General features: G+C 68.2%; 54 protein-coding genes and 1 tRNA gene (2 of these 55 running past the window's edge). 26 read left to right on the forward strand and 29 right to left on the reverse strand.

The features are described 5' to 3' along the window. The 8 genes in view from ACE3T8_RS05840 to ccoN are tightly spaced (at most 12 nt apart) and all read right to left on the reverse strand, a layout consistent with a single transcriptional unit that may run on beyond the window. Nucleotides 1–360: the 5' end (the start) of a heavy metal translocating P-type ATPase gene (locus ACE3T8_RS05840; protein WP_374607580.1), read on the reverse strand. 2,058 nt of this gene lie to the left of the window's left edge; only the first 360 of its 2,418 coding nucleotides appear in the window; its start codon is at nt 358–360; its stop codon lies beyond the left edge, outside the window. After that, nucleotides 357–860 (reverse strand): FixH family protein, encoded by a 504-nt coding sequence (locus ACE3T8_RS05845; RefSeq protein ID WP_374607582.1) that lies wholly within the window; start codon nt 858–860, stop codon nt 357–359. Before ACE3T8_RS05845 ends, ACE3T8_RS05840 begins: the two co-directional genes overlap by 4 nt. Then, on the reverse strand, nt 860–2,404 hold the full coding sequence (locus tag ACE3T8_RS05850; protein ID WP_374607584.1) for a 4Fe-4S dicluster domain-containing protein: 1,545 nt from the start codon (nt 2,402–2,404) through the stop codon (nt 860–862). The genes ACE3T8_RS05845 and ACE3T8_RS05850 overlap by 1 nt, the downstream gene beginning before the upstream one ends. 4 nt (nt 2,405–2,408) lie before the next feature. Beyond that, nucleotides 2,409–2,705 (reverse strand): hypothetical protein, encoded by a 297-nt coding sequence (locus ACE3T8_RS05855; RefSeq protein ID WP_374607585.1) that lies wholly within the window; start codon nt 2,703–2,705, stop codon nt 2,409–2,411. Between the two features lie 12 nt (nt 2,706–2,717). Then, nucleotides 2,718–3,653 carry a cytochrome-c oxidase, cbb3-type subunit III gene (ccoP, locus tag ACE3T8_RS05860; RefSeq protein WP_374607586.1) on the reverse strand — a complete coding sequence of 312 codons (936 nt, stop codon included), beginning with the start codon at nt 3,651–3,653 and terminating at the stop codon, nt 2,718–2,720. Next, nucleotides 3,650–3,796, reverse strand: a complete 147-nt coding sequence (locus ACE3T8_RS05865) for a cbb3-type cytochrome oxidase subunit 3 (RefSeq protein WP_374607588.1) — start codon at nt 3,794–3,796, stop codon at nt 3,650–3,652. Before ACE3T8_RS05865 ends, ccoP begins: the two co-directional genes overlap by 4 nt. 2 nt (nt 3,797–3,798) lie before the next feature. After that, nucleotides 3,799–4,431 carry a cytochrome-c oxidase, cbb3-type subunit II gene (gene ccoO, locus ACE3T8_RS05870; RefSeq protein ID WP_374607590.1) on the reverse strand — a complete coding sequence of 211 codons (633 nt, stop codon included), beginning with the start codon at nt 4,429–4,431 and terminating at the stop codon, nt 3,799–3,801. Nucleotides 4,432–4,440: 9 nt separating this feature from the next. Then, nucleotides 4,441–5,880, reverse strand: a complete 1,440-nt coding sequence (gene ccoN, locus ACE3T8_RS05875; RefSeq protein WP_374607591.1) for a cytochrome-c oxidase, cbb3-type subunit I — start codon at nt 5,878–5,880, stop codon at nt 4,441–4,443. 259 nt (nt 5,881–6,139) lie between these two features. Between ccoN and ACE3T8_RS05880 the strand changes: the two genes are divergently transcribed. Next, the gene (locus ACE3T8_RS05880) at nt 6,140–6,808 is read left to right on the forward strand and encodes a helix-turn-helix domain-containing protein (RefSeq protein ID WP_374607593.1); all 669 of its coding nucleotides are present in this window, start codon (nt 6,140–6,142) and stop codon (nt 6,806–6,808) included. 7 nt (nt 6,809–6,815) lie between these two features. Here ACE3T8_RS05880 and ACE3T8_RS05885 read toward each other — a convergent pair whose 3' ends face one another. Genes ACE3T8_RS05885 through nirK form a run of 3 tightly spaced genes read right to left on the reverse strand, consistent with a single transcriptional unit; the run spans nt 6,816 to nt 9,712 of the window. Next, a complete protein-coding gene (locus ACE3T8_RS05885; RefSeq protein ID WP_374607595.1) occupies nt 6,816–7,409 on the reverse strand; it encodes an SCO family protein in 594 nt (197 codons plus the stop codon). Next, complete coding sequence (locus ACE3T8_RS05890; RefSeq protein ID WP_374607596.1) at nt 7,406–8,188, reverse strand: formylglycine-generating enzyme family protein; 783 nt, start codon at nt 8,186–8,188, stop codon at nt 7,406–7,408. The genes ACE3T8_RS05885 and ACE3T8_RS05890 overlap by 4 nt, the downstream gene beginning before the upstream one ends. A gap of 3 nt (nt 8,189–8,191) precedes the next feature. After that, nucleotides 8,192–9,712: a copper-containing nitrite reductase gene (gene nirK / locus ACE3T8_RS05895; protein ID WP_374607597.1), complete on the reverse strand. Its 1,521-nt coding sequence runs from the start codon at nt 9,710–9,712 to the stop codon at nt 8,192–8,194. 192 nt (nt 9,713–9,904) lie between these two features. Here nirK and ACE3T8_RS05900 point away from each other — a divergent pair, with 192 nt between their 5' ends. Next, nucleotides 9,905–11,113 carry an alginate export family protein gene (locus ACE3T8_RS05900; RefSeq protein WP_374607598.1) on the forward strand — a complete coding sequence of 403 codons (1,209 nt, stop codon included), beginning with the start codon at nt 9,905–9,907 and terminating at the stop codon, nt 11,111–11,113. A gap of 13 nt (nt 11,114–11,126) precedes the next feature. On the opposite strand, the gene ACE3T8_RS05905 is transcribed toward ACE3T8_RS05900, so the two are convergent. The 10 genes from ACE3T8_RS05905 to rnk all read right to left on the reverse strand — a co-directional run bounded on the left by ACE3T8_RS05905 (nt 11,127) and on the right by rnk (nt 22,291). Beyond that, complete coding sequence (locus ACE3T8_RS05905; protein WP_374607600.1) at nt 11,127–12,212, reverse strand: PLP-dependent cysteine synthase family protein; 1,086 nt, start codon at nt 12,210–12,212, stop codon at nt 11,127–11,129. Further along, nucleotides 12,209–12,598 carry a SirB2 family protein gene (locus tag ACE3T8_RS05910; protein WP_374607601.1) on the reverse strand — a complete coding sequence of 130 codons (390 nt, stop codon included), beginning with the start codon at nt 12,596–12,598 and terminating at the stop codon, nt 12,209–12,211. The genes ACE3T8_RS05905 and ACE3T8_RS05910 overlap by 4 nt, the downstream gene beginning before the upstream one ends. After that, entirely contained in the window at nt 12,595–13,806 is a 1,212-nt protein-coding gene (locus ACE3T8_RS05915; protein WP_374607602.1) for an NnrS family protein, read from the reverse strand. The genes ACE3T8_RS05910 and ACE3T8_RS05915 overlap by 4 nt, the downstream gene beginning before the upstream one ends. A 4-nt stretch (nt 13,807–13,810) precedes the next feature. Then, entirely contained in the window at nt 13,811–14,047 is a 237-nt protein-coding gene (locus ACE3T8_RS05920; protein WP_374607604.1) for a hypothetical protein, read from the reverse strand. Nucleotides 14,048–14,104: 57 nt separating this feature from the next. After that, the gene (locus ACE3T8_RS05925) at nt 14,105–16,423 is read right to left on the reverse strand and encodes a nitric-oxide reductase large subunit (RefSeq protein ID WP_374607606.1); all 2,319 of its coding nucleotides are present in this window, start codon (nt 16,421–16,423) and stop codon (nt 14,105–14,107) included. Between the two features lie 83 nt (nt 16,424–16,506). Continuing rightward, the gene (locus tag ACE3T8_RS05930) at nt 16,507–17,253 is read right to left on the reverse strand and encodes a helix-turn-helix domain-containing protein (protein WP_374607708.1); all 747 of its coding nucleotides are present in this window, start codon (nt 17,251–17,253) and stop codon (nt 16,507–16,509) included. Nucleotides 17,254–17,278: 25 nt separating this feature from the next. Then, nucleotides 17,279–18,682 (reverse strand): oxygen-independent coproporphyrinogen III oxidase, encoded by a 1,404-nt coding sequence (gene hemN, locus ACE3T8_RS05935; protein ID WP_374607608.1) that lies wholly within the window; start codon nt 18,680–18,682, stop codon nt 17,279–17,281. Nucleotides 18,683–18,746: 64 nt separating this feature from the next. After that, nucleotides 18,747–19,400 carry a thiopurine S-methyltransferase gene (locus tag ACE3T8_RS05940; protein WP_374607609.1) on the reverse strand — a complete coding sequence of 218 codons (654 nt, stop codon included), beginning with the start codon at nt 19,398–19,400 and terminating at the stop codon, nt 18,747–18,749. Between the two features lie 138 nt (nt 19,401–19,538). After that, on the reverse strand, nt 19,539–21,785 hold the full coding sequence (gene parC / locus ACE3T8_RS05945; protein ID WP_374607611.1) for a DNA topoisomerase IV subunit A: 2,247 nt from the start codon (nt 21,783–21,785) through the stop codon (nt 19,539–19,541). 62 nt (nt 21,786–21,847) lie between these two features. Beyond that, the gene (gene rnk / locus ACE3T8_RS05950; RefSeq protein ID WP_374607613.1) at nt 21,848–22,291 is read right to left on the reverse strand and encodes a nucleoside diphosphate kinase regulator; all 444 of its coding nucleotides are present in this window, start codon (nt 22,289–22,291) and stop codon (nt 21,848–21,850) included. Nucleotides 22,292–22,479: 188 nt separating this feature from the next. On the opposite strand from rnk, the gene ACE3T8_RS05955 reads away from it, so the two are divergent. The 14 genes from ACE3T8_RS05955 (at nt 22,480) to ACE3T8_RS06020 (ending at nt 34,709) form a co-directional block, all read left to right on the forward strand. Beyond that, on the forward strand, nt 22,480–22,995 hold the full coding sequence (locus ACE3T8_RS05955) for a DUF1993 domain-containing protein (RefSeq protein WP_374607614.1): 516 nt from the start codon (nt 22,480–22,482) through the stop codon (nt 22,993–22,995). A gap of 130 nt (nt 22,996–23,125) precedes the next feature. Then, the gene (locus ACE3T8_RS05960; RefSeq protein ID WP_374607616.1) at nt 23,126–23,623 is read left to right on the forward strand and encodes a hypothetical protein; all 498 of its coding nucleotides are present in this window, start codon (nt 23,126–23,128) and stop codon (nt 23,621–23,623) included. Between the two features lie 94 nt (nt 23,624–23,717). Next, the gene (locus ACE3T8_RS05965) at nt 23,718–24,515 is read left to right on the forward strand and encodes a hypothetical protein (RefSeq protein ID WP_374607618.1); all 798 of its coding nucleotides are present in this window, start codon (nt 23,718–23,720) and stop codon (nt 24,513–24,515) included. Nucleotides 24,516–24,634: 119 nt separating this feature from the next. Further along, complete coding sequence (locus ACE3T8_RS05970) at nt 24,635–25,213, forward strand: sigma-70 family RNA polymerase sigma factor (protein ID WP_374607620.1); 579 nt, start codon at nt 24,635–24,637, stop codon at nt 25,211–25,213. After that, nucleotides 25,210–25,983 (forward strand): anti-sigma factor domain-containing protein, encoded by a 774-nt coding sequence (locus tag ACE3T8_RS05975; RefSeq protein WP_374607621.1) that lies wholly within the window; start codon nt 25,210–25,212, stop codon nt 25,981–25,983. Before ACE3T8_RS05970 ends, ACE3T8_RS05975 begins: the two co-directional genes overlap by 4 nt. An 80-nt stretch (nt 25,984–26,063) precedes the next feature. Then, nucleotides 26,064–27,023 carry an acyl-CoA desaturase gene (locus ACE3T8_RS05980; protein WP_374607623.1) on the forward strand — a complete coding sequence of 320 codons (960 nt, stop codon included), beginning with the start codon at nt 26,064–26,066 and terminating at the stop codon, nt 27,021–27,023. A gap of 1 nt (nt 27,024) precedes the next feature. Beyond that, a complete protein-coding gene (locus ACE3T8_RS05985; protein WP_374607625.1) occupies nt 27,025–28,323 on the forward strand; it encodes an NAD(P)/FAD-dependent oxidoreductase in 1,299 nt (432 codons plus the stop codon). Continuing rightward, entirely contained in the window at nt 28,320–29,090 is a 771-nt protein-coding gene (locus ACE3T8_RS05990; protein WP_374607627.1) for a DUF1365 domain-containing protein, read from the forward strand. The genes ACE3T8_RS05985 and ACE3T8_RS05990 overlap by 4 nt, the downstream gene beginning before the upstream one ends. After that, entirely contained in the window at nt 29,087–30,355 is a 1,269-nt protein-coding gene (locus tag ACE3T8_RS05995; protein ID WP_374607629.1) for a class I SAM-dependent methyltransferase, read from the forward strand. Before ACE3T8_RS05990 ends, ACE3T8_RS05995 begins: the two co-directional genes overlap by 4 nt. Then, the gene (locus ACE3T8_RS06000) at nt 30,355–30,888 is read left to right on the forward strand and encodes a DUF2878 domain-containing protein (protein ID WP_374607630.1); all 534 of its coding nucleotides are present in this window, start codon (nt 30,355–30,357) and stop codon (nt 30,886–30,888) included. Before ACE3T8_RS05995 ends, ACE3T8_RS06000 begins: the two co-directional genes overlap by 1 nt. Next, nucleotides 30,885–31,667 (forward strand): DUF1295 domain-containing protein, encoded by a 783-nt coding sequence (locus ACE3T8_RS06005; RefSeq protein WP_374607631.1) that lies wholly within the window; start codon nt 30,885–30,887, stop codon nt 31,665–31,667. The genes ACE3T8_RS06000 and ACE3T8_RS06005 overlap by 4 nt, the downstream gene beginning before the upstream one ends. 31 nt (nt 31,668–31,698) lie before the next feature. After that, nucleotides 31,699–32,760 (forward strand): cyclopropane-fatty-acyl-phospholipid synthase family protein, encoded by a 1,062-nt coding sequence (locus ACE3T8_RS06010; RefSeq protein WP_374607710.1) that lies wholly within the window; start codon nt 31,699–31,701, stop codon nt 32,758–32,760. Then, complete coding sequence (locus ACE3T8_RS06015; protein ID WP_374607633.1) at nt 32,757–33,299, forward strand: lipocalin family protein; 543 nt, start codon at nt 32,757–32,759, stop codon at nt 33,297–33,299. Before ACE3T8_RS06010 ends, ACE3T8_RS06015 begins: the two co-directional genes overlap by 4 nt. Before the next feature lie 36 nt (nt 33,300–33,335). Continuing rightward, nucleotides 33,336–34,709: a deoxyribodipyrimidine photo-lyase gene (locus ACE3T8_RS06020; protein WP_374607635.1), complete on the forward strand. Its 1,374-nt coding sequence runs from the start codon at nt 33,336–33,338 to the stop codon at nt 34,707–34,709. Between the two features lie 161 nt (nt 34,710–34,870). On the opposite strand, the gene ACE3T8_RS06025 is transcribed toward ACE3T8_RS06020, so the two are convergent. Both ACE3T8_RS06025 and ACE3T8_RS06030 read right to left on the reverse strand, forming a co-directional pair. After that, entirely contained in the window at nt 34,871–35,704 is an 834-nt protein-coding gene (locus tag ACE3T8_RS06025) for a hypothetical protein (protein ID WP_374607636.1), read from the reverse strand. A 106-nt stretch (nt 35,705–35,810) separates the two neighbouring features. Then, nucleotides 35,811–36,842 (reverse strand): VWA domain-containing protein, encoded by a 1,032-nt coding sequence (locus ACE3T8_RS06030; RefSeq protein ID WP_374607638.1) that lies wholly within the window; start codon nt 36,840–36,842, stop codon nt 35,811–35,813. 172 nt (nt 36,843–37,014) lie between these two features. Between ACE3T8_RS06030 and ACE3T8_RS06035 the strand changes: the two genes are divergently transcribed. Continuing rightward, nucleotides 37,015–37,965, forward strand: coding sequence for a hypothetical protein (locus ACE3T8_RS06035; protein ID WP_374607639.1), 951 nt, complete (start codon nt 37,015–37,017; stop codon nt 37,963–37,965). Nucleotides 37,966–38,014: 49 nt separating this feature from the next. Here the strand turns inward: ACE3T8_RS06035 and ACE3T8_RS06040 are convergent, their stop codons facing one another. Continuing rightward, on the reverse strand, nt 38,015–38,551 hold the full coding sequence (locus ACE3T8_RS06040; protein WP_374607641.1) for a hypothetical protein: 537 nt from the start codon (nt 38,549–38,551) through the stop codon (nt 38,015–38,017). Between the two features lie 112 nt (nt 38,552–38,663). On the opposite strand from ACE3T8_RS06040, the gene ACE3T8_RS06045 reads away from it, so the two are divergent. Beyond that, complete coding sequence (locus tag ACE3T8_RS06045; protein WP_374607643.1) at nt 38,664–39,212, forward strand: ECF-type sigma factor; 549 nt, start codon at nt 38,664–38,666, stop codon at nt 39,210–39,212. Here ACE3T8_RS06045 and ACE3T8_RS06050 read toward each other — a convergent pair. Beyond that, a complete protein-coding gene (locus ACE3T8_RS06050) occupies nt 39,163–41,616 on the reverse strand; it encodes a tetratricopeptide repeat protein (protein ID WP_374607645.1) in 2,454 nt (817 codons plus the stop codon). The genes ACE3T8_RS06045 and ACE3T8_RS06050 overlap by 50 nt on opposite strands. Before the next feature lie 146 nt (nt 41,617–41,762). Then, nucleotides 41,763–41,849, reverse strand: a tRNA-Leu gene (locus ACE3T8_RS06055). A 100-nt stretch (nt 41,850–41,949) separates the two neighbouring features. Here ACE3T8_RS06055 and rnr point away from each other — a divergent pair. The 4 genes from rnr to ACE3T8_RS06075 all read left to right on the forward strand — a co-directional run bounded on the left by rnr (nt 41,950) and on the right by ACE3T8_RS06075 (nt 46,870). After that, a complete protein-coding gene (rnr, locus tag ACE3T8_RS06060; RefSeq protein ID WP_374607647.1) occupies nt 41,950–44,442 on the forward strand; it encodes a ribonuclease R in 2,493 nt (830 codons plus the stop codon). Between the two features lie 140 nt (nt 44,443–44,582). Further along, nucleotides 44,583–45,332, forward strand: coding sequence for a 23S rRNA (guanosine(2251)-2'-O)-methyltransferase RlmB (rlmB, locus tag ACE3T8_RS06065; protein ID WP_374607649.1), 750 nt, complete (start codon nt 44,583–44,585; stop codon nt 45,330–45,332). Further along, nucleotides 45,332–46,555: a P1 family peptidase gene (locus tag ACE3T8_RS06070; protein WP_374607651.1), complete on the forward strand. Its 1,224-nt coding sequence runs from the start codon at nt 45,332–45,334 to the stop codon at nt 46,553–46,555. Before rlmB ends, ACE3T8_RS06070 begins: the two co-directional genes overlap by 1 nt. Nucleotides 46,556–46,600: 45 nt before the next feature. Next, nucleotides 46,601–46,870, forward strand: a complete 270-nt coding sequence (locus ACE3T8_RS06075; RefSeq protein WP_374607653.1) for a hypothetical protein — start codon at nt 46,601–46,603, stop codon at nt 46,868–46,870. A gap of 230 nt (nt 46,871–47,100) precedes the next feature. Here ACE3T8_RS06075 and rnt read toward each other — a convergent pair whose 3' ends face one another. Further along, the gene (gene rnt / locus ACE3T8_RS06080; RefSeq protein WP_374607654.1) at nt 47,101–47,736 is read right to left on the reverse strand and encodes a ribonuclease T; all 636 of its coding nucleotides are present in this window, start codon (nt 47,734–47,736) and stop codon (nt 47,101–47,103) included. Nucleotides 47,737–47,811: 75 nt separating this feature from the next. Between rnt and ACE3T8_RS06085 the strand changes: the two genes are divergently transcribed. The 4 genes from ACE3T8_RS06085 to ACE3T8_RS06100 are packed head-to-tail and all read left to right on the forward strand — an operon-like array spanning nt 47,812 to nt 53,892. Further along, nucleotides 47,812–50,238 carry a GH92 family glycosyl hydrolase gene (locus tag ACE3T8_RS06085; protein ID WP_374607655.1) on the forward strand — a complete coding sequence of 809 codons (2,427 nt, stop codon included), beginning with the start codon at nt 47,812–47,814 and terminating at the stop codon, nt 50,236–50,238. A gap of 15 nt (nt 50,239–50,253) precedes the next feature. Further along, nucleotides 50,254–51,249: a carbohydrate kinase gene (locus ACE3T8_RS06090; RefSeq protein WP_374607657.1), complete on the forward strand. Its 996-nt coding sequence runs from the start codon at nt 50,254–50,256 to the stop codon at nt 51,247–51,249. Then, complete coding sequence (locus ACE3T8_RS06095) at nt 51,236–52,468, forward strand: AGE family epimerase/isomerase (RefSeq protein WP_374607659.1); 1,233 nt, start codon at nt 51,236–51,238, stop codon at nt 52,466–52,468. The genes ACE3T8_RS06090 and ACE3T8_RS06095 overlap by 14 nt, the downstream gene beginning before the upstream one ends. Beyond that, the gene (locus ACE3T8_RS06100) at nt 52,465–53,892 is read left to right on the forward strand and encodes a glycoside hydrolase family 47 protein (protein WP_374607660.1); all 1,428 of its coding nucleotides are present in this window, start codon (nt 52,465–52,467) and stop codon (nt 53,890–53,892) included. The genes ACE3T8_RS06095 and ACE3T8_RS06100 overlap by 4 nt, the downstream gene beginning before the upstream one ends. A gap of 3 nt (nt 53,893–53,895) precedes the next feature. Here the strand turns inward: ACE3T8_RS06100 and ACE3T8_RS06105 are convergent, their stop codons facing one another. Together ACE3T8_RS06105 and ACE3T8_RS06110 are read right to left on the reverse strand one after the other, a co-directional pair. Beyond that, nucleotides 53,896–54,648, reverse strand: a complete 753-nt coding sequence (locus tag ACE3T8_RS06105; RefSeq protein ID WP_374607662.1) for a DUF2063 domain-containing protein — start codon at nt 54,646–54,648, stop codon at nt 53,896–53,898. Next, nucleotides 54,645–54,996 carry the end of a DUF692 domain-containing protein gene (locus ACE3T8_RS06110; RefSeq protein ID WP_374607664.1) on the reverse strand. 473 nt of this gene lie beyond the right edge of the window, so only the last 352 of its 825 coding nucleotides appear in the window; its start codon lies beyond the right edge, outside the window; its stop codon occupies nt 54,645–54,647. Before ACE3T8_RS06110 ends, ACE3T8_RS06105 begins: the two co-directional genes overlap by 4 nt.

Below are 54,996 nucleotides of genomic sequence, written 5' to 3' on the forward strand. Positions count from 1 at the left end.
GATCAACCATGCGCAGGCGGCGCAGCGCATGCCGTCGGTGAGCAGGGTGATCTCGCGGCCGCCGTCGACGTCGCGCGCATGCTCGGCCTGCACTTCCCCGCGGTCCCACAAGGCCAGTGCGCTGTCGTCTTCGTCGATGCGCGCGCCGGGCCGCTCGCGCAGGCGGTAGTACGCATCGAGGTCGGCATCCTCGATCCATTGCGCCGCCGCCGCGCAGCCATCGCAGCAGAACGGCCGCGGGGCGCCTTCCAGGATGCGCATGGCGGGCGATGCGGGAAGCGCTTCGCCGCAGTGGAAGCAGGTGGTGTCGGTGGTGCCCGTGCGTGCGCTACCCGCCATCGCCGCCAACGAGGCATTCATCCCGGGGCGACGGGCTGCAGGCGCGCGCTGAGCTGGCCACGCGGCAGGCGTCCCTGCAAGCGCCATCGACCGTCGGGCGGTGCCAGTTCCAGCTTCCAGTCGTGGGCGACGTCGAGTTCCAGCGGTGCGCGCCAGCCGTTCCCGGCGGGCTGCATCAGCAGGTCATGGTCGAGGTCGGCGCGGGCCGGGTGGCGCAACGCGAGCCTGAGTGGCCTGGCGGTGTCGAAGCCGGAATGCAGCGGCAGCACCTCCAGTTCCTTGCCGTCGACCCGCACCAGTGCGGCCAGGCGCAGGCGCGCCGCGGCCTGGTCCGGGCCCAGGTCGGCGACCTGGATCTGCGCGGTGCGCTTCACCGCGGTGTCCACGCTGTCGGTGCTGCCCGGGCCGGCGGCGATGAACACCATCCACACCAGCGCCACCACCGCGATCGCGGGGATGCCGAACACCAGCCAGACCAGCGGTTCGCGCAATGGCGAGCGTGGGGTATCCCTGGCGTCCATCACATCGGTCCGAAGAAGCTGCTGTCGACGCTGCGGGTGGTGCTGCCGTCCTGCGTGCGCACGCTGATCCTGATGTCGTGCCGGCCGGTGGTGTCTCCCGGCGCGACCAGGGTCAGCGGCAGCGAGGCCACCGCACCGGCGGCGACGTTCACCTCGGCGGGTTCGCGCATGCGCAGGCCCGGCAGGTCGGTCGCCTGGAGTTCGATGCGGTAGCGTTGCGCCACGTCGGTCTTGTTCACCAGCTTGAGGGTATAGCCGTTCTCGATGCCGTCCGCGCCCTCGCGGTACAGCGCATTGCGGTCGCGCAGCACCTCGGCGATCAACGGGCTGCGGTTGGCCACGCCCACGCCCCAGCCGATCAGCAGCGCCAGCAGGATGGTCCCGTAGACCAGGATGCGCGGGCGCAGCACCCGGGTCGGCTTGCCGTCGATCGCGTTCTGCGTCGAGTAGCGGATCAGGCCCTTCGGGTAGCCGACCTTGAGCATCACCTCGTCGCAGGCATCGATGCAGGCGCCGCAGGCGATGCATTCGTACTGCAGGCCGTTGCGGATGTCGATGCCGGTCGGGCAGACCTGGACGCAGAGGGTGCAGTCGATGCAGTCGCCGAGTTCGTCCGCTGCGAACTTCGGAAGCGGCGCGGCCTCGATGCCGCCGTCGAAGGTGATGGTGCCCGCGGCCTGCGCCTGCTGCGCGGCAGCGCTGGGATGGCGGGTGGCGCGGAACACGTAATCGTAGGCGGTCGACACGTCGAGCAGGCCGCGTGCGCGTTCCAGCACGCTGGGCAGGCCGCGCTTGCGCGGGCCACGCGGTTCGCCGCGCATCGGGTCGTAGGCGATGATCAGGGTGTTGCGGTCGAACATGGCGCCCTGGAAGCGCGCGTACGGGCACATGTACTTGCACACCTGCTCGCGCAGGAAGCCGGCATTGCCCCAGGTGGCCAGCGCGTAGAACAGCACCCAGAAGGTTTCCCAGCCGCCCCATGCGAACGGCCACAGGCGCGCCCCCAGGTCGCGGATCGGGGTGAAGAAGCCGACGAAGGTGAAGCCGGTCCACAGCGCGAACACCAGCCACGCCAGGTGCTTGCCGCCCTTGCGCAGCAGCTTGTTGCGGTTCCACGGGCCGGCATCCAGTTTCATCCGCTTGTGGCGGTCGCCCTCGATGGCGCTTTCCATCCACAGGAAGACCTCGGTCCACACCGTCTGCGGGCAGGCGTAGCCGCACCACAGGCGGCCGGCGAGGGCGGTGAAGAAGAACAGCACCAGCGCGGCGATCATCAGCAGGATCGCCAGGAACACGAAATCCTGCGGCCAGAACGTGATGGAAAACACGTGGAACTTGCGCGCCGGCAGGTCGAACAGCACCGCCTGCCGCCCGTCCCAGGACAGCCACGGGAACAGGTAGAACATCCCCAGCAGCCAGGCCACCGCGGCCACGCGCAGGCGGTTCAACGGGCCGGAGACGTCGCGCGGATAGACCTTGCGCTCGCTGACGTAGGCGGAGCCGCCTGCGTCGATCACTTCGAGGGGAATCTGCTTGTTGCCCATGCGTCTACTGCGGCGGCAGCGGCCGGTTGAAGCGGCTGGCCGGGCGCAGCAGGATCCAGGTGAACAGGCTCGACGACGCGGTGGCCAGCCAGAACATGAAGAAGCCGAGCGAATAGCCCAGGCCGCGGCTGATCGCGATGTCCGGGAAGGTCATGTCGCGCAATGCCAGCGGATCGACGAAGGCGAAGAACACCATCGTTGCCACGCCCGCCGCGAAGAAGCTCGGCCAGAGGATGGCACCGACCCGCTGCGCCATCGGGCGCGGCGGGTGGTCGAAGCGTGGCGCGGTGTAGTCAGGCATTGCGGATCCGGGTCATTCGGCCCTGGCGGCCGCGCCGGCATTCCCGTGCGAAAGCGACCAGACATAGGCTGCGGCCAGGCGCGAGCGGGTTTCGCCGAGCAGGGCGCGGTGCGCCGGCATGATGCCATGGTGGCCGTTGGCGATGCCTTCGCGCAGCGCCTCGCGGCTGTCGCCGTACATCCAGTAGTCATCGGTCAGGTCGGGCGCGCCGAGGGCCTGGTTGCCCTTGCCGTCGACGCCGTGGCAGGCCACGCACACGCCGTCGTAGAGGGCCTTGCCGCGCGCCGCCGCGAAGTCGCTGCGCGCCGCGCCGCTGTCGTCGGCGAGTCCACGCACGTGGGCGATCACGTAGTCGGTCGCGTCCGCGCCGCCCATGCCTTCCAGGATCTTGCCCCACGGCGGCATCACGCCCTCGCGCCCGTCCAGCACGCTTTGCAGGACCTGCTCCGGACTGCCGCCCCAGTGCCAGACGTCGTCGGTCAGGTTGGGGTAGCCGATCGCGCCCTTGCCGGCGGATCCGTGGCAGGTCGCGCAGGTGTTGCCGAAGATCGAGCGGCCCAGCTTCACCGCCTGCGGGTCGCGTGCCAGCACGTCGATCGATTGCCCCTTGTAGGGCGCGAAGGTTTCTTCCAGCGTCGCGGTGGCGCGGGCGGCGTCGCGGTCGTGTTCCGCCTGCGAGGTCCACTTGCCGTAGCCCGCGAAGTTGCCGAAGCCCGGATACCACACCAGGTAGCCGATCGCGAACACGATGGTCAGGTAGAACATGTTGATCCACCACCGCGGCAACGGCTTGTTGTACTCGGTTAGGTCGCCGTCCCAGACATGGCTGGTGTCCTCCGGCTTGGGGTCGCCGGGGCGGCGGCGCGCCGTCCACCACAGCAGCCACACGCAGCCGGCGATGTTCAGCACGACCAGCACGATCACGTACCAGGACCAGCCGGCGGTCATCGCGCGTCCTCCCCGGCGGAATCGGCGTCGAGCGGCAGCTGTGCCGCCTCATCGAAGTCGCGCTTGCGGCGTGGACTCCAGGCCCAGGCCCAGCCGGCCAGGAACAGCAACAGCAGGATCGTGGTGATGATGCCGGACAGCATGCTTACTCTCCCCTCGGCGCGTGCCGGCCCAACCCTTGCAGGTAGGCCACCATCGCATCCATTTCGGTCTTGCCTTCGACGGCCGACGGCGCGGCGGCGATCTCGGCATCGGTGTACGGATCGCCCAGCCGCTTGAGCGCGCGCATGTGCGACTGCACGGCATCGCCATCGACCGCGTTCTTCGACAGCCACGGGAAACTGGGCATGTTGGATTCCGGCACCACGTCGCGCGGGTCGTTGAGGTGCACCCGATGCCAGGCATCGGAATAGCGGCCACCGACGCGCGCCAGGTCCGGACCCGTGCGCTTGCTGCCCCACTGGAAGGGGCGGTCGTACACGGATTCGCCGGCCAGCGAGTAGTGGCCGTAGCGCTCGGTCTCGAAGCGCAGGGTGCGCACCATCTGCGAGTGGCAGTTGTAGCAGCCCTCGCGGACATAGACATCGCGGCCGGCCAGTTCCAGCGCCGGATAGGGCTTCACGCCCGGCAACGGCTTGATCGCTTCGGCCTGGTACATCAGCGGGACGATCTCGGCGAGTCCGCCGAAGGACACCGCGACCACGATCAGGATCGCCATCAGCCCGACGTTCTTCTCGATCTTCTCGTGCGCGTTGCTGTTCTTGTTGTCCTGGCTCATGGCGTTTCCTCAGGCACGCGCATCGGCGGCGTCGGGCGGCAGCAGCGGCTGGTCCGCGGGTTCACCGGCGTGGCGGTAGGTCTGGTAGACGTTCCAGGCCATCAGCAGCATCCCGGTCAGCACCAGCAGGCCGCCGAACAGCCGGCCGAGGTAGTAGGGATAGGTGGCGTTGAGCGACTCGACGAAGGTATAGGTCAGGGTCCCGTCGGCATTGGTGGCTCGCCACATCAGGCCCTGCATGATCCCGGCGATCCACATCGCGGCGATGTAGAACACCACGCCCAGGGTGTGCACCCAGAAGTGGGTGTCGATCAGCTTCACCGAATGCATGGTGTCGCGGCCGAGCAGCCTGGGCAGCAGCGCATAGATCGAGCCGATCGAGATCATCGCCACCCAGCCCAGCGCGCCGGCATGCACGTGGCCGACGGTCCAGTCGGTGTAGTGCGACAGCGAGTTGACCGTCTTGATCGACATCATCGGCCCCTCGAAGGTCGCGATCATGTAGAAGCTCAGCGCGACAATCAGGAACTTCAGGATCGGGTCGGTGCGCAGCTTGTGCCACACGCCCGACAGCGTGAGGATGCCGTTGATCGCGCCACCCCAGCTGGGCGCCAGCAGGATCAGCGAGAACACCATGCCCACCGACTGCGCCCAGTCGGGCAGGGCGGTGTACTGCAGGTGGTGCGGCCCGGCCCACATGTAGACCGCGATCAGCGCCCAGAAGTGCACGATCGAGAGGCGATAGGAATAGATCGGGCGCCCGGCCTGCTTGGGCACGTAGTAGTACATCATCCCGAGGAAGCCGGCGGTCAGGAAGAAGCCGACCGCGTTGTGCCCGTACCACCACTGCACCATCGCGTCCACCGCGCCGCTGTAGGCGGAATACGACTTCATGCCGCCGGCCGGCATCGCGATGCTGTTGACGATGTGCAGCAGGGCCACGGCGAGGATGAAGCCGCCGAAGAACCAGTTGGCCACGTAGATGTGCCTGACCTTGCGCCTGGCGATCGTGCCGAAGAACAGCACCGCGTAGGCCACCCACACCACCGCGATCAGGATGTCGATCGGCCATTCCAGTTCGGCGTATTCCTTGCCCTGGGTGAAGCCCAGCGGCAGGCTCACCGCGGCGGCCACGATCACCGCCTGCCAGCCCCAGAACACGAAGGCGGCCAGCCTGTCGGAAAGCACCCGGACGTGGCAGGTGCGCTGGACCACGTGCAGGCTGGTGGCGAACAACGCACAACCGCCGAACGCGAAGATCACCGCGTTGGTATGCAGCGGGCGCAGGCGGCCGTAGCCGAGCCACGGGATGCCCTCGCCCAGGGTGGGCCAGTACAGCTGCGCGGCGATGATCACGCCAACGAGCATGCCCACGATGCCCCACACCACGGTCATCACCGCGAACTGGCGCACTACCTTGTCGTTGTACGTTCCGCTGGTCGCCTGCATGGGGCCTCCGTGACTTGGGCCGCATCGTACGCAACCGCGTGGCGGACCCGATTGATCTCGATCAATTCGAGCGGGATGTGGGTCGGCGGAGACAATCCGCCTCCGCATGGTCGATAATACCCGGCGTTGGCCGCGGAGTCCCGCGGCGTTGCGAGCCATGCGCAGTCCCATCCCCCTCGACTTGGTCCGCCTTCGCCGCAGTTGCGCGGATTGTTCGCTCCGTGACCTGTGCCTGCCCGCGGGCGTGGACCGCGACGACATGGGCCGCCTCGACACCATGGTGCAGCGGCGTCGCTCGCTGGGGCGCGGCGACAGCCTGTTCCGCGCCGGCGACCCGCTGCATGCCCTCTACGTGGCCAGCGCCGGCGCGTTCAAGACGGTGGTGGTGAACGCGTCCGGCGAAGAACACGTGCTGGGCTTCCATCTGCCCGGCGAGTTGTTCGGCCTGGATGCGATCGGCAGTGGCAGCCACCGCTGCGAAGCGATTGCCCTGGGCGAGGCCAAGGTCTGCGAATTGCCGTTCGCCAGCCTGTCCGCGGTCGCGACCGAATTGCCGAGCCTGCAACGCCAGTTGCTGCGGGTGATGGGGCAGAGCTCGGATCGCGACCATGACCACGTCGACGTGCTGTCGCGGCGCCAGGCCAGCGAGCGCATCGCCTTGTTCCTGCACGGCCTGGGCGAGCGCTACCGGCGCATCGACCAGCCCGGCGACGACTTCCAGTTGCCGATGAGCCGCGACGAGATCGCCCGCTACCTGGGCCTTGCGCTGGAGACCGTGAGCCGCGGATTCACCCGCCTGCACGAGGACCGGGTGATCGAGGTGCATGCCCGGCGCATCCGCATCCTCGACCCCGCGGCCTTGCAGGCGGCGGCCAGCGGTTGCGAGCCCGAGGCGCCGCGCGGCGTTTCGCGACGCTCCCGCGCCTGACCCGGCTTCAGCGCGCGGCCGCCTTGCGCACGGCGGCGACGAACTCCGGATCCGGCTTGCTGCCGACCTGTTCGGTGCGGGCCACGATGCGACCCTCGGCATCCAGCAGGACCAGCGCACTGGTGTGGTTGAACTCGCCATCGGCCAGCGGGCGGTAGCGGATCCCCAGCAGCGCGGCCACGCTGCGCACGTCGGCCGGCGGCGGCGACGCCAGCGACCAGCGGCGCGCGTCCAGGCCGCGCTTGTCGAACACCTTGCGCAGGGCCGCCGGCGTGTCGCGCGCCGGATCCATGCTGATCAGCACGATGCCGATGCGCCCCCGTTCGGCCGGCGACAACCGGTGCTCGATCGCCTTGCCCGAGTCCACGATCAGCGGGCAGATGTACTGGCACGAGGTGTAGAACATCGACACCACCCGCGGCTTGCCGCGCAGTCCGCGCCAGTCGGCGGTGCGCCCGGCCTGGTCGGTGAGCGGCAGCGCAAGCTGGTAGACCGAATCCGGCGGCAACGGCTTGCCGGCGGGACCGGCGGCAACGGCCAGCGCCGCGCATGCGGCCAGCGCGATGCCGGCGATCCCGGACAGCCATCCTGTTGTTTTCATCGTGGCGCGCTCCAGGCGCAGCGGAAACCCATGTTGGCGGTGGCGTCGTCGCCGTCCAGCGAGGACAGCATCGCCACCCGCATCATCACCGCGTAGTTCTCGCGGTCGTCCATCGACAGCGCGCCGGCGCCGCAGAACTTCATCTTGTCCGCATCGCCCTGCTTGCGGTTGTCGCTATCGACCAGCAGCGAGGACGCATCGTCGGTCCATTCCCAGACCAGGCCGTGCAGGTCCTGCACGCCCCAGGCATTCGGCGCCTGCAGCCCGACACGCGGCAGCGCGGCGTTCGAAGGCCGCGAATACCAGCCGAGGATCCGCTCGCGCCACGCCGGGTCGTTGCGGGCGTCGCGGCGCGTCTCGTCGGCGGCCGCGGCGAATTCCCATTCGTTCCAGGTCGGCAGCCGCGCGCCCAGTGACTCGCAGTACGCATCGGCGGCGAACCAGCTCACCCAGACGACCGGCCGATCCGGCAAGGCGTTCGCACCCAGCGTGGCCGGCCCCGCCCAGTGCGAGAGATAGCGCGCCTCGGCGAAGACCGGCGCGGTCCTGCCGCGCTGCCATTGCGGGTGCTTGCGCACGAAGGCGAGGAACTCCGCATTGGTGACCGGCCGGCGCATCAGCGCGAACGGCGCGATGCGCACGCCGTCCTTTGCATCCTCGTAGCGCAGCACCGACTTGAACACGCCGCCGGGCAGGCCCGCGTAGCGCGATCCCAGCGCGCCGGCCGCGAGGCCGGCGAGCGGGAGCGCGAGCAATGCGATGGCAAGCCCGCGGCGCATGGCTCAGTGGCCGTCCGAGGCGTTGGCCGGCTTGGCGGCGCGCGCGGCCGCTGCGTCGGCCTTGGTCACCCGGCCACCCGGGTTGCCCCAGCTGTTGAGGACGTAGGTGCTGATGTTCGCCACCTCGTCGTCGGTCAGCTGGCTCATCGGCGGCATGTTGGAGTTGTAGTCCTTGCCGTTGACCTTCACCGGCCCGACCAGGCCGTGCAGGATGACCCGCGGCACCGACTTGGGGTCGGCCTTGATGTAGTCCGACGCGGCCAGCGGCGGGAACACGCCCTCCATGCCCTTGCCGTCGGGCTGGTGGCAGGTCGAGCAGGTGCCGGTGAACAGCGCCTTGCCCGCGGCGATCTGCTCCTCGATGCTGAGCGCGCCGGCCTTGGCGCTGCTGGCGGCGGCGGACACCGCCTGCATGTTCGGCTGCGCGCGGTCGCCGATGTACACGGCGTCGACTTCCTTGCCCGAGTAGATCGCCTTGTTCTCCGCGCCATCGGCCTTGAGGATGCCCAGCGCGCCCTTGTTGAAGGCACGGAACAGGCTGTGGTCGACCAGCACGTAGCTGCCGGGCACTTCCATGTGGAACTCCATCATCGCCGCGCCGCCCGCCGGGATCAGCGTGGTCTGCACGTTCTCCTGGTACTTGGTGCCGCCTTCGTACCAGACCTTGTCGAAGATTTCGCCGATCACGTGGAAGCTGGACACCAGGTTCGGCCCGCCGTTGCCCACGTACAGGCGCACGGTCTCGCCGACGTTGGTCTTCAGCGCCTTGTCGCCGGTCAGCGCGCCTTCCATGCCGTTGAACAGCACGTAGGTCGGGTTCTCGTCGATCGCCTTTTCCATGTTGAAGGGCTGGTGGCCTTTCTCGCGGTACTTGCCGGTGGTGTAGAAATCGCCCTGCATCACGTAGTACTCGCGGTCGACCTTGGGCAATCCCTCCGGCGGCTCGACCAGGATCAGCCCGTACATGCCGTTGGCCACGTGCATGCCGACCGGGGCGGTGGCGCAGTGGTAGACGTACAGGCCGGCGTTGAGCGCCTTGAAGGTGAATCGGCTGACATGGCCGGGCGCGGTGAAGCTTGAGGCCGCACCGCCGCCGGGGCCGGTCACCCCGTGCAGGTCGATGTTGTGGGGCATCTTGCTGTCCGGCATGTTGCGCAGGTGGAACTCGACGGTGTCGCCCTGGCGCACGCGGATGAAGCTGCCGGGCACGGTGCCGCCGAAGGTCCAGAAGGTGTAGGTCACGCCTTCGGAAATTTCCATGTCCTTCTCGACCACGTCCAGCGAGACGATCACCTTGGCCGGCGCGGTACGCCCGGTGGCCGGCGGCACCAGCGGCGGCGAGGTCAGCACGGCCTGGATCGGCGCGCCCTGCGGCGGACCGAAATCGCCCTTGGCCGAGCCGCCGGTGTCGGTGGCGGCCGCGGCGGCCGTGGCATCCGTCGCGGCTTCGTCCTTGCCGCAGGCCGGCAATCCGATGGCGATGGCGATGGCGAGCGTGAGCAACCGGAGCGTGGCGGCTTTCATGGCGATGTCCCCTTGGACGGCGTGCGTGGTGGGTCGATGCCCGCAGCATCCGCCCGCACCTGCAGGGGGCGCTTTGACCTGGATCAAGTCCCGCCATGCCATCCGTCGTGGCGCGCGCCTGCTTGACTTGCGTCAACGCCGGGCGACGCGCGCGGGCCAATGCTCGCGCCAATGCCCACCGGAGCCATCGCCATGTCGCCACGCCATGCCTTGCCGCTGTCGATGCTCGCTTGTTGCTGCGCCGCGCCGTTCGCTGCCATTGCTGCCGACGCGCCCGGCATCGCCGTCGAATGGGATCTGCGCCTGCGCCACGAACAGGTCGATGACGCCGCGTTCGCCACAAGCGCGGATGCCACGACCCTGCGCCTGCGCACCGGCCTGCGGTTCTCCACGGAACGCGGTTGGAACGGCCTGCTGGAAGCGGAAGGAATCGCCGCGTCGGGTGCCTACAACAGCGGTGCCAACGGACGCACGACCCGGCCGCAGGTGATCGACCCGCCCGGCGTCGAACTCAACCAAGCCTGGCTGGGCTGGAAAGGGGCGGGTGGCAACGTCGCGCTGGGGCGGCAGCGCCTGCAATTCGACAACCAGCGCTGGATCGGCAACAGCGGCTGGCGGCAGAACGAGCAGACCTTCGATGCACTGGCCGTGGAATTCGCGCCGCGCAAGGATCTGTCGCTTCGCTATGCATTCCTTGACCGCGTGCATCGGGTCAACGGCGACGAGGCGCGCGACCTGCTGGCGCGCGAACGCGCGCTGTCCACCCACCTGTTCAATACGGCGTGGAAGCGCGGCACGCAGCAACTGGCCGGCTATGTCTACCTGCACCGGGATCGCGATGTCGCGACCGCCTCGACTGCGACCATCGGCGTGCGCTGGAACGGTTCGCGCCTGCTGTCCTCCGGCAACCTGGCGTGGACGCTGGAGGCCGCGCGCCAGCGCGACCACGCGGACAATCCGCTACGGTTCTCGCATGCTTACTGGCTGGTCGAGCCCGCCATCACCTGGCGCGGCATCACCGCACGGGCGGGCTGGGAACACCTGGGCGGCAACGGCGCGCATGCGCTGCAAACGCCACTCGCGACCCTGCATGCCTTCAATGGCTGGGCCGACAAGTTCCTCGTCACGCCGGCATCCGGCCTGGAAGATCGTTATCTCGGCCTGGGCGGCAACGTCGGTCGCGAACGCGCGGGCAGCCGCGCGAACTGGCAACTCGCCTGGCACGACTATTGCGCCGACCGTGGTGGCCTGCGTTACGGAAGCGAATGGAACGCGTCGGTGTCGATGCCGCTGGCGAAGGGTTTCGGTGCGACGATCAAGGTGGCCGACTACCGCGCTGCCGGCTTCGGCCGCGATACCCGAAAGGTCTGGTTGCAACTGGACTACAAGGGCCGCCGCTGAGGCCGGTTCTGCATCAAGCGGTTCGCAGGCGCGAGGCCAGGCGCGCCTGCGCGCGATTCGGGTCGATGCCATGCGCCGCCAGCCAGTCGCGATCGAACAGGGTTTGCGCGTAACGCTCGCCGCGATCGCAGAGCAGGGTGACGATGCTGCCGGTTTCGCCGCGCACCCGCATCTGCGCCGCAAGCTGCAGGCAGGCGACCAGGTTGGTCCCGGAGGAGCCGCCGTAACGCCGGCCGAGCAGGTCCTCAAGCCACCATGCCGCCGCAATGGAATCGGCATCCTCGACCTCGATCACCGTATCCACCACGTCGAACACGAAGCCCGGTTCCACGCCCGGCCTGCCGATGCCTTCGATCAGGGTCGGACGGGTCGCGCGTGCGCGCGGATCGCGGCTGCGCCAGCCCTGCACGAAGCCACTGCCACTGGGTTCCGCCACGCACAGCTGCGACTCCAGCCCGCGATAGCGCAAGTAGCGTCCGATGGTGGCGGAGGTGCCGCCGGTGCCGACGCCGCAGACGATCCACGCGGGCTGCGGATGCGGTTCGCCGGCCATCTGGCCGAGGATGGATTCTGCGATGTTGTTGTTGCCGCGCCAGTCGGTGGCGCGTTCAGCCAGGCCGAACTGGTCGAGGAAGCAGGCGCCGCCGGCCGCAATGTCGCGCGCACGCGCCTGCGTGCATGTGCCGTCCGCCGTGAGTTCGCAGTGGCCGCCGAGTGCGCGCACCGCGTCGATCTTGGCCGGTGCGGTGCAGGCCGGCATCACCGCGATGAAGCGCAGCCCGAGCAGCCGCGCGAACCAGGCTTCGGAGATCGCGGTGCTGCCGGATGACGCATCGACCACAGTCTGCCCTTCGCGCAGCCGGCCATTGCACAGCGCATACAGGAACAGCGAACGCGCCAGCCGGTGCTTGAGGCTGCCAGTGGGATGCGCGGCTTCGTCCTTGAAGTAGAAATCGATGCCGGGAAAGCCGGCGAACTGCATGTGCAAGAGGTGCGTATCGGCGGAACGCGCGGCCTCGCGATGCAGTTGAGCGATCGCGGCGGCGGCCCAGGTGCGGTTGTCGGTGGCCCTGCTCGGCGCTGCAGGCGAGGCGCTCATGCCAGCCAGCCCAACGGATGGTGCGCGCGGGCGATGCCGTAGATCGATGCGAAGACTATCAGCGCTGCCGCGTAATAGCGGGCACGTTCACGCGGGAGGCGGTGCGGCCGCATCGCCATCACGCCCAGCACCACGTAGACGACGATCAGGCACACCTTCGCGAGCAGCCAGCCATTGGCGAACATCGTCCACGGCAGGATGGTCAGCAGCATCATCGCCGCGGTCAGCAGCGCGGTATCGATGGCATAGCTCAGCCACTTCACCGGCAGCGATTGCGGCCAACGCGCGCCGGCCAGCGCGAAGCCGCCGCGCACCGCGAACAAACTGCCGCTGAGCACGGCGATGACGATGTGGATGTGCTTGATCTGCGGATAGAACGCGATCATCCGGGTTTGCCGTCCTTGCGCGGCGAGAGATAGATGCGTCCGATCCGCGCCACCCAGGGCGCGAACGCGAGCAACCAGCCGAGTGCCGCCGCGGCTTGCCAGGCCATGCCGTCCGGAAGGACCTCGGCGAATACGCGCAGGGTGGCGACCAGCTGGATCGCGACGAAGGCAAACCATGCTGCGGCCGGCATCATCAGCGCGCGGCCGGAATGGCCTTGGGTCACACGGGTCACCATCGCCACCAGCACGCTGCCGAAGAAACCGATGAACAGCGCGTGCGCGGGCGCGCGACCGAGCAGGAATTCGCCGGTCAGCGAATACGCCAGGCTCTGGAAGGCGTACAGACCGATCGCCAGCGGCAACCAGGCCAGGCCCAGGAACAGCACCAGCAGCAGTCCCGGTACCTTGCCGCGCGGCCACCACCTCCACAGCGCCAGCGACAACAGCGCGAGCAGCGGCAGGTCGGCCAGCCACAGCCACGTGTAGGCATGCAGCAATTCCAGCGCCAGGTGCGCCACGCACAGCGCCAGCACCGCGCAGAGCAGCCACAACGGTCGCCATGCGACGTAACCGGGCACCACGTTGCCGGCGAAGAACGGGAACATCCGGTGCGCCACGCTGAAGTACACCGGCAACAGCAGGCCGAAGGTGCCCAGCTTGATGCTGGCGAAGGCAAGCCGCGCGTCCGCACCCAGCAGGAAGCCGCCCCAGGCCAGCAGTCCCGCCAGCCCAAGCAGGAGGCCGAGGAAGCACGCACGCGCATGCCAGGTGGTGCCGCGTTCGCGCTTCAGCAGTGGTGCCAGCGTGGCCATGCAGGCCAGCCAGCCGGCCAGCGTCATCCAGTAACCGACGACGATGCCGGGCTCGAAGCCGAACAGGCCGGCGAGCGTGGCCAGTTGCCCGCCGAAGATCCCCAGCCCGACCGGCAGGTAGCGCCAGCGTTCGAGGTCCGGCAGTCCCATCCAGCGCGGGAACACGGTGAGCAGGAAGCCGAAGATGAAGCTGGGCAGCACCTGGTACTGCATCACGAACGCATGCAGCCAGCCGGCGTACGGCACCGGCTGGCGCAGGCCGAACAGCTGCCAGCGCGCATCGGCCAGCCACATCGCCCACCACGCCATCGCCAGCAGCAGGTTGCCGGCGCCGATGAAGAACATCAGTCGATGCGGGGCCTGGGCGAGCAGGCGCGGGGAAGGCGTGCCGGCCATCGTCTCAGCCGCCGCAACCGCCGCAGCATTGCGAGGGAACGCGAACCAGTCGCTCCGCCGCGCCGGCGATGCCTGCCTCGCGCAGGGACGCAAGCAGTTCCGGCTGCGTCGCCACGGTCGAGATGCGGATGCTGCCATCGCTGGCGTCGACATCGATCAGCGCCGAGGGATCGTACATGGCCAGCGCCTGTTCGATCGTCACGAGATCAGGAGCGGTTGCGGTGGGAAGGGTGTATTGCATGGCATTCTCCAGTGGAGGTGGCGACCGGCCCCGCGGAAGTGCGGGGCCGGTACGGAATCACTCGCTCTCGACGGAAGCCATGAATGCCGGATCGTGCTTCGGTGCGATCCACAGCCGCAGCACGAACCAGCACAGCGAGAGCGCGCCGACGCTGAAGATGGTGTCGCCGGGTACGCGCATCCACACGAGCATTTCGACGATGGGCTGCTGCATGAACTCGGCCGAACGTGCGTAGGCGTAGCCGTGCTCGATCGCCGCCAGCAGTTGCATCGTGCCCAGCGGCAGCAGGGTCAGCAGGGCCATCAGCGCCAGGCCGATGTTGAGGCACCAGAACGAGACCTTGAGCGCACGCGCATCCCACGCCATCTGCCCGCGCAGTCCACGCAAGGCGAACAGCAGCAGGGCGATGCCGAGCATGCCGTACACGCCGAACAACGCGGTGTGGCCATGCAGCGGCGTCAGGTTGAGGCCCTGCATGAAGTACAGCGACAGCGGCGGGTTGATCAGGAAGCCGAACAGGCCGGCGCCCACCAGGTTCCAGAAGCTGACCGCGACGAAGAACATGATCGGCCAGCGATAGCGCGCCATCCACGGCGTCGCCTTGCCGAGCCTGTAGGTGTGGTAGGCCTCGAAGCCGATGTAGGCCAGCGGCACCACTTCCAGCGCGCTGAAGCTCGCACCCAGCGCAACGACGGCGGTCGGCGTACCGACGAAGTAGAGGTGATGCAAGGTGCCCAGCACGCCGCCGCCCATGAACACGATGGTGGCGAACAGCACCGCGACAGAGGCCACCGAGTCCTTGATCAGCCCGAGGCGGGTGAAGATCAGCGCCATCACCGCGGTCGCGAACACTTCGAAGAAGCCCTCGACCCACAGGTGGACCAGCCACCAGCGCCAGTACTCGACTTCGGAAATATGGGTGTGCTCGCCCCACATCAGCGCCGAAGCGAAGAACAGGCCGATGCAGACCGTGGACAGGAACAGCAGGCCGACGATCGAACGCGTGCCGGTCGCGGGACCACGCAGGACCGGCCACAACGCGCGCCCGACCAGGGTCAGCCACAGCAGCAGGCCGACGAACAGGAACCACTGCCAGAAACGGCCCATGTCGGCGTATTCCCAGCCCTGGTGGCCCCACCAGAAGTTGTGCTCCAGGCCCAGCTTCTGCATCACCGCCAGCCACTGACCCGCGAACGAACCGACCACGATCAGCAGCAGGCAGGTGAACAGGAAATTGACGCCGAGGCGCTGGAATCTGGGTTCGTGCCCCGACATCGCCGGGGCGATGTACAGGCCGGTGCCCAGCCAGGCCACCGCGATCCACAGCACTGCCAATTGCGTGTGCCAGGTGCGGGTGATCGAGTAGGGCAGCACCTCGGACAGGGCGTAGCCATAGGCCTGCTGGCCCTCGACCTGGTAATGCGCGGTGGTCGCGCCCAGCAGGATCTGCACCACGAACAGCGCCAGCACCACCCAGAAGTACTTGGCGGTGGCGCGCATCGACGGGGTGATCCGCAGTGCCGCCAAGGGATCGCTGGCCGGCAGCGTCAGCGGTTCGTCGTGCGCCTGGCGCGCATGCCACCAGCCCAGCAGGCCGATGCCGGCGATCAGGAACAGCACGCTGAAGGCCGACCACACCCACATCGACGGCGCCGGCGTGTTGTCGATCAGCGGCTCGCTGGGCCAGTTATTGGTGTATGTGACCTGCTTGTCGACCACGCCCGCCTTCGACGGCACCATCCCATCGCCCGCTTCGCGCGGACGTTCGGTGCCGGCGGCCCATGCCGTCCACCAGAAGAACGCCGTCAGCGCGCGCCGATGCGCGGCATCCGGCACGGTGTCGTTCTTCATCGCATACGCTTCGCGCAGCGTGGCGGTCGCGGGGTCGTTGCCGAACAGGCTCTCGTAGTGCGCGGCCACGTTGGACAGCGCGAGCGCGCGGTCGTCCGGCAGGGTGATCGTGCCGCTGGCGGGGTCGTAGGTATTGGTGCGCATGACCTGTTTCAGGCGACTGCGCAACGCGGCCTGCTGTTCTTCCGGCAGCTGCGCGTAGGTGGCCATGCCGCCATCGGCGCGCGCCCACAGGTCGAGCAGGGACACCGACTCGCGATGCAGCCAGTCCGCGCTCCAGTCGGGCGCGACGTAGCCGCCGTGGCCCCAGATCGAGCCCAGCTGCATGCCGCCGATCGACTGCCAGACCTGGCGGCCTCGTTCGATATCGGCGCGGGTGTAGACCACCTGGCCGCTTTCGCTCAGCACCTTCTCCGGCATCGGCGGCGCGGTGCGGAAGATCTCGGTGCCCGCCCACAACAGCACCCCGAACGACAGGGTCAGCAAGACCGCCAACCCCAACCACAATTTCCTGGTCGCGCTCATCACGGCATCTCCATGGTTTGTGGCCATGGTCGTGTCGCGGGCGATGCCTCGCATTGATGCAGGTCAAGCCCGCGGGGAACGCCTCACTCGCGCAGGATCGGCGCCGACAAGGCCTCGATGCGTTCGCGGTCGAGCAGGCAGACATCGCGGCGTTCGACCGCCAGCAGGCCGTCGTCCTGCATTCGCCGCAATACCCGGCTCACCGTTTCCGGTGCCAGCCGCAGGTAGTTGGCGATGTCGGTGCGGGCCATCGTCAACTGGAAGCGGCTGGCCGAGAACCCGCGGGCCGCAAGCCGGCGCGACATGCCCACCAGGAAGGCAGCGACGCGCTGGTCCGCGGTCCAGTCCCCGGCCAGCAATGCGGCGCGGCCGATGTCGCGGCTGAGCAGGCGGAACAGCTCGCGCTGCAGGCCGGGCACGCGCGCGGCCAGCACCGAGATCTTCGGGAACGAGAACCGGCACAGCATCACCGTGTCCAGGGCGATGGCATCGCATGGATAGCGATGGCCGTCGATCGCATTGAGGCCGATCACCTCGCCGGGGAAGTGGAAACCCAGCACATGCTCGTGGCCGTCGCGGTCGGTGACGCAGGTCTTGACCGTACCCGCGCGGACCGCGGCGATCGCCTCGAAGGGATCACCCTCGCGGAACAGCACATCGCCGGCGTGGTACGGGCCGACATGCTCGACCAGCACATGCAGGTCCATCAGCGCGGCCTTGTCCATCCCCTGCGACAGGCAGGCATGCGAGAACGCGCAGGTCGTGCAGAACTGCAGGTCGTTGCCGTCGTCGGCCATCACCCGCGCGCTGGAACGCGGGAACGAGACCAAGCTCATGGCGTCGCCCACGAAGGGGTCAGATCGCGCGGGAAAAACGCGGCCTGGCATCGATGACGGATTCGCGGTCGAGGTAGCGGTCGAAGCACATGGCGATGTTACGCAACAACAGGCGTCCGCGTGGCGTGGCCCGGATCGCCTCCGGGCCGACGTCGACCAGTCCGTCGTCGGCCAGCGGCCACAGGCGTTGCAGATCGTCGGCGAAATATTCCGCGAAGCCGATGCCGTGGCGTTCCTGGAACGCACGCACGCGCACTTCGCCCTGGCACATCAGCGACTGGACCAGGTCGGCGCGGATCTCGTCGTCCTCGTCCATGCGCATCCCGCGGAACACCGGCAACCGGCCTTCGTCCAGCGCGATCTCCCAGGACGGCAGGTCGCGCGGGTTCTGGCTGAAGCTGTTGCCGATGTGGCTGATCGCACTCACCCCAAGCCCGACCAGGTCGCTGTCGGCATGGGTGGTGTAACCCATGAAATTGCGATGCAGTCCGCCACGCGCCTGCGCCACTGCCAGCTCGTCGTCGGGCAGGGCGAAATGGTCCATGCCGATGTAGACATAGCCGGCGGCAGTGAGTTGTTCCACCGCAGCCTGCAGCAGGGCCAGTTTGGTATCCGGGTCGGGCAGCAGCGCATCGTCGATCTGCTTCTGCGGCTTGAAGATATGCGGCAGGTGCGCGTAGCTGTAGACCGCGAGGCGATCCGGGCGCATCGCCACGACGGTATCGAGGGTGCGGCGGAAGCCGTCGAGGCTCTGCCCGGGCAGGCCGTAGATCAGGTCGATGTTGACTGAACGCATGCCCGCACCGCGGCAGGCGTCCACGATCGCGCGTGTCTCCTCGACGGACTGGATGCGGTTGACGGCGTCCTGCACCGTCGGGTCGAAGTCCTGCACGCCCAGGCTGGTGCGGTTGAAGCCGGCCGCAGCCAGCACGGGCATGTCCGCCGGATTGCAGAAACGCGGATCGAGTTCCACCGAGATGTCGCGGTCGTCGCTGTCGGCGAAGCGGAACGCGCCGCGCAGGGTCTCGACCACGCCGCACAACTGCGCGGCGTCGAGGAAATTCGGGGTGCCGCCGCCGAAGTGCAACTGGATGACCTCGCGGTCGCGGTCGAACAGCGGCGCCATCAGCGCGATCTCGCGGCCGAGCCGTTCCAGGTAGGCGCGGCCGCGGGACAAGTCGCGGGTGATGATCCGGTTGCAGCCGCAGTAGAAGCAGGGGCTGAAGCAGAACGGCACGTGCACGTACAGCGACAGCGGCCGCGGGATCGGATCCTCGTTGCTGGCCCGGGCGACCTCGCGCAGCGCCGCCTCACCGAAGTCCGCGTTGAATTGGGGCGCGGTCGGATAGGAGGTGTAACGCGGGCCGGGCCGGTCGTAACGGCGCAGCAGCCCGGCGTCGAAGGCGATCTGCCGGGACGTCATGGGCGCAGCTTAGGCAGGCCGCAGCCACGGCGAATTGACCTCGATCAAGTCGCCGCGAGTTCGCTCAGCGGCGTCGCAGGGCGTAGACCGCGGTGTCCAGCCGCGAGACCCCGGCGACAAAGCCCGGATGGTCGGCCGGGATCGGCCTGCGATCCCGCAAATCGATCTCCCAGTCGCCTGCGGAGAGCGCCTGCACCTCGTCTTCGGACACCGAAAATGGCGGGCCATCGCGCTCCGCCTGCGGATATTCCAGGGTGACCAGCAGGCCACGGCAACCCGCGGGCAACGCGGCGTAAAGCGCGCGCACATAGCGGCGGCGCAAGTCCGGAGGCAGCGCGATCAACGCGGCGCGGTCGAACACCGCGGCGCAGTCCCGCAGCAGATCGGCATCCAGCCCGAACGCATCGCCCACGATCAGTTCGATGCCGCCGGCTTCATGGTGACGGCCATATTTCGAGTCGCGTGTCTCCGGCTGCAGGCCGTGTTCGGCGAAGAACTGCTCCACCGCCAGTTGCGACAACTCCACGCCCAGCACGCGATGCCCCTGCGCTGCGAGCCAGGCCATGTCGCGCGATTTGCCGGCCAGCGGCACGAAGACCTTTGCATCTGCGGCAACGCCCAGCGAGGCCCAATGCTTCAGCAGCAGCGGCGTCGGCGAAGATTGATGGAAGCCGATCTGGTTGTCGGCCCAGCGTTGGTGCCAGAAATCGGGTTGCATGGCTTCGATCCTGATGCTGTGTTCCAGCGGTTCCGTTCGTGGCGAGATTGTCGAACCATGGGCGGAACCTCGTGATCCCGTTCATCCTTCGACAGGCTCAGGACGAACGGCCGCACTTCCAAGCCCTATCGGGGCGCGTCACTCCACCGCCAGCGAATCCACCTTCTGCCACCCACGCGGCAGCAAACCGCCGCGCGAACCGCGTGCGCCGATGTAATCGTCGAGTTCCTTGTACGACAACGTCATCGTGCGTGCGCCGGACTTCACCTGCAGCTTGCCGCCCTGCGGCACCACCGCGATCGCGACCACGTGTTCGGTGCCGCGCTTGGCCTTCGGGATCTCGATGATCTTGTTGCCCTTGCCCTTGTCGAGTTCCGGCAGGTCGGCCAGCGCGAACGCGAGCACGTGGCCAGCGCTGGTCACCGCGACGATGCGGTCGGTCGCGGCATCGGCCACGCTCGCCGGCTGCAGCACGCGGCCGCCTTCGGAGAGCGACAGCAGCGCCTTGCCGGCCTTGTTGCGGCCGGTCAGGTTCTCGAAGCGGGTGACGAAGCCGTAGCCATGGCTCGAGGCAATCACCAGGCGCGCATCGTTGTCGCCGCTCGCCATCGCCTGGAAACCGGCGCCGGCAGCGGGCGTGAACCGACCGGTCAGCGGTTCCCCGTTGCCGCGTGCGGACGGCAACGTGTGCACCGCAGTCGAATAGCTGCGACCGGCGCCATCGAGGAACGCGACCTGCAGGTTGCTGCGTGCCCTGACCGCGACCAGCAGGCCGTCGCCATCGCGATAGCTCAACGTGGCCGCATCGATGTCGTGGCCCTTCGCCGCGCGGATCCAGCCCTTCTCGCTGAGCACCACGGTCATCGGCTCGCTGGCGACCAGTTCGGTCTCGGCCAGTGCCTGCGCCGCGCCGCGCGCGACCAGCGGGCTGCGGCGTGTGTCGCCGAACTTCTTGGCATCGGCCAGCAGTTCGTCCTTGATCAACTTTTTCAGCTTTGCCTTGCTGCCGAGCAGGGTCATCAGGCGGTCGCGTTCGGCGTCGAGTTCGTCCTGCTCGCCGCGGATCTTCATTTCCTCGAGGCGGGCGAGTTGCCGCAGCTTGGTGTCGAGGATGTAGTCGGCCTGGTCCTCGCTCAAGTCGAAGCGGGCGATCAACGCGGCCTTCGGTTCGTCCTCGCTGCGGATGATGCGGATCACTTCGTCCAGGTTGAGGAACGCGACCAGCAGGCCTTCCAGCAGGTGCAGGCGTCGTTCGACTTTGTCCAGGCGATGGGTCAGCCGGCGGGTGACCGTATCCTGGCGGAACGTGAGCCATTCGGTCAGCAGCATCTTCAGGTTTTTTACCTGCGGACGCCCGTCCAGGCCGATCACGTTCATGTTGACCCGGTAGCTCTTCTCCAGGTCGGTGGTCGCGAACAGATGGCCCATCAGCTGCTCGGCGTCCACGCGGTTGCTGCGCGGGACCAGCACGATGCGGGTCGGGTTGGCGTGGTCGGATTCGTCGCGGATGTCTTCCAGCCACGGCAGCTTCTTCGCCCGCATCTGGTTGGCGATCTGTTCGATGATCTTGCTCGGGCTGACCTGGTACGGCAGCTCGGTGATGACGATGTTGGTGCTTTCCTTCACGAACACGCCGCGGGCACGCGCACTGCCGCTGCCGGTCTCGTACATCGCCTGCAGGTCGGTGGCAGGGGTGATGATCTCCGCTGCGGTCGGGTAATCCGGGCCACGCACGTGCTCGCAGAGGTCGCGCACGCTCGCGTCTGGATCGTCGAGCAGGCGCACGCAGGCGCTGACGATCTCGTTGAGGTTGTGCGGCGGCACGTCGGTGGCCATGCCGACGGCAATCCCGGTGGTGCCGTTGAGCAGCAGATGCGGCAAGCGCGCCGGCAGCCACGTGGGTTCTTCCAGGGTGCCGTCGAAATTCGGGTCCCAATCCACCGTGCCTTGGCCGAGTTCGGCCAGCAGCACCTCGGCGATCGGCGACAACTTGGATTCGGTGTAGCGCATCGCCGCGAACGACTTCGGGTCCTCGCTGGAACCGAAGTTGCCCTGGCCTTCGATCAGCGGATAGCGATAGCTGAAGGGCTGCGCCATCAGCACCAGCGCCTCATAGCAGGCGCTGTCGCCATGCGGGTGGTACTTGCCGATCACGTCGCCCACGGTGCGCGCCGACTTCTTCGGCTTGGCCCCGGCATTCAGCCCGAGCTCGCTCATCGCGTACACGATCCGCCGCTGCACCGGCTTCAGGCCATCGCCGATGAAGGGCAGGGCGCGATCCAGCACCACGTACATCGAATAGTCGAGGTAGGCGCGCTCGGCGAACTCGCTGAGCGGGATCTGTTCGAAGCCGTGGAAGGAAGAGCGGACGGGGGTGTCGGTCATTCAGGCGGGCAGGTGCATGGGAGGCAACAGTCTAGCGAGGCGAGGCATGGTCCCACGCGTGTTCAGCGATGCAGGTCGCCGGCGGCTTCGGGCTGGTACCGGACCGCCAGTACCTGCAGGCGCGCATTGCGTCCGCCGGGAAGCGGCCAGTCGATGGCATCGCCCACGCGCAAGCCCAGCAAGGCGCTGCCGACCGGGGCCAAGATCGAGACCCTGTCCGCGCTGCCGTCCGCATCTCGCGGGTAGACCAGGGTGATCTCGTGCTCGTGCGCGCCCTGCAACGGGTCGTCCACCCGCACGCGTGCGGTCGAGTTCATGGTGATCACGTCGTCCGGGATCGCGGCGGGTTCCGCCAGTTCGGCGCGGGCCAGTTCCTCCTGCAGGGCGCGGGTGTCCAGCGCGCTGAAGGAGGGCTGCTCCAGCAGGGCCTCGATGCGCTCCACGTCCACGCGCGACAGCAACAGCGGCGGGCGGGAAGCGGCGGCGGTGGATGGACGGGCGTGCATGTGCGGACTCCTCAAAGCAGAGCGGGCGACACGGCATGCGCGTCGCCCGCAGGGGTACGAAGGTGATGGGGCGACCATAGCCCCGAATGCCACGTGCGGCAAGCCGCAGCAGGCGCATCGGTTCAGGGCTGCCGCGGCGCCCGGCCTCCCGGCTATCCTGCGGGCCACCCATCCCGACCCGGGCCGCCATGTCCAATCCCAGGATCCAGCGACTCCAGCAGCTGTGCGTGTCCCGCCTCGACACCCTGTCGCACATCCTGCAGGTCGGCCAGGCCCACCTGCCCGATCGCGACCTGATCGATGAGCGACTGGCGCCGGACATGTTGCCGCTGGGTGCGCAGGTGGCGTTCGCCTGCAACCAGCCGCGCGGGTTCTCGCAATGGTGCGCCGGCCTGCCGATCGAGAACATCGACCCGGCGGCGGTGGCCTCGCTGGAAGAGGCGCATGCACTCATCGCCGACACCCGCGCCCGCGTGCTGGCGATCAGTGCCAGCGATGCCAGGCTGGATGAAATCAAGCGCATCGGCATGGGCAAGGGCCGCTACTGCGAACTGCCGGGCGACCAGTACGTCAGCGAATACCTGCTGCCCAACCTCTATTTCCACATCACCACGGCCTACGCGATCCTGCGCATGCTCGGCGCGCCGGTCGGCAAGGCCGACTACATGCGCTACCTCGCGGCGCACATCCGCCAGGAGGTGTGAGCGGCGGATTCAACCATTACGAAGACCGTCCTGAGCGGCCGTTCAGCTTCGTGTGCGTGCTGTGCGTGCTGGACGCGATCTTCACCGGGCGGCGGCGATGGTGCGGGCAGGCATCCACGGAGGCACCCGCATGAAGATCCGCCATGTATTCGTGACCCGCGACGTCCTGCAGGCGCGTGATGCACTGCTGGCCCTGCGCGAGCAGGGCGTCGGCGTCGACGATATCTCGCTGGTGGCGCGCTCCGACATCGAGTTGGACCGCATCCCCGACGACCTCAAGGAAGCCGACACCGACTTCCTGCCGGCGGCGATGCGCGGCATGGGCATCGGCGGTGCCACTGGCTTGCTGGCGGGCCTGGCGGCGGTGGTGTTCACTCCGGTCGGCATCACCCTGGCCGGTGCGGCGGCGGTCGGTGCGCTCGGTGCGCTGGTCGGGGGCTGGTCGTCCGCGCTGATGGGCTCCGCCCTGCCGGATCCGGTGCGCCAGCAGTTCGACGACGAGATTTCGGCGGGCCGGATCCTGGTGCTGGTCGATGCCGAACCCGAGGACCAGCCGCGCGTGCAGGCGGCCCTGGAGGTCGTCGGTGCGCAGCGCCTGGATTACGAAACCCCCAGCGCGATGACCTGATCGGAGGCTTGACGCTTCGCGGGTGCATCCATCCGCGCGTGCACGCCGTATGTCCTTGCATACAGGATGTCGGCAGGGATGGAGGAAGCGACGCATGCCAGGTTCGATGATCGCGCGGCAACTTGCCTTGGCGCTGGCCTTGGCGAGCAGTGCTATTGCCGGTCCGGCGATGGCCAACGATGCGCCGGCCGGTGGCGTGGTGCGCTACGTCGGCGAGGCCCGCGATCCCGGCGGCCGGCTGCTGTATCGCGAGGCGCATTACCTCGATACCCGCACCGTCACCCCGCGGCGCGTCGTCCTGTACCAATGCGCGGACGGGCGGGCCTTCGCCCGAAAGACCGTGGATGGCGGCGGCCCCGCGCCGGCCTTTGCCTTCCTCGACGCGCGTGACGGCTACCAGGAGGGCGTGCGCACGCAGGCCGGCACGCGCGAGGTGTTCTGGCAGGAGGGCAAGGCCGCGCCGCTCAAGCGCGCCGCCGTGGCGAAAACCGGAGCGACAGTGTTCGATGCCGGCTTCGACGCCTATGTCCGCGAGCAGTTCCCCACCTTGCAACAGGGCAAGAGCGTGCGTGCGCGTTTCCTGATCCCGAGCCGCCAGTCCGCCATCGGTGTCAGCGTGAAGCCGGTGGCCGGTGCGCCTGCCGGGCACCTGGACCTGAAGACCCGGCTGGATGCGTGGTACGGCTTCGCGCTGCCGGAATTGAAGCTGCGCTACCGCGTCGCGGACCGCCGGCTGATGCGCTTCGAGGGCATCGGCACCATCCGGGACGGCAAGGGCGGGCACGGCAAGCTTCGCATCGACTTCGCGCAACCGGCGGTCGCCATCGAGGCCGCGGAAATGCAGCGCATCCGCGAGCTGCCCTTGGGCGGCGCATGCGGCGGTGGCATGTGAGCGCGAGCCCCCTCCACGTGCATGCCGGGTTGCCGCATTCACGCCCTGCATGGCATAAGGTGGCTCGTTTCCATCGACGGCCCGCCGCCAGGCGGCATGCCCGCCAGCCGGACCACCGCATGAGCGCAGTTCCCATGCAACATTCCCACGACGGCGCTGCCGATCCATTGGCCGCGCTGCTCGCGCAGGTGGCGGAGGGCCGACGCGACGCCTTCGAAAGCCTGTACCGGCAGACCTCCGCGACGATGCTCGGCATCTGCCTGCGGGTGCTGCGCGACCGCGAGGAAGCGGAGGACGTGCTGCAGGAAGTCTATGTGGCGGTGTGGTCGAAGGCGGCGCAATTCGACCAGCAGCGTGCCCGCGCGATGACCTGGCTGGGCACCATTGCCCGCAACCGCGCGATCGACCGCGTGCGTGCACGGCCTGCGCCTGCGCTGCATGAGCCGATCGAAGACCATGACCTGGCCGACGACGACGCGCCCACGCCTGCTGCCGGGATCGACGCCGCGCTTGAGCGCGCGCAGCTCGACGACTGCATGGAACAACTGGAACCGAAGCGCCGCTCGCTGATCCGTACCGCGTTCTTCGAGAACGTCACCTACGACGTGCTGGCGGTCCGCGCCGAAGCGCCGCTGGGATCGGTGAAGAGCTGGATCCGCCGCGGCCTGCAGCAACTCAAGGCGTGCCTGGAACGATGAACGACATCGCGCCCGGGTTGCCCCCGATCGACGACGACGACCTGCTGGCCGGCGAGTTCGTGCTGGGCGTGCTCGATGCCGATGCGCGCCGCGAGGCGCAGCGCCGGATCGGAGCAGACCGCGATTTCGCCGCCCGGGTCGCGCGCTGGGACGCGCATTTCGCGCCGTGGCTGTTGCGGGTCGATGGCGTCGAGCCCGGCGCGCATGTCTGGCCGCGCATCCGCACCACACTGGGCTGGCCGGCAGTGGAGGCCAGCCGCAAGGGCTTGTGGGACAACGCCGCGTTCTGGCGTGGCACCACGGCGTTGGCGGTGGCTGCCAGTGTGTTCGCGGTGGCGATCGGCGTCTGGCGCACGCCGGAACCGGTTGCGCCGGTGCCGCCAGTGGTGGTGCAGGTGCCGACCCCGGCCCCGGCGACCGAGGAAGCCGCCGCGTTGCCGGTCACCGTGCTGGCGACCGACGACGGCAACACCGGCTGGATCGCGCGGGTCGCCCCGGATCGCAGCAAGGTGCTGATGGTGCCCACGCCGCGGCCGGTGGATGCCGGCGGCAAGGTCAACGAACTCTGGATCATCGCGTCCGGCGAGGCGCCGAAGTCGCTGGGCTTCGTCTCCAACGACAAGGCGCATTCGATCGACATCCCGGCCACGCTGCGTGATGCAGTGGCGGCGGGTGCGGTGTTTGCGGTGACCCTGGAACCCGAACAGGGCCTGCCGCATGCGGCACCGTCCGGTCCGATCGTCGCCAAGGGCGAGATCCTCGCGATTTGATCCTCGCGATCTGAGCGAGCGCTGCATCCGAACGCGGGTCCCGTCCGTATATCCGGAAACGGGACCCGCCAAGGACTGCCATGCCCCCCAAGCCAGACCCTGCGAGTGCGCCGCGCAGCCGCGCGTTGCTGCGCTGGATCGATACCTCGGCCGGCGACGGATCGCCCGATCCGGCGCGCGACGACCGCATCGACTGGCTGCGCGCGCTGCCGTTCGTCGGCCTGCACCTGGCCTGCCTCGGCGTGTTCTGGGTCGGCGTGTCGGCCACCGCGCTGTGGGTGGCGCTGGCGCTGTACGCGCTGCGCATGTTCGCGATCACCGGCTTCTACCACCGCTATTTCTCCCACCGCACGTTCCGCACCTCGCGCGCCGTGCAGTTCGCCTTCGCCTTGCTCGGTGCGGCCTCGGTGCAGCGCGGGCCGTTGTGGTGGGCGGCGCATCATCGCCACCACCACGTGCATGCCGATACCGCGGCCGACCCGCATACGCCGCGCAAGGGCTTCTGGCGCAGCCATGCCGGCTGGTTCCTGACCCGCGGCGGGTTCCGCACCGACACCTCGCGCATCGGTGATCTGCTGAAGTATCCCGAGCTGCGCTGGCTGGATCGTTTCGATACCGCGGTGCCGGTCGCGCTGGCGGTGTTGTTGTTCATGGCCGGCATGGCGCTGGAACGCTGGGCGCCAGGCCTTGGCACCAATGGCCCGCAGTTGCTGGTCTGGGGCTTCTTCGTCTCCACGGTGGTGCTGTTCCATGCCACCGTCACCATCAACTCGCTGGCGCATCGCTGGGGCCGGCAGCGCTTCGACACCCGCGACGACAGCCGCAACAACCTGTGGCTGGCGCTGATCACGTTCGGCGAGGGTTGGCACAACAACCACCACTTCTTCCCCGGCAGCGCGCGCCAGGGTTTCCGTTGGTGGGAGATCGACCTGACCTGGTACGGGCTGCGCGCGATGCAGGCGCTGGGGCTGGTGCGCGACCTCAAGCCGGTGCCGGCCTGGGTGCTGGCGAAAGCCGACGTGCACAAGGCGGGGCGCTGAGATGCGCATCGCGATCGTCGGATCCGGCATCAGCGGGCTGTCTGCGGCCTGGTTGCTGTCGCGCCAGCACGAGGTGGTGCTGTTCGAGGCCAACGATTACCTCGGCGGCCACACCGATACGCATCGGGTCGAGGTCGACGGCCGCACGCTCGACGTGGACAGCGGCTTCATCGTCCACAACCCCGGCAACTATCCGCTGCTGACCCGGCTGTTCGACGAGCTCGGCGTGGCCACCCAGCCGACCACGATGGGTTTTTCGGTGCAGGACGCGCGCAGCGGGCTGGAATACAACGCGACCTCGCTCGATGGGCTGTTCTGCCAGCGCCGCAACCTGGCCTCGCCGCGATTCTGGGGCATGTTGCGCGACCTGGCGCGCTTCTATCGTGCCGCGCCTGCATTGCTCGACGATGACCGCCCGGGCCCTTCGCTGGGCGAGTATCTCGACGCCAATCGTTACGGCGCCGCATTCCGTGACCAGCACCTGGTGCCGATGGCCAGCGCGCTCTGGTCGTCCCCCGAACAGTCGGTGCTGGGCTTCCCGGCGAAATACCTCGTCCAGTTCATGGCCAACCACCACATGCTGCAACTGACCGGTCGCCCGGAGTGGCGGGTGGTGCGCGGCGGTTCGCGGCGCTATGTCGAGGCGATGATGGCGCGCTGGGACGTGCAGGTGCGCCTGTCCTCGCCGGTGCGCGGCATCGTCCGCGACGCACAGGGCGTGAGCGTCCGTTGCGATGCCGGCAGCGAGCGCTTCGACCAGGTCGTGCTGGCCTGCCACAGCGACCAGGCACTGCGGCTGCTCGATGACGCCAGCGATGGCGAACGCGAGATCCTCGGCGCGATCCGCTACCAGCCGAACGACACCGTGCTGCACACCGATGCGCGCCTGCTGCCGCGCCACCGCAAGGCGTGGGCAGCGTGGAATGCGCACCTGCCGGCGGACCCGGCACTGGCCTGCACCGTGAGCTACTGCATGAACCTGCTGCAGGGCCTGCCGGGCGACACGCCGCTGATCGTGACCCTCAACCGCACGCAGGACATCGACCCCGCGCGCATCCTGCAGCGCCGCCAGTACGCGCACCCGGTGCACACGCATGCCGCGGTCGCCGCGCAGGCGCGCCGCCACGAGATCCAGGGCGTGCAGCGCACCTGGTTCGCCGGTGCCTATTGGGGCTGGGGCTTCCATGAGGACGGCATGCGCAGTGGCGTGGAGGTGGCGCAGGGGCTGGGCGTGGCCTGGTCGAACGATCCTGTGCGTCGCCACGATGTCGACACGCCGCCTCTGGAAGCGGCGGCATGACCACGCTGGCCAGCGCGATGTACGAGGGCCGTGTGCGCCATCGCCGGCATGCACCGCGTGCGCATGCGTTTTCCTATCGCATGGCCCAGCTCTACCTGGACCTGGACGAACTCGACGCGGTGTTCCGCGGCCGCTGGCTGTGGTCGGTGGGGCGGCGCAACCTGGCCGCGTTCCATCGCCGCGATTTCCTCGGCGATCCGGCACGGCCTCTGGCCGATGCCGTGCGCGACCGCGTCGAAGCCGCCACCGGCGAACGTCCGCCCGGCGCGGTGCGCCTGCTCACCCACCTGCGCTATGCCGGCCTGAGCTTCAATCCGGTGAGCTTCTACTACTGCTTCGATGCGGCGGGTGCGTTGCACAGCATCGTCGCCGAGATCACCAACACGCCGTGGAAGGAACGCCATGCCTATGTGCTGCCCGCGGCGACCGCGGAGCGCAGGGGCAGGGCCTTGCACTGGCGGTTCGACAAGGCGTTCCACGTGTCGCCATTCCTGCCCATGCAGCGCCGTTACGACTGGACCTTCACCATTCCGGACGACGGCCTGCAGGTGCACATGGACGTCTGCGACGAAGGCGAGCGGGAATTCGACGCGACCCTGCAACTCGAGCGCCGTCCGCTGACCGGCGCGAACCTGGCGCGCGTGCTCTGGCGCTATCCGCTGATGACCGCGCAGGTGGTCGTCGGCATCCACTGGCAGGCGCTGCGGCTCTGGCTGAAGCGCGTGCCGGTGCACGACCACCCCACACGAATGGAATCGCCCCGATGAATGCACGTGCCGATGCCTCGCCCACCACCGGGTTCACCGCGCTGGACCGCATCCTCCGCAAACGCGTGCTCGACCAGCTGCGGGCACTGCAGGGCCGCGCGATCGTGCTGGCGGATCCGCTGGGCTGCATCCGCACCGGCGATGCGGAACACGCGGCTGCGCCGCTGCGCATCGACGTGCACGGGCCCGGCTTCTATCGCGCGCTGGCCGCCAACGGCAGCGTGGGGGCGGCGGAGTCGTACATGGATGGCGAGTGGGACTGCGCGGACCTGGTTGGCTTGGTGCAGTTGCTGGTGCGCAACCGCGACCTGCTCGACGCGATGGAGCGCGGGCCGGCACGCATCGGCGGCTGGGCGATGCGCGGCTGGAACGCATTGCGCCGCAATACCCGCGATGGCGCGCGCCGCAACATCGCCGCGCACTACGACCTGGGCAACGCGTTCTTCCGGCTGTTCCTGTCCGAAGACCTGATGTATTCGTCGGCGCTGTACGCCGGCGACGACGACACCCTCGAAGCCGCATCGACCCGCAAGCTCGACCGCATCTGCGACAAGCTGCGGCTGGGGCCGGACGACCACGTGGTCGAGATCGGCACCGGCTGGGGCGGCTTCGCCGTGCATGCCGCGCGCACCCGCGGTTGCCGGGTCACCACCACCACGATCTCGCGCGAGCAGCATGCGCTTGCCAGCCAGCGGGTGGTCGATGCCGGCCTGCAGGACCGCGTCACCGTGCTGCTGTCGGATTACCGCGACCTGCAGGGCCAGTACGACAAGCTGGTGTCGATCGAAATGATCGAGGCGATCGGCGCGCAGTACCTCGACACTTACTTCGCGACCCTGGGACGCTTGCTCAAGCCGGAGGGCCTGGCGCTGGTGCAGGCGATCACCATCGAGGACCACCGCTACGAGCAGGCCCTGCGCAGCGTGGACTTCATCAAGCGCCACATCTTCCCGGGGTCGTTCATTCCGTCGGTCGCGGCGATGCTGGCGGCGAAGACGCGCAGCAGCGACCTCGCGCTGGTGCACCTGGAAGACTTCGGGCCGTCGTATGCACGCACCCTGCACGATTGGCGCGCGCGCTTCCTGGCACGCCGCGAGGACGTCCGCGCGCAGGGCTTCGACGAGCGTTTCCTGCGCATGTGGAATTTCTACCTGGCCTATTGCGAAGGCGGCTTCCGCGAGCGTTCGATCGGCGTCGCCCACGTGCTGATGGCGAAGCCGGGCTACCGCGGCGGTTCCTACCTGCCCGGCCTGCTGGAGGCCTGATGCGTTTCTGGCTCAACCTGCTCGGTTATCAGGCGGCGTGGTTCATTGCCGTCGGTTTTGCCGCGCGCGGATTGGCGTGGCCCGGCATGCTCGCTTGCCTGGGGTTTGCCGCGATCAGCTGGTGGATGTCGCCGCTGCGTCGTTCCGACTTGCAACTGATGGTCGCAGCGCTTGCCTGCGGCCTGTTGCTGGACGGCGTGCTCGCCGCCACCGGCTGGCTGCGCTATGCCGCGCCATCGCCAGCGCTGCCGGGGCCGGCCTGGATCGCCACGTTGTGGGTCGCGTTCGCGATGACCCTGCAGCATTCCCTGCAATGGGTGATCGCGCGGCCTGCGATCGCCATCGTGTTCGGCGTGATCGGCGGGCCACTGGCGTATTGGGGAGCATCGCGCGGCTTCGACGCGGTCGTCTTCACCATGCCCTTGCAGGCCACGCTCACGCTCGCAATCGGCTGGAGCATCGCGATGGGCGTGCTCACCGCCATCTCGCGCCGCCACACCGCCATCGCACATCAATCCGGGGCATCCGCATGAATCCGTGGCAGCAACTCCTCCTGGTGTGGCTGGTCGCGGCGCTGGCGCAGTCGCTTGGCTGGCTCTGGCAACGCAAGCGCAGCAATGCCGGCATCGTCGACGTGGTGTGGTCGTTCGGCGTGGGCGGCGCGGCGGTGCTGGTCGCGGCCACCGGCAGCGGCGCGCTGTTGCCGCGCGTGCTGCTGGCCGTGCTTGGCGGCGCCTGGGGCCTGCGCCTGGGCCTGCACCTGTGGCATCGCGTGCGTGGCGAGCCGGAGGACGGCCGCTATGCGCAGCTGCGCCTGCGCTGGGGCGACGACCAGCGCAAGTGGTTCGCGATGTTCCAGTTCCAGGCCCTGCTGATCGCCTTGTTCGCGCTGCCGTTCCTGGCGGTGGCCGCGAATCCGGTCGCCGACTGGAATGGTTGGTTCATCGCCGGCATCGCCACCTGGCTGGCCTGCGTGGCCGGCGAGGCGGTCGCCGATGCGCAATTGGCGAAGTTCCGCGGCAATCCCGCCAACAAGGGCAAGACCTGCCGCGACGGCCTGTGGCGGTATTCGCGGCATCCCAATTATTTCTTCGAGTGGCTGCACTGGCTGGCCTACGTGCTGCTGGCAGTGGGCTCGCCGATCGCCTGGCTGGCGTGGAGCGGCCCCGTGGTGATGTACGTGTTCCTGCGCTGGATCAGCGGCATCCCGTTCACCGAGGCGCAGGCGCTGCGCACGCGCGGCGAAGACTACGCGCGCTACCAGCGCAGCACGCCGATGTTGTTTCCGTGGTTTCCCAAGCCTGAGACGTGATGGAGGATCGATGAACGCCACCGCCGATGCGATGGAACTGGCCAGCGACCGCCCGGCCGATGGTGTGCTGGGCCTGGCCGAACGCGGCCTGGTGCCGGATGCGCTGCTGCGCGCCGGCATCCGCCGCATGTGCGAGGCCCGCCTGCGCGATGAACATGCCGACGATCCCGACGCCGCCGCGCGCCGCAATGCCGCGCTGATCGCGGAACTGCGCCAAAGCCCGGTCGCCATCCACACCGATGCCGCCAACCGCCAGCACTACGAACTGCCGCCTGGATTCTTCACCCGTTGCCTCGGTCCGCGGCTGAAGTACTCCGGCTGCTATTACCCGACGGGTAACGAGACGTTGGCGCAGGCGGAGGAGGCGATGCTCGCGCTGTACGGCGAACGTGCGGAACTCGCGGACGGCCAGGATATCCTGGAGCTGGGTTGTGGCTGGGGTTCGCTGACCCTGTGGATGGCCCAGCACTATCCGAATGCGCGGATTACCGCGGTGTCCAACTCCGCGCCGCAGCGCGCCTTCATCGAGGCGCAGTGCCGCGAGCGCGGCTTCGCCAACGTGCGGGTGATCACCTGCGATGTGAACCGGCTGGAGTTGCCGGCCTCCAACTTCGACCGCTGCGTGTCGGTGGAGATGTTCGAGCACATGCGCAACTACGCGACCTTGCTCGGGCGTATCGGCGGGTGGCTGCGGCCGGGCGGCAAGCTGTTCGTGCACATCTTCTGCCACCGCACCCTGCTGTATCCGTTCGAGACCGCCGGCGACGACAACTGGATGGGCCGGCATTTCTTCACCGGCGGGCTGATGCCGGCAGCGGATACCTTGCTGTGGTTCCAGGACGCGCTGCGCATCGAGGACCGCTGGCTGGTCGACGGCACCCACTACGAGCGTACCGCCAATCATTGGCTGGCCAACCAGGACGCCCGCCACGACGAGGTCATGGCGATCCTGCGCGAGGCCTATGGCGACGCCGCCAAACTCTGGTTCCAGCGCTGGCGAATGTTCTGGATGGCCTGCGCCGAACTGTTCGGCTACGACCACGGCCGCGAATGGATGGTCGCCCACTATCGCTTCACGAAGGAGGCCGCATGATCCGCACACTCTTCGTCGCGCTCGGCATCGGCGCATTGCTCTCCGCCTGCGCGTCCTCGCCGCCCACGATCCCGCCGGTCGCCAGCGTGGACATGCCGCGCTTCATGGGCGACTGGTACGTGATCGCGCAGATTCCGACCTACATCGAGCGCAAGGCCTTCGATTCGGTGGAGTCGTACCGGCTCGATGCCGACGGCAAGATCCGCACCACCTTCCGCTACCGCAACGGCAGCGCGGATGCGCCGCTGAAGACGATGGAACCGGTCGGCCGCGTGGTGCCCGGCACCAACAACGCGGTGTGGGAGATGCAGTTCGTCTGGCCGATCCAGGCCGAGTACGTGATCGTGGATCTCGCGCCGGATTACTCGCGGACGATTGTTGGCCGCAGCAAGCGCGACTACGTGTGGCTGATGGCGCGCACCCCCAGCCTGCCGGCGCCGGAGTTGGCCGCCGCCATCGAGAAGATCCGCACGCTCGGTTACGACACCTCGAAACTGCGCATGGTCCCGCAGGCCGCGGCGACGCAGCCGGCGCAGTGATGCGCGAATGCGGACCAGCAACGGCATGATGCACGCATGACCCAAGCCATTTTCTGGTTCCGCCGCGACCTGCGCCTGGCCGATCACCCTGCGCTGGAGCGGGCGATCCAGTCGCATGATGCGTTGCTGCTGGTGTATGTCGACAACGCGGCCGACAATGTCTACGACGCCAGCCGCGCGTGGTTGCGCCGGTCGCTGGAACGACTGGCCGAGGACATCCGCGCGCGCGGCGGTGAGTTGCATGTGCTTGCGGGCGATCCGGAGTCACTGATTCCGGCCCTTGCTGTCGAGACGGGCGCAACTTCGGTGCACATCTCCGCGCTGCACGAACCCGACGCCGACGCGCGCGATGCACGCATCGCCGCGACGCTGGCATCGGGCGGCATCGCGATGCGCCGCGCCGGTGGCCGCCTGCTGACCGATGCGGATGCGGTACTGACCCAGTCGTCCACGCCGTTCCGGGTGTTCACCCCGTTCCACAAGGCCGCGCGTCCAACCTGGCGGCATCGCCCGCGCGAAGCGCCCGCCACGCTGGCGTGCGGTCCACTCCCGTCATCGCTGCAAGGCGCGCGCACCACGCTCGATGCGCCACGTCCGCGTTGGGACAACGGCTTCTGGGACACCTGGACCCCGGGCGAGGCCGCGGCACTCACGCGACTCGACGACCTGTTGCCGCGCCTGCACGCCTATCCGGATGCGCGCGACGTGCCGGCGGTCGAGGGCACCTCGCGGCTGTCGCCGCACCTGCATTTCGGCGAGATCAGCCCGAGCCGCATCTTCGATGTCGTGCAACGGCATGGCGGCAACGGTGCCGACAAGTACATCGCCGAACTCGGCTGGCGCGAGTTCGCCTATTACGTGCTGCACCACTGGCCAGCCAGCCGCCACCACAACTTCAACCCGAAGTTCGACGTGATGCCGTGGCGCGACGATCCGCCCGGACTGGACGCGTGGCAACGCGGCTTGACCGGCGTCCCACTGGTCGATGCCGGCCTGCGCCAACTCTGGAATGAAGGCTGGATGCACAATCGCGTGCGCATGGTGGTGGCTTCGTGGCTCACCAAGCACATGGGCATCGACTGGCGGCAGGGCGCCGCGTGGTTCATGCATACCCTGGTCGATGCCGACCTGGCCAACAACACGCTGGGCTGGCAGTGGGTCGCCGGCACCGGCGTGGATGCCGCGCCGTATTTCCGCATCTTCAACCCCGTCACGCAGTCGCGCCGCTTCGATCCGCAGGGCACCTACATCCGTCGCTGGGTACCCGAGCTGCGTGCGCTTGGCGATGACGCGGTCCATGCGCCATGGGAAAGCGGTCTGCGCGTGGCGGGTTACCCCGCCAAACCCATCGTCGATCTGAGCGCCGGCCGCGACGCTGCACTGGCGCGGCTTGCGGCACTGGCGAAATAAGCTCCGCTAACCTGCGACGCGCTTGGCAAGATCGCGAAGATGCCCGCAGCCGGTTGGCTGGTGCCTCCGCGACCAAGCGAGTATCGGGGAGCGACTCGCGGAGGCCCCGGCCAGCCGGCCTTCGTGATGCCGCTCTAGCCGCGCCGGCAAAAATGCCTGGGTCAACCGCCCTTGCCGAACTTCGGCATCTCCTTCAGCGGCAACGCATCGAACGCGAACGTGCCACTGGCGGAGGGCAGGGTCTTCGCGGGCAGCTTCTTCGCCATCGACGAGGCCGGCAGGTCCTTCGCCGAGAAGCTGCCGGCGATGGCATACGTACCGTCGGCATTGCGCTCGAAACGGTCGATCGTCACCGTGACCTGCTCGCCGCCCTTGCCTTCGTAGAAGTCGAACATCGCGTTCGCCTTCGGCCGGTAGTTCAGGCTGCTGCCGGTCATCGCCAACGACTGGTCGTCGAAGGTGATGCCCAGATCCAGGTTGCCGCCGTCGCCGGCCGTGCCCTTCAGCGTGACCTGCAGCGACTTGATGATGTCCACGTGCAACACCTGCGAGTCGTGGAAGGTCTTGCCGGCCATGTCGCCGACGATCTCGCGGACGTCGCCGGCGTCGACCTGCATGCCGGTGCCCAGCTTTTCCAGCTTCTTGTTGGCATCGGCGATGGCTTCCTGGCCTTCGCTCCTGCCGAGCTTCTCGTCGAGTTGTTCGCCGATGTCGTCGGCCACCTTGGTCGACAGCGAGCGGAACGCCTGCATGCCGTTGCCGACATCGGCCTGGAGCGTGCCTTGCACGCTCTGGCCTTCCTTCAAGGGCGCGTCGCCATCCGGCAGTGCGCCTGCATCGGCGGCGTCCTGCGCGGCTTCATCGACGATGGCCTGCATGCTGGAGCCGCTGTCGGCGTTTGCCGAGGCATCGTCCGCCTTGCCGCAACCGGCAAGCGCCACCGCAAGCACAGCGAGGCCCAAGGTCTTCTGCATCTGGGTATGTAAGGGGATCATGGTGAGACTCCGGTGGTGATGGTGATTGGGTGATCGAAACGATGTGCTGGCTGCATCGGCGGGGCGCTCGGTGTCGGTGTCCAACCCAGCCCGGACGCATCGATGCTCAAGGCCCGGACGGGGCCGGCCCGATCAGCGCCCCGTGCCAGGAACCCTCCGGGGCGCCGCCGGCACCGCAGTAGTCCCAGTAGCCCTGGAACTCGCTGCGCGCGCGATTGAAGATCAGCGTGGCCGAGCCCCAGTAGTGGGTGCCGTTCTTCTGCGTATCGCAGCGTTGTCCTGCGCTTTTCGCGAACCAATGGCCGTCGAAACTGGCGCTGCCGTCGCGCGCATCGCGGGTCACCGCGCCTTCGATGCGCCCGGCGTCGGAACCGTCGCTCGCCGTGCCCGCGTAGCGTCCGGCCATGCGGTCCTTGCTCCACGCCTCGATGGTCAGCCGGCCGAAGGTGGTGTCGTAGATGCGGCCGACCAGGTCGGAATCGGTGTCGCGCGGCGCTGTCTGTTCGCTCGATGCGACGGACGTCAATGCGCGATTCAATTCGCCGGCGTTGCGTGCGTCCACGTAACGCCCGCCGGTATTCGCGGCCAGGCATTGCAGCTGACGGTGCGCCTTGCTGCCCTTCTGGATGTCGAAGCCGACCACGTGCGCGGTGAAATCCACCCCGGTCGATTCCAGTTCCTTGCCCAGCGCGCAGGGGTCGGCGCTGCAGGTTTCCTCGCCGTCGCTGACCAGGATCACCGTGGCCTTCTGTTCGGTCGAGCGCAGTTGCGCGGCGGCCTGGCGCACCGACGCCGAGATCGGGGTCATGCCCATCGGATTGAGCGCATCGACCTGCTTGCGGATGCCGGCGGCGGTGTTCGCGCCCACGGGTTGCAGCACTTCGATGTCGTTGCAGTCGCCCTTGCGGTTGTGCCCATACGCCATCAAGCCAAGGTCGCCGCCTTGCCAGCCCGACAGCATGATGCCGACGGCCTCGCGGGCGATGGCGATCTTCGGCTTGCCGTCGATCTGTCCCCACATCGAACCGGAGGCATCGAGTACCAGCATGGTGGCGGGGCGTTTTGCGTTGGCGGCATACAGGCCGGTCGCCGCCAGCGCGGCGGCGGACAGCAAACCCAGGAGCAATCTTTGTTTCATGGTGGCGGTTTCCGTCGATGGCGTGGCACAGGCACGGTGCTGGACCCGAGCAGTTACGCAACTGCGCAGCGAATGTGGACGTCGGCAACGCGATCGCATCGTCGACATCGCTGATGTCCGGATGCCGGGGTGCGACTGCGTAACCAGCGCATCCTCGAAGCGGAGTGCTCCAATGGCGTTTCCCCGATCGATCGTTTTGGCCGGCCTGTTGCTGGCAGGCGGCGCGGCTGCGTACGGCATCACCCGAGGCGACCTGTTGCAGGATCCGCCGAAGCCCAGGGTCGACCCCATCACCGACGCCGACAGCGACCTGCTGCCGGTGACATCGCGCGCCGGCGATCCGGCCGACGACCTGCTCGATCCGTACCCCGGCAAACCCGGCGCCGACGAAGTCGCAGACGCAAGGCCGCGTGCGAACGTGGGCGACAAGGCCGGCAAGCATCCGTCGCCGCCGATCAACGGCAGCTTCGCCTTCGACCTGGTGATCGGCTACATCGGCCAGGTGCCGGGCGCGGGAATGGTGCAGTCGTACTACCTGCTCGATTCGCGCAGCGGCCACATCGGCATGGATCGTGGCGCGATCGAAAGCATGGGCAACCTGCCCGCTGCGGGCGAGGGCGGCTCGCTCGATTTCCAGGTCATGACCAATGCCGGCGATCACTACAGCTACATGACCAGCGCCGAGATGGGGCGGGTGGCGATGTCGGTGCGCAGCGGCGAGAGCCCGCTCGGCCGCGACCTGAACGCCTTCTTTGCCGGCGACTGGTTCGAGAACGACTTCAAGCCCACCGGCAAGATGCGCGACATCGGCAGCGATCTGCGTGGCGGCAAGTACCGCTCGACGGAATACGCAGGCACCAATCCGGAGACCGGCAAGCCGTTGCGGATCTGGCTGGCGACGCCGGATTTCGAGGTGGCGTTCTATGCCGCCGCGTACATGGGCACCGGCGTGGTTGCGCTGCCGAAGGCGAACGTCCAGCGCCTGGTGACGCGCATGGAAGGCGAAGGCGCGGTGTTCGAGATCAGCTATGTGATGCGCAAGTCGCAGCGTTTTTCCGGTGCCGGCTACAAGGATTTCAGCGCGGTGATGGCGGGCTACGGCGCACGCGCGGTGCAGCCATGACCTGTCGATATCGAGGCGCGCCACCCTCCATCCGCGGCGACCGGCCCGATCATCCTTCGATCGCGGGCTCTGCGCGCACCGCGCGACGGATGCGGTTGCCTTCGGAGACATAGTCGCCGACCAGCGCAGCGCCATCGCGTCGCAGTTCCAGCCGGTGCGGCAAGCCGTCCGCCGTGGGGTGGAAGACCAGCACGATGCGGTCGCCCTCGATCTCCACGCGGTCGAACGCGGCACCGAGGCCAATCAGTTCGCAATCGGCCGTGCCGGTGATCGGCGCGCCGGCCACGGCATCGCAGAACGGCTGGAACAGCACGAAGTTGCCACTGCCAGTTGCATCGCCGGCGTCGCCCTGGACGGAGAACGCCATCAGCGCGGCATCGTGCGGATCGTCCGCGGCCAGCAGGCGCCAGTTGCCGTGCAGAGGCGACGGAAGCGAGGGTTCGGGTGCTTCCGTCTCGAGCGGACGGGCCTGCGTTGCGGGTGTCGCCTGCACGGCGGTGCCATGCGTCGCGGCGACATCGCCCGCGGCGGGGGTGCAGGCGGTCAGGGTGGCGAGCAGCGCGGCGGGAATCAGGCGCAACGACATGGCGGTACTCCGGCGTGGATCGCCACGGTTACGCAGCATCGCCAGCGAAGCGGACAGGCGGGCGCAGCGCGATGCTATCGTGCAGGTTGTCTTGCCGGGACTCACACCACGCATGCACGAACCCGCCGAGCCGCAGCCGGGCACGCTGGCCGCGACCGCCGCCGAACTGGCCCCGCTGCTGCTGGACGACATGCGCCGGCGCGCGCGGCGCGAACGTCGCCGGGTCAATGCCGGCGAAACCATGCGCACCACCGCACTGGTCAACGAGGCCTTCCTGCGCCTGCAGCGCGGCGGTGCCTGGCAGGACGAAACCCATTTCCTGCATGCGGCGGCGATGGCGATGCGCCAGGTGCTGGTGGACCATGCGCGACGCCGATTGGCCGACAAGCGCGGTGGCGGGCGGGTGGATTCGCTGGAAGACCACCCGGACATCGAGCCGTTCTGGGTCAGCGACGAGCGCCTGGTCGAACTGGACGACGCCTTGCAGGAACTGTCGCAACTCAACCCACGCCTGCAGCAGGTGGTGGAATGCCGCTTCTTCGCCGGCTACACCGACGACGAAACTGCACGCGTCCTCGGCGTGGCCGAACGCACCGTGCGCCGCGACTGGATCAAGGCGCGCGCGTGGTTGTTCCAGGCGCTGGAGCCGGTGCCGGACTGAGCTGCGCGCGCAGGCTGGCACTCTGCGTGGCGATGCGCTGGCCGGCCGGGCCGGCGGCTTTGGCCATCGCATCGATCGTGTCCAGCAGTGCCGCGACCGGCGCATGTTCGTTGCGTGCCAGGTGGATGCGTGCCAGCGCCAACCGTGGTGCGGCGCCGCCCGGATGGCGCGATCCCAGGTGCCGGTCCGCGGCGGCCAGCGCCTCGCGCGCGGTGGCTTCGGCACGCCCGGCATCGCCCAGCGCAAGTTGCGCTTCGGCCACGCCGCTGAGCGCGGCGACGTGATGCATGCTGCCGGTGCCGGCGAATTGCGCGCCCATCGCCGCAGCCTCGGCCAGCAAGGGCAAGGCCTCGCCGGCGCGTCCGGTCTGCAGCAGCAACTTGCCGTAGTTGTTGAGCAGGGCCGCGGTCGCCGCCGATGGCCCATACAACTGCCGGCGCAGGGTCACCGCCTGTTCCAGCAGCGGCGCGGCCACCTCCGGTTTGCCCGCGCTCAGTTCCAGCGAGCCCCAGTTGTTGAGGGTGTTCAGTGCATCGGTGGATTCGCGCAGGCGCGCCACGCGCCAGACCTCGCTGGCGGCGCGGAAGGCCTCGCGCGCTTCGTCCAGCCGGCCCAGTCCGAACAGGGCCACGCCTAGGTTGTTGTGGAACACGCCGGTTTCGCGGCCATGCACGCCATCCAGGGCGACGCGTTGCGCCAGGCCACGCCGCAGCAGGGCGATCGCGCCATCGGCATCGCCGGCCTGCTGGCGCAGCCGCGACTCCAGCATCAGGCTGTCGACCAGCCGGGTCTGCCAGCGTGCCGGATCGGTGTTCCAGAAACTGCGCGCCTGCGCGAGCAGGGCGGTTGCACGTTCGGCATCGCCGCCACGCAGCGCAACCTGGGCCAGGTCGTAGCGGCCGACCGCGACCAGCGACGGATCGACGATGTTCGGGTCGGCGTCGGCCAGCCGTTGCAGCAGCGGTTCAGCCGCCGGGTAATCGTTGAGCAGGAAATACAGCTCGCCCAAGGTGTGCAGCACCGGAGCGCCCTCCGCGGGATCGCGGGCGAAGCTGTCGACCACGCGTTGCGCGGCATGGTCGAGTACGTCGCCGGCGGTGGCGTCGCTGCCCTGCATCTCGCCGGCGCTGCGGAACATGTGGAAGACCGCCTGCTGCACCGCTTCCAGCCGCCCCTTTTCGCGCAGGGCTTCATCACGCTGGCGGCCGGCCTCGCGCGCCTGGAACAGGGCCATGCCCAGTCCCACGGCAAGCGCCAGCACGGTGACGCTGGCAGCGGTCGCGGCCCAGCGATGGGTGTGCAGGAAGCGCCAGAAGCGATAGCGCGGCTCGCCATCGCGGGCCGCGACCGGCGCGCCACGCAGGGCACGCGACAGGTCGTCGGCGAAGGCGTCCATGCTGCGGTAGCGCTGCGCCGGGTCGCGTGCCATCGCCACCGCCAGCACGGCATCCAGGTCCGACAACAGGCGGCGATCGGCGCGGATGGGTCCGGACGCCGCCGCGTCGCGCAGGCGCGGCACGTTCGCCTGCGCGGCACGCATCGCCAGCAAGGCCGTCGGCGGTTCGTCGCGCGCGTGCGGTGCGTGCCCGCAGAGCAATCGATACAGCACCGCTGCCATAGCGTAGATGTCGGCGGCCACGCCCACGTCGCCGCCGGCCAGTTGTTCCGGTGCGGCATAGCCGAGCGACAGTGGCGTTCGCTCGCCGTCGGCTTCTTCGCCCTGGCCGGACAGGCTGGCCACGCCGAAATCGATCAGGCGCACGCGCCCGTCGCCATCGACCAGCAGGTTGGACGGCTTGATGTCGCGATGCACGACCAGCCGCGCATGCGCATGCGCCACCGCTTCGCAGGCCTGCAGCACCAGCGCGATGCGTTCGCGCGGCGAGGCCTGGCGTTGCTCGCACCACTGGTGGATCGGCACGCCATCCACGTATTCCATGACCATGTACGGCTGGCCATCGCCGAGCAAGCCGCCGTCGATCATCCGGGCGATGCCGGGATGGTCGAGCAGGGCCACGATCCTGCGTTCGTTGTGGAAGCGGGACCAGTCGCCGGCATCCACGCGCGCAATCCGCTTCAGCGCCGCGCGCTGGCCGTATTGGCCGTCGGCGCGTTCGACCTCGTAAACCTCGCCCATTCCGCCGCGACCCAGCAGCCCGGCGATCCGCCATGCGCCGGCGATATCGCCGGCCGCAAGCGTTGCCGGCAAGGGCGCGTCGCCGGCTGGTGCATGCTCGAGGAAGTCGCCGCTGGCATCGGCTGCGGCGAGCAGTCGAAGCACCTCGTCGATGATCGCTGCCGGCTTTTCGCTGCTGCGCAGCCAGGACGCGCGTTGCGGCGCGGGCAACTCCCAGGCGGCATCGAACAGGGCTTCGATGGTCTGCCAGTCGGTGGTCGAGGTCATGGGCCGTTGCGTCCGCGAGATTCGCGACAGCATCGCGCGTGCGGTGCGTCCCGGTAAACCCGGGCCCGCATCCGCTTGGCGGGATGCGCGATGGCAAAACGCGGGGCACAAAAAAACCCGCTTTCGCGGGTTTTCTTGTTTGAACCTGGTGCCCGGGAGAGGACTCGAACCTCCACGAAGTTGCCCCCGCTAGCACCTGAAGCTAGTGCGTCTACCAATTCCGCCACCCGGGCAGGGTGCAGGGGGCGTATGTTGCAGGGCGACTTCGAGCTTGTCAACGGGATTTCATCCGATGCGGACAGGGCCTGCACGGGCGCGTTGTACCATCGCTGCATGACCAAACCCCCGAGCAAGCGCGGCCCCGGCCGCGGCGGCAAGACACCCGGCAAGGCCGGCGGCACACGCGGCGAAGGCGCTCCCCAGGGCAGGGCCGGTGCGAAGAAAACCGCCAGCAAGTTGCCGGGTTGGTTGCCCGATGCCGGCCTGATGCGTGCTTTCGGCAATAGCGGCGCAAGCAAGCCGGTCGGGCGCGCCGAAGCGAAGCCCGAAGCCGAACCGACGATGTCCACGCGCCCCGGCCGCGAGCGCGATCCGCACGCCGCTCGCGAGGCGCAGCGTTACGAACAACCCATCGCCAGCCGCGAGATGATCCTGCAGATCCTGGCCGCCAGCGATGGGCCGCTGGATGCCGATGCGCTGGCGCAGAAGCTCGCACTGACTGCGCCGGATCGTTTCGCGGCGCTGGAGAAGCGGCTCAATGCGATGTTGCGGGATGGCCAGCTGCTGCAGAACCGCCGCGGTGGTTTCGCCCCGGCCGCGCGCATGGACCTGGTGCCGGGTGTCGTTATCGCCAACGAGAACGGCTTCGGCTTCCTGCGGCCCGACGCGGGCGGTGGCGACGACCTGTTCCTGCCGCCCTACGAGATGCGCAAGGTCATGCACGGTGATCGCGTGCTGGCCAGCGTCACCGGCATGGACCGGCGCGGCCGTCGCGAAGGCACCATCGTCGAGGTGCTGGAACGCCGGCTCACCCGCCTGATCGGCCGCTACACGGAAGAGGGCGGCATCGGCTACGTCATCCCGGACGACAAGCGCGTCCAGCGCAACGTGATGATCCCGGCCAATGGCCGCAACGACGCGCGCAACGGCCAACTGGTCGTCGCCGAGATCACCACCCCGGCGGATGCGCACCGCCCGCCCATCGGCAACGTGCTGGCGGTGCTGGGCGACAAGCTGACCGCATCGCAGGCGGTCGAGGCCGCGATCCACGGCCACGACATCCCGCACGAATTCCCGCCCGAAGTGCTGGCGCAGGCGACCGCGGTCCCGCTTCAGGTCCAGCACGCCGAGATCGCAGGCCGCGTCGACCTGCGCAACGTGCCGCTGGTGACCATCGACGGCGAGGACGCCAAGGATTTCGATGACGCGGTGTGGTGCGAGCCGAACAAGGATGGCTTCCGGCTGGTCGTGGCGATCGCCGATGTCTCGCATTACGTGCGGCCGGAAACCCCGCTGGACGACGAAGCGCAGTTGCGCGCGACCTCGGTGTATTTCCCCGGTTTCGTGGTGCCGATGCTGCCGGAGACGCTGAGCAACGGCATCTGCTCGCTGATGCCGAAGGTCGACCGCCTGTGCTTCGTTGCCGACATGCAGGTCGGGCGCGACGGCATCGTCGCCGGCGCCAGGTTCTACGAGGCGGTGATGCATTCGCACGCGCGCCTGACCTATACCGATGTGTGGAACGCGGTGGGCGAGGGCATTCCCGAGGACGACCACGCTGCCGCGCTGGCCAAGATCGGCGGCCTGCTGCCGCAGATCCGGCAACTGCACCAGCTTTACCGGGTGCTGGACAAGGCGCGTCAGAAGCGCGGCGCGATCGAGTTCGAGAGCAGCGAGGTGCGTTTCGTCCTCGACGCGCAGGGCGCGGTTACCCAGGCCGGCATGCTCCAGCGCAACGATGCGCACAAGCTGATCGAGGAATGCATGATCGCGGCCAACGTGCAGGCCGCGCTGTACCTGCTGCAGTCCGGCGTGCCGGCGCCGTATCGCGACCACGACAAGCCGCCGGAGTCCAAGTACGCGGACCTGGAGGAGTTCCTCAAGGAATTCATGCTGCGGATGCCGCCGTGGGCGAAGGTCAAGCCGAAGGACTTCCGCGCGATGCTGGAGAAGATCCGCGAGCGCCCCGATGCGACGTTGCTGGAGTCGGTGATCCTGCGCAGCCAGTCGCTGGCGGTGTACGCGCCGGAGAACATCGGCCACTTCGGCCTGGCGCTGGAGGCCTATGCGCACTTCACCTCGCCGATCCGCCGCTATCCCGACCTGCTGGTCCATCGCGCGATCAAGCATGCGCTGGCGGGCGGAAGGCCCGATACCTATGCCTATTCGCCGCACGAGATGGCGGCGCTGTCGCTGCAATGTTCCGAGCGCTCACGCCGCGCCGACGAGGCCCAGCGCGAAGTCGACGAGCGCTATCGCGCGGCGTGGATGGAAGGCCACGTCGGCAAGGAGTTCGACGGCACCATCAGCGGCGTCACCAGCTTCGGCCTGTTCGTCGAGCTTGACGATTCCAAGGTCAACGGCCTGGTCCACGTGACCCAGCTGCCCCGCGATTTCTACCACTTCGACGCCGTGCGCAAGACCTTGGCCGGCGAGCGTCGCGGCCACGAATACCGCCTCGGCGACCGGGTGCGCATCGTGGTGCTGAAGGCCAGCGTGGAAGACCGCAAGATCGACTTCCGCCTGGTCGAAGGCGACGGCGCCAGCGATGTGAAGCCATTGCCCGAGCGTGGCAAGCCGGCGAAGCGCGCGAAGAAACCGTACTGATCGGGCGGTTCGGCGGCGGGCCGGCCCGCGTATAGCCGGCCATGGATGGCCGGCGGCCGCGCCTCGAACAGGAGGTTCGCAGAAGCGGAGGAGCGGGCTGGCCTGTCGCCGGACCGCAGCGCGACATGCACAATGCGCGCATGAGCAAACAAGCCCAATGGATCGTCGGCCTCAATGCGGTGGCCTCCGCGCTGGAACACGACGCCGAACATGTGCGCGAGGTGCTGCTGGAAGCCGGCGGCAAGAATCCGCGCATCGCCGAGATCGAGCAGGAGGCGCGGCGCAAGGAGATCGACGTGCGTCGCGTGCCGCAGAACGCGCTGGACGGCGTAGCCGGCGGCGTGCGCCACCAGGGCGCAGCGGCGCGTTACGCGGCGGCCAAGACGTGGGACGAGCACGAGCTGGTCGGGCTGGTGGAAGCGGCCGACGGCAAGGCGCTGGTACTGGTGCTGGATGGCGTGCAGGACCCGCACAACCTCGGCGCCTGCCTGCGCAGCGCGGCGGCGGCGGGCGCGACCGCGGTGGTGTTCCCGAAGGACAAGGCGGTGCAGGTCAACGCGACCGTGCGCAAGACCTCGGCCGGCGCGGCGGACACCTTGCCGATCTTCAGCGTCACCAATCTCTCGCGCACCCTGCGCGACCTGCAGAAGGCCGGCGTGTGGATTTATGGTTTTGCCGGCGAAGCGGCGGCATCGCTGTACGCGCTCGACCTCAAGGGCAATGTCGCATTGGTGATGGGCAGCGAAGGCGATGGCCTGCGTCGGCTGACCCGCGACAACTGCGACCAGCTGGTGAAGATCCCGATGCCGGGCGAGTTCGAAAGCCTCAACGTCTCGGTCGCTACCGGCATCGCCCTGTTCGAGGCGGTGCGCCAGCGGAGCGTCGGCTGATGCGTCCGCTGATGCATCGGTTCGGCGCGGCATTCGCGGTCGCGGTACTGTCGCTATCTGCGGCAACCGTCTCCGCGCAGGACGCGCGGGTGCGGGCACGCGACCTCGGCATCGCGCCGGGGATCTTCGCCACCGGCGAACACAATGCGATCACCGATGTCGAAGGCGTGCGCGTGGGTCACGCCACCGTGCGCGAGGGCGACACGATCCGCACCGGCGTCACCGCGATCCTGCCGCACGTGGGCAATGCCTACCTGTCGCGGGTGCCGGCGGCGATCCATGTCGGCAACGGTTTCGGCAAGCTGGCCGGCAGCACCCAGGTTGCGGAACTCGGCGAGCTGGAAACGCCGATCCTGCTGACCTGCACGCTGTGCGTATGGAAGGCGGCCGATGCGATGGCCGAGTGGATGCTGCGGCAGCCCGGCATGGAGAAGGTGCAGTCGATCAATCCGGTGGTCGGCGAAACCAACGACGGTGGCCTCAACGATATCCGCGCGCGGCCGATCACCGCCGCGCATGTGCGGCAGGCGCTGGAAGGCGCGCAAGGCGGCGCGGTCGCCGAAGGCAGCGTCGGCGCCGGCACCGGCACGGTGGCGTTCGGCTGGAAGGGCGGCATCGGCACGTCCTCGCGCAAGTTGCCGGCATCGCTGGGTGGCTGGACCGTCGGCGTGCTGGTGCAGAGCAACTACGGCGGCGTGCTGCAGATGGGCGGCGTGCCGGTCGGACGCGAGCTCGGCCAGTACGCTTTCAAGAATGCGGTCGCGGATGCACAGGTCGACGCGCGCGAATCGCTGGCGCGATGGTCGCGAGGTCCGGCCGACGACCGTGGCGACGGTTCGGTGATCGTGGTGATCGCCACCGATGCGCCATTGTCGGACCGCAACCTGCGGCGACTGGCCTCGCGGGCGATGATGGGCCTGGGCCGCACCGGCAGTTCGGCATCCAACGGCAGCGGCGACTACGCCATCGCGTTTTCCACGGCAAGCGAGGTGCGGCGCGCGTTCGGTAGCGAACGCCTGCGCAGCGAAGAACTCGCGAACGACCAGACCAGCGCGCTGTTCCAGGCCGGCGTGGATGCGGTGGAGGAAGCCGTGTACAACTCGCTGTTGATGGCGACCACCGAGACCGGCAACGGCACGACCGTAAAGGCGATTCCGCTGGATGAACTGCGCCGGGTATTGCGCAAGCATGGCGTCTCGCCGCCGGGTCGCAACCAGGACTGATCCAACCGGTCGCGCCGCATGCGCGACGACAACAGGAAAACGGGAATGGCACTGGAACTCGCGTGGTACGACTGGGTGGGCCTGCTGGGCACCGTGATGATCCTGGGCGGCTTCGCCTTGCTGCAGGCGGGCAAGCTGTCCGGTACCGGACTGGTGTATCAGTTGCTCAACCTGTTCGGCGCGACCGGCGTGCTGGTCTCGCTGCTGGGCACGTTCAACCTGTCGGTCTTCCTGTTGGAAGCTGCGTGGATCGCAGTCAGCCTGTACGGGATCATGCGCTCGTTCAAGGCGAAGTCGAAGGCGACGCAAGCCTGAGTTCGTCGCACGCCGAGCGTCCCGGCCGTATCGGCTCGGGACACGCCGCAAGTACCCGCTGCGCGGGCCCGGCCCGCAATCACAGATTGCGGGCGTTCGGCGGCGCGCGAAGCAGTGCTTCGCAAGCGCTCGCCTCACCCATGTAGGCTAATCGGCGCCATCCATGGCGCCGATTGTCCCCGTGCTCGATACGGCCGTGACACTCGGCGATCCAGCTTGACAGCTCCTGCTCACGAGCGCGGCCACGCATTCGCGATGATGCAGAACAGCTGCGCGGTGCGTTCCGCGTCGTATACAGCCGAATGCGCCTCGCGCTGGTCCCATTCCAGTCCCGCGGCATGCACCGCACGTGCAAGCACGGTCTGCCCGTAGGCCATGCCGGCCAGGCTCACCGTGTCGAACACGCTGAAGGGATGGAAGGGATTGCGCTTGTGCTCGACGCGGGCGATCGCCGCATTGAGGAAGTTGAGGTCGAAGTGCGCGTTGTGGCCGACCAGGATCGCGCGCTGGCAGCCATGTTTCTTGGCTGCTGCGCGCACCGGCAGGAATACCTTGTCCAGTCCTTCGCGCTCCGGCACCGCGCCGCGCAACGGATGGTCGACCTTGATCCCGGTGACCTCCAGCGACTTCGGGTCGATGCTGGTGCCGGGCGCGGGTTGGATATGCGCGCTGGCGACCTCGCCGGGCACGAAACGGCCATGTTCGTCGAGGTCGATCGGCACCGCCGCGATCTCCAGCAGCGCATGCTTGTTCCAGTCGAAGCCACCGGTTTCCACGTCCACCACGACCGGCAGGTAGCCGCGGAAACGTTCCACCATCGGCTTGAATGCGGGGGCGTCGATGGGCGTCGCGTCGGTCTCGGTCATCGCGACAGGTTAGCAGCGTGTTGACGAGGCGGGCGAGCCTGCTAGGGTGCGCATTCCATCGAACCGGGGCGGGCGATGCGGGAAAAGACAGGCGTCTCGCGAGTGCTGGCGATGGCCTGCCTGCTGTCGGGCATGCCCGCGCTGGCGGCGTCGACCGATCCGGCGCTGCAGGTGAACACGTTCATCGGCACCCAGGACGAGGGCAACACCTTTCCCGGCGCGTCCGCGCCATTCGGGATGATCCAGGTCAGCCCGATCACCGAGCATTACGCCGGCTATCGCTACGACGACAGGAAGATCCGCGGGTTCGGTCATTCGTTCGTGTCGGGGGCCGGTTGCTGGGAGCAGGGCGGGCAGGTCGCCACGCTGCCGGTCACTGGCCGCATCGGTCCCGGTGGCGACTTCGATACCGATGATGCGAAGGCCAGGCCCTTCGACTACAAGACGTATGCCGCGGCCTACACGCACGCGGGCGAGGTCGGCCAGGCCGGCTACTACAAGGTCCGGCTCACCGATTACAACGGCATCGATGTCGAAGCGACCGCGCTGACCCGTGCCGCGGCGGAGCGTTACACCTACGCTGCGAACGAGAAGATCGGCCATGTGCTGGTCAACGTCGGTCAGGCCAACGAGAAGCATGAAGTCGTGGGCAGCGTGATCGAGGTCGTCGGTGACCGTGCGGTGGAAGGCAAGCTGGTCACCAAGAGCTTCTGCGGCGGCAAGCAGTACACCACCTGGTTCCGCATCGAGTTCGATCGTCCGTTCCAGGCCTTCGGCACCTGGGATCGCGAGGGCGGCGTTCCCGCTGGCCGGCATAGCGTGGGCACGCAGTGGGATGTCGCGAACGGCGCGTGGTTGAGTTTCGAGCTGGGCGGCGCGCGCAGCGTCACCGCGACCAGCGCGATCTCGCATGTCGATGCGGAAGGTGCGCGCCGCAACCTCGATGCCGAAGGCAAGCGCGGCGGCAGGTTGCTTGCGTTCGATGCGATGCGCGCGCAGGCGCAGGCCGCATGGCGCAAGGAACTCGGCGTGGTGCGCATCGAAGGCGCCTCGGCGGACGACCGCGTGGTGTTCGGGACCGCGCTGTATCACGCCTTCCTGCAGCCGATGACCGGCAGCGATGCCGACGGTCGCTATCGCGGCTACGACGACGACATCCATATCGCCGAGGGTTGGACCTACCACGAGTATTTTTCGCTGTGGGACACCTACCGCACGCAGAACCAGTTGCTGGCGATGCTCAAGCCGGCGCGCACGCGCGACATCGCCCGCTCGATGCTGGCGATCCACGCGCAGATGGGCTGGTTGCCGCGCTGGGGCTATGCGAACTTCGACACCAACATCATGACCGGCGATCCGGTCACGCCGTGGCTGGTCGACCTGTGGCGTTTCGGTGCGCTGCAGGGCCGCGAACGCGAGGCCTGGCAGGCGCTGTGGCAGAACGCGAACGGTCGGCCGCCGGCGATGTCGCGCGCGCAGGGCCGTGCCGGCAACGACACGTATTTGGCGCAGGGCTTCGTACCGTACGACCGCGCGTATCCATCGAAGGGCATGGATGTGGACCAGCACCACGGCGGTTCGGCCACGCTGGAATACGCCTTGGGCGATTGCGCGTTGTCGCAGATGGCGACTGCGCTCGGCGAAACCGGCATCGCCGCGACGCTGCGCGAACGCGGCCGCAACTGGCGCATGGTCTGGGATGCCGAGGTCGCCGACCAGGCGCTCGGTTTCCGTGGTTTCCCGCGTCCGCGCATCGAATGCGGCGATTTCTACGTGCCCACCCATGGCGGCTACGACCCGCGTTCCAACCACGGCTTCCACGAGGGCACCGCCTGGCAATACCAGTGGCTGGTGCAGCAGGATGTACCCGGCCTGGTGGCGGCGATGGGCGGCATCGAACAGGCACGCCATCGTCTCGACGCATTCTTCGCCCACGACGAACTGGCGAAGGACGTGCAGGGCGGCGCGCGCAAGCACTGGGTGGTGGGCCCGTACAGTTACTACAACCAGTTCCGTTACAACCCGAACAACGAGCCCGACCTGCATGCGCCGTGGATGTACACGCTGCTGGGCCAGCCGTGGAAGACCGCGACCGTGGTGCGCGCGGCGCAGGCGTTGTTCACCGACGCGCCGAATGGCGTGACCGGCAACGACGACCTCGGCACGATGTCGGCCTGGTACGTGTTCAGCGCGATCGGCCTGTATCCGGCGGTGCCGGGCACCGGGCAATTGCTGCTGCACGCGCCGCGCTTCCCCCGCGTCGAACTGGACCTTGGCGATGGCGAGACGCTGTCCATCACTGCGTCGATGGCGAATGCCGGCGTGGTGCAGGCTGTCGACGGCGTGCGTATCGATGGCAAATCGCATCCGCAAACGTGGGTCGATTGGGCGATGCTGCGCAATGGCGGCAACATCGTTTTCACCTTGGCCGCGCGTGCCGACCCGAAGGGCTGGGGCACGCGTCCGCAAGACCTGCCCGCGTCGCCCTGCGCCGCGCCCTGAACCCACGAGACCCACATGCGTCCGATCCTTTGTTTCGGCGAAGCCCTGATCGACTTCCTCGCCCGTCCGGGCGAGACGCCGGACGCGCCACGTGCGTTCCTGCAATTCGCCGGTGGTGCGCCGGCAAACGTGTCGGTATCGGTGGCGCGGCTGGGCGGCAACGCACAGTTCATCGGCATGCTGGGCCAGGACATGTTCGGTGACTTCCTGCTCGACAGCCTGCGCGATGCCGGCGTGGGCACCGACGGCATCGTCCGCACCGCAGACGCGAAGACCGCATTGGCCTTCGTCGTCCTGGACGATGATGGCGAACGCAGTTTCAGTTTCTATCGTCCACCTGCCGCCGACCTGCTGTTCCGTGACGAACACTTCATTCCCGCGATGTTCGAACATGCAGCGGCGTTGCACGCCTGCTCCAACAGCCTGACCGAGCCGGCCATCGCCGAGGCGACCTATGCTGGACTGCGCCGCGCCCGCGCTGCCGGCGCGCTGGCGAGCGTGGATATCAACCTGCGACAAGTGCTGTGGGCGCCTGACGTCGATCCAACGCCATGGCTATGGCGTCTGCTGGACGAAGCGGTGCTGGTGAAGCTGGCCCGCAACGAACTCGACGATCTGGCCACGCCGCTCGGCAGCGAAGATGCGGTGTTCGAGCGCCTGTTCGCCGGCCACGCGCGGCTGGTGCTGGTCACCGATGGCGCCGCCGACATGCAGTGGCGCACGCGCAATACGCGCGGGACGGTCGCGGGCTTCAGGGTGCGTGCCATCGACACCACCGCAGCCGGCGATGCCTTCGTCGGCGGCCTGTTGTTCAAACTCGTGCAACAAGGTGTCGATGCCACCAGCTTCGATGCTTTCATCAATGACGACACCGCGATCCGCGAGGCGATGCGTTTCGGCGCCGCCTGTGGCGCGCTGGCCGTCACCCGCCATGGCGCGTTCGCGGCCATGCCCACCCATGCAGACGTGCAGCGATTGCTGCAGGACGAGGACACCCATGGACCAGCCTGATTTCCGTTCCCCCGGGTTCCTGCGCGCGCACATCGCGCGGACGATGGACTTCTACCATCCGCGCTGCATCGATCCGGCCGGTGGCTTCTTCCATTACTTCAAGGACGACGGCACGGTCTACGACGCCCGTCATCGCCACCTGGTCAGCAGCACGCGCTTCGTCTTCAACTACGCGATGGCGTGGCGCGAATTCGGCGATCCCGACTACCGCGAGGCGATGCTGCATGGCCTGCGCTACCTGCGCGAGGTGCACCTCGACACCGAGACCGGCGGCTACGCGTGGACGATCCGCGAGGGCGTGCCGGAAGACCGCACCAACCACTGCTACGGCCTGGCCTTCGTGCTGCTGGCGTACTCGCACGCGCGGATGGCTGGCGTGGCCGAAGCCGCCGACTGGATGGAGGAAGTCTGGACACTGCTGGAGGCCCGTTTCTGGGAGGCCGAACATGGCCTGTATCGCGACGAAGCCGATGCCGACTGGAACTTCAGTGCGTACCGCGGCCAGAACGCCAACATGCACATGTGCGAGGCGATGCTCGCCGCCTACGAAGCCAGCGACGACACCCGCTGGCTGGATCGCGCGCTGCTGCTGGCCAGCAACATGACCCGCCGGCAGGCAGTGCAGGCCGGCGGCCTGGTCTGGGAACACTACGATGCCGACTGGAATGTCGACTGGAACTACCACCTCGACGATCCGAAGCATCTGTTCCGGCCGTGGGGCTTCCAGCCCGGGCACCAGACCGAATGGGCCAAGCTGCTGCTGATCCTCGACCGGCATGTCGCCGAGCCCTGGCTGGCACCGATGGCACGCCACCTGTTCGACACCGCGCTGGCGCGATCCTGGGATACCGAGCGCGGCGGCATGTATTACGGCTTCGCGCCGGAAGTGCGCCGGCAACCAGGCATGGACGGCGCGCCGATCACCGGCGACAGCTTCGTATGCGACGACGACAAGTATTTCTGGGTGCAGGCGGAATCGCTGGCTGCGGCTGCACTGCTGGCGGCGCGCTTCGACGACCAGGAATACTGGGACTGGTACGAACACCTGTGGGCGTACGCGTGGGCGCACATGGTCGACCACCAGCACGGCGCGTGGTTCCGGATCCTCGATGCCGACAACCGGAAATACAGCGACGAGAAGAGCCCGGCCGGCAAGACCGATTACCACACCATGGGCGCGGCCTACGACGTCATGAACCTGCTGAGGCCGGTGCAATGAGGCCCGGCATCCTTCGCACGTGCGGGCTTGCCGCGCTCCTGTCGATGTTGGCGACGGCACCGGCCTTGGCGTTGGCGCAGGCATCGGGCGGCTATATCGCGCCGCCGGCCCCGGTGTATGCGCAGCCGATGGACGATGCCGAGGCCACGCGCCTGGCGACGCGCGTGCGCGAGGAGACCCGGCATGCGTGGCAGGGTTACATGCGATACGCGAAGGGCCACGACGCACTCAAGCCGCTGAGCAGGAAGCCGCACGACTGGTATCCGCACTCGCTGCTGATGACGCCGGTGGATGCGCTGGACACGTTGTTGCTGATGGGCCTGGACAAGGAGGCCGCGGAAGCGCGCGATCTCATCGCCACGCAGTTGTCGTTCGACCACGACATGCCGGTGCAGAACTTCGAGGTCGTCATCCGCCTGCTGGGTGGACTGCTCTCCGGTTACCAGATGACGGGCGACGAGCGACTGCTCGCATTGGCCGACGACCTGGGCAGGCGCCTGCTGCCGGTATTCGAATCGCCGACCGGCCTGCCTTATACCCATGTCAACCTGCGCACCGGTGTGGTCAGCGGCAAGGTCAGCAATCCCGCCGAGACCGGCACCCTGCTGCTGGAATTCGGCACCCTGTCCAAGCTCACCGGCAAGCCGATCTATTACGACAGGGCCAAGCGCGCGCTGGTGGCAACGTTTGATCGGCGCTCTACGATCGGCTTGGTCGGCAGCGCCATCGATGTCGAAACGGGCGAGTGGACGGACCGCGACAGTCATGTCGGCGGCGGCATCGATTCGTACTACGAGTACCTGCTGAAGTGCTGGAAGCTGTTCGGCGACCAAGCCTGCAAGCGCATGTGGGAGGAGAGCGTCGGCCCGATGCAGCGCTACCTCGCCGATGAGGTGCGCGATGGCGAACTCTGGTACGGCCATGCGGACATGGACAGCGGCGCGCGCGGTGCCAGCGTGTACGGTGCACTCGACGCATTCCTGCCGGCGGTGCTGGCGCTGGGTGGCGACCTCGATCGCGCTGCGCGCCTGCAGCAGTCCGGCCAGGCGATGTGGCGGCTGCACGGCATCGAGCCCGAGGCGCTCGACTACCGCAAGATGGAAGTGACCTCCGGCGGCTACCAGCTGCGTCCGGAGATCGTCGAGTCCGCCTACTACCTGCATCACTACACCCGTGATGTGCGCTGGCGCGCGATGGGCCGCGAGTTCTTCGACGACTTCGTCCGCCACGCACGCACCGAGGCCGGCTACGCCGCGATCAAGGATGTGCGCACGATGGAACAGCGCGACTCGATGGAGAGCTTCCTGCTGGCGGAGACCTTCAAGTACTGGTGGCTGCTGTTCTCGCCGCCGTCGGCGCTGGATTTCGACGGCGTGGTGTTCAACACCGAAGCGCATCCGCTGCGGAAGACCTGGACGGACTGACGATCAGGCGGCAGTTCGCGTGCCTGGCAGCACGCCTTCGTCGCGGAGGCGTTGCAGGATCGGGCGTGCTTGGACGAGAAATGCGTCAAAGTGGGGCTGGCCGGCTTCGACCGCCAGCCGCTGCAGCAACGCGCGACCAGTCTCTCCGCTCTCGGAACCGACCAGCTCCAGCAACCGGAACAGCAACGGCGACAGCATCGAGAAGTGCACGCGGCCGTCGGGCTCGCGGCGCAGCAGCACCAGCGTGGGTTCGGGTGGTGGCTCGACGGGTTGGAACTCCGGGCCGATCCGGTGCACGGGCCAGCGATACGCGAGTGGCCACGCCAATGGCGACAGGATCGGTACGTCGTCGAGCAGATCGGCACTTGGGTCGTGTGGCGGCAGCTCGGCTTCGCTGAGTTGCAGGCCGAGTTCGGCCCATTCGTAGTGCGCCAGTTCTGCGAGCCAGGGCCGCGCGGGATCGGTGCCGGCGTCGGACTCCAGGAAGGCGATGAACTCGCGGCCAAGTTGGGTGAACAACGGGGTATGGCTGTGGTGGCGCGCCAGGAAGCCGCGCACCAGCGCACGCCAGTCGGCATCGTCCAGGGTCTTGCGAATGACCGGGAAGTTGCCGGTCAGGAGGCCCTCGAGGTTGTTGTAGACCAGGTCGCTGTAGATCTTCAGCCGCCGCGCCTCGATGCCGGGCGGGCCGGCATGCGCATCCGGATCGCGCACGTGCGCGGCGAGTGCATCCAGTTGCTGGCGCAGCTCGCTCATGCGGCCTGCGTCTGGGTGTCGCGGATGCGTTGCACTTCGTCCAGCAGCGTGGCCAGCGGCGGGAAATTGAAATCGCGTTCCAGCAGGGTGGGGCGCAGGCCATGCACGCGATACGCATGCGCGAGCAGGTCCCACACGTCGTCCTTCACCGCAGTACCGTGGGTGTCGACCTTGAGGTCCTCGGCTTCATCGAAGTGGCCCGCGATGTGGAGGCCGGCGATGCGTTCGCCCGGCATCGCCTCGATGAAGGCGCGTGCGTCGTAGCCGTGGTTGATGGCGTTGACGTAGACGTTGTTGACGTCGAGCAGCAGGTCGCAGTCTGCCTCGCGCAGCACGGCATCGATGAAG

This window comes from Thermomonas sp., from assembly GCF_041919455.1.
Lineage (GTDB): Bacteria > Pseudomonadota > Gammaproteobacteria > Xanthomonadales > Xanthomonadaceae > Thermomonas.

Bases quoted from the DNA above. Each gene is read 5' to 3' on its own strand.
- ACE3T8_RS05845 (WP_374607582.1), bottom strand. From the start codon at position 860: ATGGACGCCAGGGATACCCCACGCTCGCCATTGCGCGAACCGCTGGTC.
- ACE3T8_RS05850 (WP_374607584.1), bottom strand. From the start codon at position 2,404: ATGGGCAACAAGCAGATTCCCCTCGAAGTGATCGACGCAGGCGGCTCC.
- ACE3T8_RS05855 (WP_374607585.1), bottom strand. From the start codon at position 2,705: ATGCCTGACTACACCGCGCCACGCTTCGACCACCCGCCGCGCCCGATG.
- ccoP (WP_374607586.1), bottom strand. From the start codon at position 3,653: ATGACCGCCGGCTGGTCCTGGTACGTGATCGTGCTGGTCGTGCTGAAC.
- ACE3T8_RS05865 (WP_374607588.1), bottom strand. From the start codon at position 3,796: ATGCTGTCCGGCATCATCACCACGATCCTGCTGTTGCTGTTCCTGGCC.
- ccoO (WP_374607590.1), bottom strand. From the start codon at position 4,431: ATGAGCCAGGACAACAAGAACAGCAACGCGCACGAGAAGATCGAGAAG.
- ccoN (WP_374607591.1), bottom strand. From the start codon at position 5,880: ATGCAGGCGACCAGCGGAACGTACAACGACAAGGTAGTGCGCCAGTTC.
- ACE3T8_RS05880 (WP_374607593.1), top strand. From the start codon at position 6,140: ATGGGCCGCCTCGACACCATGGTGCAGCGGCGTCGCTCGCTGGGGCGC.
- ACE3T8_RS05885 (WP_374607595.1), bottom strand. From the start codon at position 7,409: ATGAAAACAACAGGATGGCTGTCCGGGATCGCCGGCATCGCGCTGGCC.
- ACE3T8_RS05890 (WP_374607596.1), bottom strand. From the start codon at position 8,188: ATGCGCCGCGGGCTTGCCATCGCATTGCTCGCGCTCCCGCTCGCCGGC.
- nirK (WP_374607597.1), bottom strand. From the start codon at position 9,712: ATGAAAGCCGCCACGCTCCGGTTGCTCACGCTCGCCATCGCCATCGCC.
- ACE3T8_RS05900 (WP_374607598.1), top strand. From the start codon at position 9,905: ATGTCGCCACGCCATGCCTTGCCGCTGTCGATGCTCGCTTGTTGCTGC.
- ACE3T8_RS05905 (WP_374607600.1), bottom strand. From the start codon at position 12,212: ATGAGCGCCTCGCCTGCAGCGCCGAGCAGGGCCACCGACAACCGCACC.
- ACE3T8_RS05910 (WP_374607601.1), bottom strand. From the start codon at position 12,598: ATGATCGCGTTCTATCCGCAGATCAAGCACATCCACATCGTCATCGCC.
- ACE3T8_RS05915 (WP_374607602.1), bottom strand. From the start codon at position 13,806: ATGGCCGGCACGCCTTCCCCGCGCCTGCTCGCCCAGGCCCCGCATCGA.
- ACE3T8_RS05920 (WP_374607604.1), bottom strand. From the start codon at position 14,047: ATGCAATACACCCTTCCCACCGCAACCGCTCCTGATCTCGTGACGATC.
- ACE3T8_RS05925 (WP_374607606.1), bottom strand. From the start codon at position 16,423: ATGAGCGCGACCAGGAAATTGTGGTTGGGGTTGGCGGTCTTGCTGACC.
- hemN (WP_374607608.1), bottom strand. From the start codon at position 18,682: ATGACGTCCCGGCAGATCGCCTTCGACGCCGGGCTGCTGCGCCGTTAC.
- ACE3T8_RS05940 (WP_374607609.1), bottom strand. From the start codon at position 19,400: ATGCAACCCGATTTCTGGCACCAACGCTGGGCCGACAACCAGATCGGC.
- parC (WP_374607611.1), bottom strand. From the start codon at position 21,785: ATGACCGACACCCCCGTCCGCTCTTCCTTCCACGGCTTCGAACAGATC.
- rnk (WP_374607613.1), bottom strand. From the start codon at position 22,291: ATGCACGCCCGTCCATCCACCGCCGCCGCTTCCCGCCCGCCGCTGTTG.
- ACE3T8_RS05955 (WP_374607614.1), top strand. From the start codon at position 22,480: ATGTCCAATCCCAGGATCCAGCGACTCCAGCAGCTGTGCGTGTCCCGC.
- ACE3T8_RS05960 (WP_374607616.1), top strand. From the start codon at position 23,126: ATGAAGATCCGCCATGTATTCGTGACCCGCGACGTCCTGCAGGCGCGT.
- ACE3T8_RS05965 (WP_374607618.1), top strand. From the start codon at position 23,718: ATGCCAGGTTCGATGATCGCGCGGCAACTTGCCTTGGCGCTGGCCTTG.
- ACE3T8_RS05970 (WP_374607620.1), top strand. From the start codon at position 24,635: ATGAGCGCAGTTCCCATGCAACATTCCCACGACGGCGCTGCCGATCCA.
- ACE3T8_RS05975 (WP_374607621.1), top strand. From the start codon at position 25,210: ATGAACGACATCGCGCCCGGGTTGCCCCCGATCGACGACGACGACCTG.
- ACE3T8_RS05980 (WP_374607623.1), top strand. From the start codon at position 26,064: ATGCCCCCCAAGCCAGACCCTGCGAGTGCGCCGCGCAGCCGCGCGTTG.
- ACE3T8_RS05985 (WP_374607625.1), top strand. From the start codon at position 27,025: ATGCGCATCGCGATCGTCGGATCCGGCATCAGCGGGCTGTCTGCGGCC.
- ACE3T8_RS05990 (WP_374607627.1), top strand. From the start codon at position 28,320: ATGACCACGCTGGCCAGCGCGATGTACGAGGGCCGTGTGCGCCATCGC.
- ACE3T8_RS05995 (WP_374607629.1), top strand. From the start codon at position 29,087: ATGAATGCACGTGCCGATGCCTCGCCCACCACCGGGTTCACCGCGCTG.
- ACE3T8_RS06000 (WP_374607630.1), top strand. From the start codon at position 30,355: ATGCGTTTCTGGCTCAACCTGCTCGGTTATCAGGCGGCGTGGTTCATT.
- ACE3T8_RS06005 (WP_374607631.1), top strand. From the start codon at position 30,885: ATGAATCCGTGGCAGCAACTCCTCCTGGTGTGGCTGGTCGCGGCGCTG.
- ACE3T8_RS06010 (WP_374607710.1), top strand. From the start codon at position 31,699: ATGGAACTGGCCAGCGACCGCCCGGCCGATGGTGTGCTGGGCCTGGCC.
- ACE3T8_RS06015 (WP_374607633.1), top strand. From the start codon at position 32,757: ATGATCCGCACACTCTTCGTCGCGCTCGGCATCGGCGCATTGCTCTCC.
- ACE3T8_RS06020 (WP_374607635.1), top strand. From the start codon at position 33,336: ATGACCCAAGCCATTTTCTGGTTCCGCCGCGACCTGCGCCTGGCCGAT.
- ACE3T8_RS06025 (WP_374607636.1), bottom strand. From the start codon at position 35,704: ATGATCCCCTTACATACCCAGATGCAGAAGACCTTGGGCCTCGCTGTG.
- ACE3T8_RS06030 (WP_374607638.1), bottom strand. From the start codon at position 36,842: ATGAAACAAAGATTGCTCCTGGGTTTGCTGTCCGCCGCCGCGCTGGCG.
- ACE3T8_RS06035 (WP_374607639.1), top strand. From the start codon at position 37,015: ATGGCGTTTCCCCGATCGATCGTTTTGGCCGGCCTGTTGCTGGCAGGC.
- ACE3T8_RS06040 (WP_374607641.1), bottom strand. From the start codon at position 38,551: ATGTCGTTGCGCCTGATTCCCGCCGCGCTGCTCGCCACCCTGACCGCC.
- ACE3T8_RS06045 (WP_374607643.1), top strand. From the start codon at position 38,664: ATGCACGAACCCGCCGAGCCGCAGCCGGGCACGCTGGCCGCGACCGCC.
- ACE3T8_RS06050 (WP_374607645.1), bottom strand. From the start codon at position 41,616: ATGACCTCGACCACCGACTGGCAGACCATCGAAGCCCTGTTCGATGCC.
- rnr (WP_374607647.1), top strand. From the start codon at position 41,950: ATGACCAAACCCCCGAGCAAGCGCGGCCCCGGCCGCGGCGGCAAGACA.
- rlmB (WP_374607649.1), top strand. From the start codon at position 44,583: ATGAGCAAACAAGCCCAATGGATCGTCGGCCTCAATGCGGTGGCCTCC.
- ACE3T8_RS06070 (WP_374607651.1), top strand. From the start codon at position 45,332: ATGCGTCCGCTGATGCATCGGTTCGGCGCGGCATTCGCGGTCGCGGTA.
- ACE3T8_RS06075 (WP_374607653.1), top strand. From the start codon at position 46,601: ATGGCACTGGAACTCGCGTGGTACGACTGGGTGGGCCTGCTGGGCACC.
- rnt (WP_374607654.1), bottom strand. From the start codon at position 47,736: ATGACCGAGACCGACGCGACGCCCATCGACGCCCCCGCATTCAAGCCG.
- ACE3T8_RS06085 (WP_374607655.1), top strand. From the start codon at position 47,812: ATGCGGGAAAAGACAGGCGTCTCGCGAGTGCTGGCGATGGCCTGCCTG.
- ACE3T8_RS06090 (WP_374607657.1), top strand. From the start codon at position 50,254: ATGCGTCCGATCCTTTGTTTCGGCGAAGCCCTGATCGACTTCCTCGCC.
- ACE3T8_RS06095 (WP_374607659.1), top strand. From the start codon at position 51,236: ATGGACCAGCCTGATTTCCGTTCCCCCGGGTTCCTGCGCGCGCACATC.
- ACE3T8_RS06100 (WP_374607660.1), top strand. From the start codon at position 52,465: ATGAGGCCCGGCATCCTTCGCACGTGCGGGCTTGCCGCGCTCCTGTCG.
- ACE3T8_RS06105 (WP_374607662.1), bottom strand. From the start codon at position 54,648: ATGAGCGAGCTGCGCCAGCAACTGGATGCACTCGCCGCGCACGTGCGC.